This window comes from Paraglaciecola sp. (assembly GCF_039964565.1).
Taxonomy (GTDB): Bacteria; Pseudomonadota; Gammaproteobacteria; order Enterobacterales; family Alteromonadaceae; genus Paraglaciecola.
This window is the reverse complement of the sequence record NZ_JBDVXF010000006.1, coordinates 288,358-335,747: the sequence shown is the minus strand read 5'-3', so window position 1 is coordinate 335,747 and position 47,390 is coordinate 288,358. Positions and strand designations below refer to the sequence as shown.

General features: G+C 40.2%; 31 protein-coding genes and 1 tRNA gene (1 of these 32 running past the window's edge). 14 read left to right on the top strand and 18 right to left on the bottom strand.

Annotation, left to right across the window (positions count from 1 at the left end; genetic code table 11):
- Positions 1-345: 345 nt before the first annotated feature.
- From rplT to thrS, 4 genes are all read right to left on the bottom strand, one after another.
- Positions 346-702 (bottom strand): 50S ribosomal protein L20, encoded by a 357-nt coding sequence (gene rplT, locus ABJK37_RS04265; protein WP_007636426.1) that lies wholly within the window; start codon positions 700-702, stop codon positions 346-348.
- Between the two features lie 16 nt (positions 703-718).
- Positions 719-916 (bottom strand): 50S ribosomal protein L35, encoded by a 198-nt coding sequence (gene rpmI, locus ABJK37_RS04260; protein ID WP_215931732.1) that lies wholly within the window; start codon positions 914-916, stop codon positions 719-721.
- Between the two features lie 116 nt (positions 917-1,032).
- Complete coding sequence (gene infC / locus ABJK37_RS04255) at positions 1,033-1,560, bottom strand: translation initiation factor IF-3 (RefSeq protein ID WP_215931734.1); 528 nt, start codon at positions 1,558-1,560, stop codon at positions 1,033-1,035.
- 38 nt (positions 1,561-1,598) lie between these two features.
- Positions 1,599-3,512 (bottom strand): threonine--tRNA ligase, encoded by a 1,914-nt coding sequence (gene thrS, locus ABJK37_RS04250; RefSeq protein ID WP_348350459.1) that lies wholly within the window; start codon positions 3,510-3,512, stop codon positions 1,599-1,601.
- 180 nt (positions 3,513-3,692) lie between these two features.
- Here thrS and ABJK37_RS04245 point away from each other — a divergent pair, with 180 nt between their 5' ends.
- On the top strand, positions 3,693-4,343 hold the full coding sequence (locus tag ABJK37_RS04245) for an START domain-containing protein (protein WP_348350457.1): 651 nt from the start codon (positions 3,693-3,695) through the stop codon (positions 4,341-4,343).
- A 106-nt stretch (positions 4,344-4,449) separates the two neighbouring features.
- On the opposite strand, the gene ABJK37_RS04240 is transcribed toward ABJK37_RS04245, so the two are convergent.
- A complete protein-coding gene (locus ABJK37_RS04240) occupies positions 4,450-5,058 on the bottom strand; it encodes a hypothetical protein (RefSeq protein ID WP_348350455.1) in 609 nt (202 codons plus the stop codon).
- Positions 5,059-5,273: 215 nt separating this feature from the next.
- Here ABJK37_RS04240 and ABJK37_RS04235 point away from each other — a divergent pair, with 215 nt between their 5' ends.
- The 4 genes from ABJK37_RS04235 (at position 5,274) to ABJK37_RS04220 (ending at position 8,259) form a co-directional block, all read left to right on the top strand.
- Positions 5,274-6,134 (top strand): fructosamine kinase family protein, encoded by an 861-nt coding sequence (locus tag ABJK37_RS04235; RefSeq protein WP_348350453.1) that lies wholly within the window; start codon positions 5,274-5,276, stop codon positions 6,132-6,134.
- Between the two features lie 95 nt (positions 6,135-6,229).
- A complete protein-coding gene (locus ABJK37_RS04230; protein ID WP_348350451.1) occupies positions 6,230-6,973 on the top strand; it encodes a pteridine reductase in 744 nt (247 codons plus the stop codon).
- Positions 6,974-7,008: 35 nt separating this feature from the next.
- Complete coding sequence (locus ABJK37_RS04225; RefSeq protein WP_348350449.1) at positions 7,009-7,995, top strand: DUF3080 domain-containing protein; 987 nt, start codon at positions 7,009-7,011, stop codon at positions 7,993-7,995.
- Between the two features lie 187 nt (positions 7,996-8,182).
- Positions 8,183-8,259: transfer RNA gene (locus tag ABJK37_RS04220), tRNA-Val, on the top strand.
- 331 nt (positions 8,260-8,590) lie between these two features.
- On the opposite strand, the gene ABJK37_RS04215 is transcribed toward ABJK37_RS04220, so the two are convergent.
- The 8 genes from ABJK37_RS04215 to ABJK37_RS04180 all read right to left on the bottom strand — a co-directional run bounded on the left by ABJK37_RS04215 (position 8,591) and on the right by ABJK37_RS04180 (position 22,023).
- Positions 8,591-10,051 carry a pectate lyase gene (locus ABJK37_RS04215; protein WP_348350447.1) on the bottom strand — a complete coding sequence of 487 codons (1,461 nt, stop codon included), beginning with the start codon at positions 10,049-10,051 and terminating at the stop codon, positions 8,591-8,593.
- Between the two features lie 82 nt (positions 10,052-10,133).
- A complete protein-coding gene (gene rhaI, locus ABJK37_RS04210; protein WP_348350445.1) occupies positions 10,134-11,426 on the bottom strand; it encodes an L-rhamnose catabolism isomerase in 1,293 nt (430 codons plus the stop codon).
- 23 nt (positions 11,427-11,449) lie between these two features.
- Positions 11,450-13,642 carry a bifunctional rhamnulose-1-phosphate aldolase/short-chain dehydrogenase gene (locus ABJK37_RS04205; RefSeq protein WP_348350443.1) on the bottom strand — a complete coding sequence of 731 codons (2,193 nt, stop codon included), beginning with the start codon at positions 13,640-13,642 and terminating at the stop codon, positions 11,450-11,452.
- A gap of 266 nt (positions 13,643-13,908) precedes the next feature.
- The gene (locus ABJK37_RS04200) at positions 13,909-15,312 is read right to left on the bottom strand and encodes an FGGY family carbohydrate kinase (RefSeq protein ID WP_348350441.1); all 1,404 of its coding nucleotides are present in this window, start codon (positions 15,310-15,312) and stop codon (positions 13,909-13,911) included.
- A 172-nt stretch (positions 15,313-15,484) separates the two neighbouring features.
- Positions 15,485-16,150: an aspartate/glutamate racemase family protein gene (locus ABJK37_RS04195; RefSeq protein WP_348350439.1), complete on the bottom strand. Its 666-nt coding sequence runs from the start codon at positions 16,148-16,150 to the stop codon at positions 15,485-15,487.
- 153 nt (positions 16,151-16,303) lie between these two features.
- Positions 16,304-17,590 carry a four-carbon acid sugar kinase family protein gene (locus tag ABJK37_RS04190; protein ID WP_348350437.1) on the bottom strand — a complete coding sequence of 429 codons (1,287 nt, stop codon included), beginning with the start codon at positions 17,588-17,590 and terminating at the stop codon, positions 16,304-16,306.
- Positions 17,587-18,849, bottom strand: coding sequence for a ribulose-bisphosphate carboxylase large subunit family protein (locus ABJK37_RS04185; RefSeq protein WP_348350435.1), 1,263 nt, complete (start codon positions 18,847-18,849; stop codon positions 17,587-17,589). The genes ABJK37_RS04190 and ABJK37_RS04185 overlap by 4 nt, the downstream gene beginning before the upstream one ends.
- A 270-nt stretch (positions 18,850-19,119) precedes the next feature.
- On the bottom strand, positions 19,120-22,023 hold the full coding sequence (locus ABJK37_RS04180; protein ID WP_348350433.1) for a TonB-dependent receptor: 2,904 nt from the start codon (positions 22,021-22,023) through the stop codon (positions 19,120-19,122).
- An 866-nt stretch (positions 22,024-22,889) separates the two neighbouring features.
- Between ABJK37_RS04180 and ABJK37_RS04175 the strand changes: the two genes are divergently transcribed.
- From ABJK37_RS04175 to ABJK37_RS04160, 4 genes are read left to right on the top strand one after another with little or no spacing between them, the layout of a single operon-like run.
- Complete coding sequence (locus ABJK37_RS04175) at positions 22,890-23,270, top strand: gluconate 2-dehydrogenase subunit 3 family protein (RefSeq protein WP_348350431.1); 381 nt, start codon at positions 22,890-22,892, stop codon at positions 23,268-23,270.
- A gap of 9 nt (positions 23,271-23,279) precedes the next feature.
- Positions 23,280-24,974 carry a GMC family oxidoreductase gene (locus tag ABJK37_RS04170; protein ID WP_348350429.1) on the top strand — a complete coding sequence of 565 codons (1,695 nt, stop codon included), beginning with the start codon at positions 23,280-23,282 and terminating at the stop codon, positions 24,972-24,974.
- Positions 24,975-25,769 carry a DUF1080 domain-containing protein gene (locus ABJK37_RS04165; protein WP_348350427.1) on the top strand — a complete coding sequence of 265 codons (795 nt, stop codon included), beginning with the start codon at positions 24,975-24,977 and terminating at the stop codon, positions 25,767-25,769.
- 27 nt (positions 25,770-25,796) lie between these two features.
- Positions 25,797-28,118 carry a DUF5703 domain-containing protein gene (locus tag ABJK37_RS04160; RefSeq protein ID WP_348350425.1) on the top strand — a complete coding sequence of 774 codons (2,322 nt, stop codon included), beginning with the start codon at positions 25,797-25,799 and terminating at the stop codon, positions 28,116-28,118.
- Between the two features lie 145 nt (positions 28,119-28,263).
- Here ABJK37_RS04160 and ABJK37_RS04155 read toward each other — a convergent pair whose 3' ends face one another.
- On the bottom strand, positions 28,264-29,061 hold the full coding sequence (locus tag ABJK37_RS04155; protein WP_348350423.1) for a DeoR/GlpR family DNA-binding transcription regulator: 798 nt from the start codon (positions 29,059-29,061) through the stop codon (positions 28,264-28,266).
- Between the two features lie 517 nt (positions 29,062-29,578).
- On the opposite strand from ABJK37_RS04155, the gene ribBA reads away from it, so the two are divergent.
- Positions 29,579-30,685: a bifunctional 3,4-dihydroxy-2-butanone-4-phosphate synthase/GTP cyclohydrolase II gene (gene ribBA / locus ABJK37_RS04150; RefSeq protein WP_348350421.1), complete on the top strand. Its 1,107-nt coding sequence runs from the start codon at positions 29,579-29,581 to the stop codon at positions 30,683-30,685.
- A 126-nt stretch (positions 30,686-30,811) separates the two neighbouring features.
- Here ribBA and ABJK37_RS04145 read toward each other — a convergent pair whose 3' ends face one another.
- From ABJK37_RS04145 to ABJK37_RS04135, 3 genes are all read right to left on the bottom strand, one after another.
- A complete protein-coding gene (locus tag ABJK37_RS04145; protein ID WP_348350419.1) occupies positions 30,812-32,068 on the bottom strand; it encodes an MFS transporter in 1,257 nt (418 codons plus the stop codon).
- A 53-nt stretch (positions 32,069-32,121) separates the two neighbouring features.
- Positions 32,122-34,062: a beta-L-arabinofuranosidase domain-containing protein gene (locus ABJK37_RS04140; protein WP_348350417.1), complete on the bottom strand. Its 1,941-nt coding sequence runs from the start codon at positions 34,060-34,062 to the stop codon at positions 32,122-32,124.
- A gap of 348 nt (positions 34,063-34,410) precedes the next feature.
- Complete coding sequence (locus ABJK37_RS04135; protein WP_348350415.1) at positions 34,411-38,016, bottom strand: family 78 glycoside hydrolase catalytic domain; 3,606 nt, start codon at positions 38,014-38,016, stop codon at positions 34,411-34,413.
- Positions 38,017-38,279: 263 nt separating this feature from the next.
- On the opposite strand from ABJK37_RS04135, the gene ABJK37_RS04130 reads away from it, so the two are divergent.
- Positions 38,280-39,110, top strand: coding sequence for an aldo/keto reductase (locus ABJK37_RS04130; protein ID WP_348350413.1), 831 nt, complete (start codon positions 38,280-38,282; stop codon positions 39,108-39,110).
- Between the two features lie 29 nt (positions 39,111-39,139).
- Here ABJK37_RS04130 and ABJK37_RS04125 read toward each other — a convergent pair whose 3' ends face one another.
- The gene (locus ABJK37_RS04125; protein ID WP_348350411.1) at positions 39,140-40,048 is read right to left on the bottom strand and encodes an NAD(P)-dependent oxidoreductase; all 909 of its coding nucleotides are present in this window, start codon (positions 40,046-40,048) and stop codon (positions 39,140-39,142) included.
- Between the two features lie 306 nt (positions 40,049-40,354).
- Between ABJK37_RS04125 and ABJK37_RS04120 the strand changes: the two genes are divergently transcribed.
- The 3 genes in view from ABJK37_RS04120 to ABJK37_RS04110 are tightly spaced (at most 24 nt apart) and all read left to right on the top strand, a layout consistent with a single transcriptional unit that may run on beyond the window.
- Positions 40,355-43,948, top strand: a complete 3,594-nt coding sequence (locus ABJK37_RS04120) for a family 78 glycoside hydrolase catalytic domain (protein ID WP_348350409.1) — start codon at positions 40,355-40,357, stop codon at positions 43,946-43,948.
- Entirely contained in the window at positions 43,939-46,785 is a 2,847-nt protein-coding gene (locus ABJK37_RS04115) for an FAD-binding and (Fe-S)-binding domain-containing protein (protein ID WP_348350407.1), read from the top strand. Before ABJK37_RS04120 ends, ABJK37_RS04115 begins: the two co-directional genes overlap by 10 nt.
- A gap of 24 nt (positions 46,786-46,809) precedes the next feature.
- A protein-coding gene (locus ABJK37_RS04110; RefSeq protein WP_348350405.1) for a DUF5060 domain-containing protein crosses the window boundary here: on the top strand, positions 46,810-47,390 show its 5' portion. Its footprint extends 1,132 nt past the window's final position; 581 of the gene's 1,713 nt are visible here — the first part of the coding sequence; the start codon lies at positions 46,810-46,812; its stop codon lies off the right edge, out of view.

Below are 47,390 nucleotides of genomic sequence, written 5' to 3'. Positions count from 1 at the left end.
CTAACAATTGATCGCTCAGCGAGATTTAAAATCACCTAATCAAGGTGCTCGAATGAAGCAATAGTTATTCTATTGTAAGTTCTAGCAACGCAGAGTAGGAGCTTTTAAACCTCGCCCAAAGGGAGAACACCAGCGACTTTCACTCTTCGTTCTAGTCCTTTGAAAGGGGGTAGCCATTCCTGCAGGACTACGCCTCGATGGAAAGTCGCTGGTGTTCTCTGAGTGACTAATTGATAAGATGAATTGGTATTAATGGAGTAAAAAACACAAAGAAAAACGGCGAGCATCATGCTCGCCGTTTCCTGAAAGAACTTAAAACTGTTTATTAAAAAAATTAGCTAAAAATTAAGCTAATGCGCCTTTAGCTGCATTGACTAACGCAACAAATGCATTTTTATCATGTACCGCTATGTCGGCTAAAATCTTACGATCGATTTCAACAGAGGCTTTCTTCAAACCATTGATGAAACGGCTGTAAGACAAACCATTTTGACGTGAAGCAGCATTTATACGTGCAATCCACAACTGACGGAATGTACGCTTTTTGTTGCGACGGTCACGGTATGCATATTGACCAGCTTTTGTTACTGCTTGAACAGCAACGCGATAAACTCGACTACGAGCTCCATAATAACCTTTGGCTTGTTTTAGTACCTTTTTATGTCGGGCACGTGCAACAACACCACGTTTTACTCTTGCCATTTTTTAGTCTCCTGTCTTAAACGTAAGGTAACATGCGTTGGATCAACGCAGTGTCGGCCACATGGACCAATTTTTTGCCACGTAAGTGACGTTTACGCTTAGAACTCTTCTTGGTCAATATGTGACGCAAGTGAGACTGTTTGCTCTTGAAGCGACCAGAAGCAGTTTTAATAAAACGCTTCCCAGCTCCACTGTGTGATTTCATTTTAGGCATTGCTAAAACTCCGCATTGTTAATAACTTTTCGTGTTGCAGACACTCAAAGTTTAAGTTACATGTTTAGCAGCAAGGTGAGAACGGGTGCAGATTCCGAACTACTTGTAGACCTTAACTACTTCTTAATTGGGGCAAGTACCATGATCATCTGACGACCTTCAACCCTATGAGGGAAAGATTCGCAGTTGGCAATGTCTTCCAAATCCGCGCGAACGCGTTTAAGTTGTTCAATGCCAATTTCTTGGTGTGCCATTTCACGTCCACGAAAACGTATCGTTACTTTGGCCTTGTCTCCCGCTTCTAGAAAGCGACGCAGGTTGCGCAGTTTTACCTGGTAATCGCCTTCATCAGTGCCAGGGCGAAATTTAATCTCCTTGACCTGAATTTGCTTCTGTTTTTTCTTTTGCTCTTTAAGTGTCTTGCTTTTTTCAAACAAGAACTTGCCGTAATCCATTACTTTACATACTGGCGGCTCAGCATTAGGGCTAATTTCAACCAAGTCTAAATTGGCTTGTTCGGCAACATCCATGGCTTCACTGATAGACACTACGCCTAACGGCTCACCCTCTTTTCCTACCAAACGTACTTCATTTAAAGTAATTTCTTCATTGATCCGAGCTTTATTCGAATCTTTAGCCTTCATGTTAGCGCTTTTAATATGTTATTCCTCCGCAAAATTAATCAGATATGTTTGTTGTCAACTTCTAACATGGCTTTGTCAATAAACGCGTCTATCGACATTTTCCCGAGGTCATCACCGTTACGTGAACGTACTGCAATTTCCCCACTTTCCATCTCTTTATCGCCAACAACAAGCAAATATGGGACACGCCTAAGCGTGTGCTCGCGGATCTTAAAGCCTATTTTCTCATTTCTCAAGTCCGACTTGACCCTAAATCCACTTTCTTTTAGTTTTTTCACCACTTTATTCGAATAATCCGCCTGTTTATCGGTAATATTCATCACAACCGCTTGTGTTGGAGCCAACCAAAGTGGGAAAAAGCCAGAATACTCTTCAATTAAAATTCCAATAAAGCGCTCTAACGATCCTAATACTGCTCTGTGGATCATAACTGGTACTTTACGTTCTCCATCTTCTGCTACATAAGCAGAACCTAAACGACCAGGCATTGAAAAATCGAGTTGCACCGTACCGCATTGCCAGGCTCTATCTAAACAGTCATATAAAGTAAACTCAATTTTAGGGCCATAAAACGCACCTTCACCGGGTAGATAACTAAATTCAATATCTTTTTGTTTTAACGCTTCAGCAAGTTCAGCCTCAGCTTTATCCCAAATTTCATCACTGCCTACTCTATTTTCGGGGCGAGTTGAAAGCTTAACGACTATTTTTTCAAATCCAAAGGTGCGGTATGCATCGTAAATCATGTCGATACAGCTGCCTACTTCTTCAAGAATTTGTTCTTCTGTACAAAATACGTGAGCATCATCCTGCGTAAACCCACGTACACGCATTAAACCATGTAAGCCACCAGAAGGTTCATTACGATGGCAACACCCAAATTCAGCCATACGCAGTGGTAAATCGCGATAAGATTTCAGACCTTGATTAAAAATTTGCACATGGCCTGGGCAGTTCATGGGTTTGATTGCATACTCGCGCTTTTCAGATTCGGTGGTAAACATAGCATCACCAAATTTGTCCCAATGGCCAGATTTTTCCCATAGGCTCCTGTCCATCATTAATGGACCTTTTACTTCACCATAATTGTATTCACTTAATTTAGAGCGTACAAACTTTTCAAGTTCCGTATAAATAGTCCAACCAGCATCATGCCAAAACACCATTCCCGGCGCTTCATCCTGAAAATGGAATAAATCTAGCGCTTTACCAATTTTACGGTGATCACGCTTTTCAGCTTCTTCTAGGCGATTCAAATAGGCTTTAAGTTGCTTTTTATCCGCCCAAGCTGTGCCATAAATTCGTTGCAACATTTTGTTGTCGCTGTCACCACGCCAATAGGCTCCGGCGACTTTCATTAGTTTAAAGTGCTGACAAAACTTCATGTTTGGTACATGAGGACCACGACACATATCTGTATATTCTTCGTGATGATACAAAGCGGGTTTATCGTCTTTAGCTATGTTCTCATCAAGAATTTGAATTTTGTAAGTCTCTCCGCGAGCTTCAAAGGTGTCTCTGGCCTCTTGCCAAGTCACCACTTTTTTAACCACGTCGTAATTAGTTTTGGCTAGCTGCAACATACGCTTTTCGATTTGCACAAGATCTTCATCATTTAATGAATGTTCCATGTCGATGTCGTAATAAAAGCCGTTATCGATGGTAGGGCCAATTGCCATTTTTACATCTGGATAAAGTTGCTTAATGGCATGACCGATTAAGTGAGCGCAAGAGTGGCGAATAATTTCTAAACCATCTTCATCTTTGGCGGTTATAATTTGCACCATCGCATCGTTTTCAATCAGATCATGAGCGTCAACGCGCACACCATCTACTTTGCCAGCTATGGTGGCTTTTGCTAAACCAGGGCCAATATCCGTGGCTATATCAAAAACTGAAACTGCATTTTCAAATTGGCGTTGGCTGCCATCGGGAAGAGTAATTACGGGCATATCAAAATCCTTATGCAGTGGTGACACCTACCAAGCGCCACATGCGAATGTTTAGAGTCGGTTCTATTTACATGAACCGATAAATAAAAATAAAAAACACCCAAAAAAGGGTGCTTTGAAAAAAGATGCTCTGCTACCATCAGAACAATAACGAGTATTATAACGAATTAAGGTTTAGTGATGCAACGCATAGCAACAAAAACTACTGTTATCATTGTGGTTTTATTAGGTTTATTTATCAGTTTTGCCAGCAGTGCAAATGATTGGAAACTTGAAAAACAACAAAATGCAGTCAGTATTTACAGCAAGTCCACTGATTCAGGTTACAAAGAGATCAAAGTTGCCACCGTAGTCGAATCCAATCCCCATGCATTAATTGCCCTGTTTAACGATGTGTCATTTTCCTCACAGTGGATCCATAATTGTATTGAAGTAAAGACGTTACAAGAAGTTTCACCTACACAACGTTTGGTGAATACATTTTTTGAGGCACCTTGGCCTGTAAAAGACCGAGATATGGTTACCCTATCTACCATTACTACTTCGAAGCTTGGGGTTCAAATAGAAATATCTGACAGAGGTGATGCAATTCCACAACACGCAAAATTTGTTCGCATGCAAAATATGCGTGGATTATGGGAAGCGATTTCATTAGAAGATGGAAAAAGCGAAATTACCTACACTGGAGGAGGTAACCCAGGAGGTAACCTACCCGCTTTTATCGCGAATAAAGAATTGATTACATCCATGTTCAATACCTTTCAAAACTTGAGAAAAGTGATTGTACTAGAACAATTCCAGCCAATAATCCCGCCTACCTCAGCTGATTAACTCAGGTAAAATAAAGTCGAAGGCCCATTCTAATGGGGCATTTTTATAAAATCTTGGGTTTCAAAATATACGGATTCAAGAGAACCACAAGTGCTCAATAATTTGATCAGTGTCTTTCATCGGACTCGAATGTTTTAATGTCTATCGTATGTTCACAACTACCCCTGCCTGACATCATGAGAATATGGTCAAAACTCGGTGCAATTTGAATCTGGTGAATCACAAGACTGCTTCCATTATCTAACGCGACTATGTCATATTGTTTTTTTAAACTGGCTAGAGGGAAATCTTTTAACATTCTTAAATACACTTGTTTACCCAAAGTGATCTCAATATTTTCAAAATTTAAACTACCTCCACGTTCAAAATGACCATTATAAACATCTACATTTATCGACATTGCTTCCCCTCTAATCAAACGTTGAAGATTAAACAGCTCAGGTTTTATCGTCACCATTTCTGCGCTTTTCACCAGATTAACTAGAGGAGAATATTGCGTTTCAATTTGATAGATAATTTGCGCGTTGTGAGGTTTTCTGTATAGCGGCAAGTGGGATGCGTACAAGGTCGTTCCTTTGTTAAATAGCACCATGCCATGAATTCCTACATAGCCGTGTTCTAAAGAATCCTGCAGGGCAGACCGATGCTCATGCGCATTAACCGGTAAGGTAATCAACACAACTAGCAAAACGTACAACTGTATGAAACGAACCATGCTAAATCTTAAATGAGTATAAACGCCACAATTATACGTGTTTGTTATGCAATGAAAATAATTAGCTATTTAGATAGCGAAAGAAATAAATTTCGAAATACACCGAGATTAATTACTGATTAATATAATAACTTCTTTTTAGAGAACTTAATCAACCATACAAGTTTGATACTTACACCATAATTAGCTGATAAGACGTCTAAAAAGGATTGAATATGTGGCACTTTATAAGTGAACAAATCAGCGAAAGTATTCAACAAGATTTTATCTGTGACGATATTCGCGAAATTAAGGCTGGAGACAGCCATAAATCTTACAAAATATCAGATGGTAAACAGCGCTTTTTCGTCAAAACCAATGAAAAACATCAATTATCTAACTTTGACGCTGAACGAGAAGGCTTAGACCACATAAGTCACACCCAACTGTTCAAAGTGCCTAAGGTGATATGTTCAGGTTTAGTGTCGAGTCATAGCTACTTAGTTTTAGAATATATCACTATCACACAAGGTGACGATTCTAGCTGGTTTCAATTTGGTGAAGCATTAGCAAAAATGCATAGCAATCACACTCAACAAATGTATGGATGGCAAGAAGACAATTTTATTGGATTAACTCCGCAGTCGAACCTTTGGCATAAAAAATGGAATTGTTTTTTTGCTGAACAACGTATTGGATTTATGCTGCAGTTATTATCAGAGAAAGGTATTGCACTCGCGAACATAGAAAGCGTAGTAGAATCAGTCAAAAATTTACTCTTAGGTCATAAACCACAGTCGTCTATGCTCCATGGTGACCTGTGGCAAGGAAATACGGGGTTTCACTCAAAAAAGCCAGTAATTTACGACCCCGCATTCTATTTTGGTGATCGTGAAACAGATTTAGCCATGACCGAATTATTTGGGCGTTTTCCAGAACATTTCTACGCCGGTTATTCAAGTATCTGGCCTTTAGACGAGGGCTATCACTATCGAAAACCAATTTACCAGCTATATCATGTATTAAATCACGCCTTACTGTTTGGCGGTCAATATATAGATAGCGCGAAAATCACCTTAAAGAATCTAGACAGCTAAAACGAAAGTCAGTTATTGATTCCTTTGCGCGCTGCACTATTCTTTAGCGGCTTTCTTTTATATCCTTAGCTTTTGATACTTCAAGTTAGAATAAAATGGAAAACCAAGTCACCCTGATTACCGGCGGCGCCAAAAGAATTGGCGCACATACAGCAAAATACCTACATTCGTTTGGTTCTAATATTGTTGTTCACTGCAACGAATCACGAATGGAAGCAGAAACATTATGTAGTGAACTCAATCAAATCAGAGCAAAATCCGCAATGCTAGTGCAAGGTGACCTTTCTGATATGTCCAACATTGAACGTATCGGACAACAAGCTATCGATTCATTTGGGCGCTTAGATGTGTTGGTCAACAATGCATCTGCCTTTTATGCCACTCCCTTTGGTTCAATTACCACTAAAGACTGGCAAAACCTAGTCGGCAGTAATATGCAGGGCCCATTATTTTTGTCTCAATATTGTACCCAAGCGTTAAAACAAAACTCCGGCGTTATTATCAACATGGTAGATATCCACGCATTTAGCCCATTAAAAGACCATACCCTTTATTGTATGGCGAAAGCGGCCCTCGTCACTATGACGCAATCTTTAGCAATGGAGTTAGCTCCTGAAATACGTGTAAACGGAGTCGCCCCAGGCGCTATTTTATGGCCCGAAATGCAAATCAACGAAGAGGATAAACAACAAATTTTGAGTCAAGTACCCGCGCAACGTTTAGGTACTCTGCATGAAATAGCTCATACAATAAAATATCTGATTGAAGCCTCGTATGTGTCTGGACAAATCATCGCCGTTGACGGAGGACGTAGCATCTCTTCATATACTAAAGGTTAATACTTGTGCGCTGCCTTTCGTTCATATTGCTTGTGATGACTTTAGTTTTGGGATGTGAAAACAGTCATCTTCTGAAACATCAAATACACGATTATCAAGAGCGTATGGCTCGAGTCTTGGATGTAGAAAAACCGGACAAACTCACAATTAGTTTGGCCCCCTATCCGCCTCTCAGAGAGCTAAAGCAAAACATTCCCGACACGACAATAAAGTTATTTGAGTTTTACGAATTTAAACACTGTGAACTATATTCACTCGTTGCGCAGCGCAATACATCCCTCGGCAATCTGCAGTTACCTTCGACTCGATATGTTTATGAACGGCAATTAATCGATGCATTACAACAATGCCTAGACAACACTCTAAATCCAAACTTAAGAGAAAAATTAGCGAATTGGAAACAAATCAAAATCCAACAACTTCCAAAGGTTTGGGCAAACTTGATGCAGTTGAGCATTGAAATAAAACAAGGATTAAGTGCCAATTATGGATTGGTAAAAGGAAATGAACAGGATGGCTTAATACAAAGCATCAACGCATTAAATTTCTTGCTACATATTAATGAAAACAATCAGCTCGATAACGCAACATTAGAACAACATTTGAAAGTTTTAAAAAATAACTCACTACCAGCCAAATTGTGGCTAAGCCAATTAACACTATCAAACAACCTAAATCACAATACATTATGGCTAAAACAACACACTAAAAATTTGAAATGTACCAGAGGCAAATCAAAACAAAAATTAGAATATCTGACAAACGTGTTTCAGCGGTATTTCATCGAAAAAATTCAACCTGTTGCCAGTCAAATGAATCACTACCAATATCAACTAAGCCCTATTTTTGAAACAATCTCGACACACCCAGATTTATCACCCAGCCTAAAAGATTATATCCAAAACGCTAACCAACAGGGTTATGAAAACTATAAGGAAGCAATGAAGCAACATATTCTATTTTGGCAACAACTATTCAAACGTTGCGACAAACAACCAGGAAAACCAAGCGATAACATTTAATTTGCAGGTTAATCATGCAGAAAATGAGCATGCCAGTTTTTAAAATGAGTAAGTTAAAACCATGCTTTGTACAATTGCTGTACGATCAATCAATATAATCAAAAAAGGACTTGCAGATAGATAGTCTCGTCGTTATTATACGCGCCGCTTCAAAGCATCAGGCTTTAAAGCAAAGTTAGTAATTAATACAACCGTAGCTCAGCTGGTTAGAGCACCACCTTGACATGGTGGGGGTCGGTGGTTCGAGTCCACTCGGTTGTACCAATTCTAATGGCCTTCAGCTATTTAATTAAAAACCAATCCCGCAAACATAAAAAGTAAACACAAGTTAACTTTCAATTTTATTTTGAGACGTTAATCCCCCTCGAAATGATTTTGCAAGTTAAGGGAAGCGTTGTTGGCAAAATATAAGTTATCCAAACATATCAGAATAATGGATTCACTCCCCCGCAATGGTGGCGGCAAGGTCATGAAACATCAGCTTAAAGCACTTGTTTAATCGTAGAAAATTGAGTTAATGAATATTAAACTAGTTTAGTAACCTAGTAAGATGGAATGCCAAATTAGATGCACGCACAACAGCCTTACGATAGTTTTAAGGATTAAATAAAACGTTGTCGTCCCTATCCAATCTAGTTGCACTAAGATTGAGTGCCTGTTTAACTTTTTCTAGACGCTTATCATCTATAAAACCAAAAGGTACTTCTGAAGAAGCAATATTCTCGAGTAACCTAATAATTTCCGACAACGTCTGCTTGCTAACCTGAGAGTATTCCTGATTGTTAGCTAAAGGAAAAGATTTAGGCCAACTCCCGTTTTTCTGTTGTGTTATCAACAGATAATCTAAACCACGTATAAATGCTGCCCGATATTTAAACGTCTCGGCACTTTCAGATTGTCGAGAGACAGGCACAGGAGGAACCTTATTTAAAGTTTTAAATTTAGGCGTACCCGTTGCATAAGCCACCTTAGCAAGGTACCTCAATGGAAGAGTTATGCCATCTTGTTCTATTGAATTTGCGAGTTTACTGGCACTGTCAGGAATATCGCGTTTTGAGGTTGGTGGGCGCGTTAGGTCAACTTGCTTAGGCCAAGCTCCCTGATAGGATTGATATTGAATAAGACTATTAGCAATTGTTTTTGCTTCTGCTGTAGCAAACCATGAATAATGATTACTTAACAACCCTTTATCCCATTTTTTGACGGGTCTAATTCCAGGTATAAATGGTTCAGCAAGAAACCCTTCAATCATCATGGCAATGTCATTATGAGACCTCTCTGAGGAAGTAAAGCCTATTATGCTGATATGCTCGTTACCACTCATTCCCTTTACGGCATATTTGTGCTCCGCTCCGGTTCGTCCAAATCCGTATAAATCCATATTATGCGCATTTCCCTGTAGAAATTGACGATGGTTCTCGTTAGGCGCATCATCATCGGGCGTTTTTGCAAAAAATAGCACGTCCTTTACCTTTGGATCGCCAATGTAAATCCATTCTGGGGTCAAATCATAAAACTCACCAGCAACGGTTGGAATGCGTCGCACTCCATCTGAAGATACAAAATAGTCTTCCTCATCAGCCGTTCCTCCAGCCACGGTTTCTAATAGAAAGTTATATTCCTTATTACTTGATTCAAGCACTTCAATTGCCACTCTATCTGCAAGAAAGTGATATCGGAAAGTAAAATCATTATTACTCGACTCTAAAATCACTGAGTCGCCTTCCCTAACGTTATTTAAAATCCTTGTAGTGGACCCACTGTCACGTCCAGCATGTCCAAAATTACCAACACTGTTTGGAAAACCTCGATATTCCCCCTTTGGCCCAGGCGGAAGATATGAGGCTATCCAATCATTTCCTTGAGAGTCTATAAAACTTTTAAACCCTGAAACGCCATTATCTTTCTCAAAATACACTGTGCCCATAGTCATCTCAATTTTATAACAATGTGCACCGTGCCAAACAACTTCACTCAGTTTTACCTCTTGACTAACAGAGAAAAAAGGAAAAAAAAGTATTTGAAGACAGAGTAAGGATAAAAAAATACGAGTCATTAGACAAAGACCTCTAACAAAACTAAAGGCATCAATTAAGATTTCACAATAAACTTATTTTTGATCAATAGTGTATTCTTTCTTAAACAATACCCGAACCATTACCACCACTATTAGGCCGTTCAACACCTGCTTGTTTGCGGTAACCAGATTTACGGTATACAGCTATGGGATCAATAGCTCCACCTCTACGTAAACGTGCCATCTCCAATATTGGTGACACATCTGTAGTAAATGCTTTTTTCAATGTATTGCTACACATAAGTGCATCATTCTCAGTTTGATATTCCGTCAACTTCGTTCGGTCGACAATCAACGCAGAAACATAAGAACGCTGTACGCTTGCCGCTGAATTCATCAAACTTTCAATTGGATCTGTCACGTTATGTGATTGATCTAACATATAGTTTGGACCAAAGCCTTCTTGGTTGCGGTATTCTGCATCCACAAGTTCGTTAAAGATAAGAAATTGCTGATAAGGGTGTAAACTGCCGCTGTCTAGATCATCATCACCATATTTACTGTCATTAAAGTGAAAGCCACCCAATTTTTTAAATTGAATCAAACGAGAAACAATCATTTCGATATTGACATTGGGAGCATGGTGTCCCAAATCAACCAATGACTTAGCTTGAGGGCCCAATTCCATTGCCGCAAGGATATTACTACCCCAATCTTGGATGATCGTAGAATAAAAAGCAGGTTCAAACATTTTATGTTCGATATGCAATTCCCAATCACTAGGTAACCCAGCGTAAATGGTTTTCATGCTTTCTAAATACCGCTCAAAAGCATGTTGAAAATGTTGTTGTCCTGGGTGGTTTGAGCCATCTCCAACCCAAACAGTCAAGGTTTTCGAACCCAATGCTTTTCCATATTCAATACAATCAAGATTGTGTTTGATGGCTAAATCACGAGATGCAGCACTAGTATTGCTCAAACTACCATATTTAAAACTATGCTCTTGATTAGGTTGGTCTTGAAACGTATTTGAGTTAATTGAATCCCATTTCAAACCTAATTCATCTGAAGCCCTTTTTAATTCAGAGAAATCATCGACTTTATCCCAAGGAAAATGTGGAGATACACGTTCTGTACATTGAGATAGGTCATTGATAACTGCGCTATCTTCCAATTTTTCCCATATATTACGGGGCTCACCTATGCCAGGAAAACGGGCAAAACGCGTTCCGCCTGTTCCCGTTCCCCAAGAAGGAACGGCAACCTGAAAGCCTTCCGCTTTCGCAGTTATATCGTCAATATTAATGTTCTCTCGAGCGAGTTTGTTACCAAGGGCCGCATAGTCTTCTTGTAAAAAACCCTCAAGCTTTGCATTTTGCTCTGCAATTAAGCCTTTATCGATACGTTGTGTCATGCTTATCTACCTAATTTATCTGTTTAGCGTAAAAACGCTTCGTGTAAACCACCATCTACACTAATAATTTGTCCCGTTGTTTTACTTAACTGACCTGAAATCAATAAATAGGCAGCTTCAGCTTGATCGGCTGGCGTAATGGGTTGTTTGGTCAAGGTACGCTGTGCATAAAATATAGCTAATTTATCACGTAACTCATCGTCAGAATCTGTTGCAGTAAATTTAACATTGTATTTAGTCAACGAGGCAATCACTCGATCCCGTGGGAACATGGTACTCCCCTTAACCACTGTTGCAGGCGCTAACCCATTGACGTTAACTAAAGGAGACAGTTCCACCGCCAACTCACGAATTAAGTGATTAGCTGCGGCTTTTGATGTGTCGTAAGCCAATGAGCCTTTCTTAACTACGGTGGCGTTTACACTGCTAGTTAAGACCATTGCGCCTTGTAATTTCTGTGCATTCCAAATGTAATTTGCTTCGGTCGCGACAATATAACCACCTTTAACATTCACCGCAAAACTAAGGTCAAACATCTCATCGTTACTCATTCCCGATTGACCCGGAGCTAAAAATACCCCAGCAGTGACGATAACATTGTCGATCCCACCGTAGGCTAGAACAACTTGCTCAAACATCTTTTTTACACTGTCACGGTCAGTAATATTAACATCATGTGCGATTATCGAACCACAGCCTGAAATACCACTACCAGCCACTCCAATACCTTGACCATATATTGCTGTTAATTCATCGGCTGTTTGTTGAGCCGCTTCAAAGCGTAAATCGGCACACACTACATGCGCCCCTTCTCGGGCTACCCGAAAAGCGGTTTCTTTACCAATTCCGTCACCGGCACCAATAATGACTACCACATTACGTGCTAATGGCGCTTCGGCTGGCATACGTTGTAATTTTGCTTCTTCTAATGCCCAATATTCTATATCAAAGGCTTCTTGTTGAGGTAAAGCAGTGTATTCACTAATCGCTTCTGCGCCGCGCATTACCTCTATAGCGCAGTTGTAAAATTCGGTTGTAACACGAGACTCACTCTTATTTTTACCCCAACCAATAATACCCACTCCTGGAATGAGAATAACAGTCGGGCTTGGGTCACGCATAGGAGGAGAATCATCACGTTTACAGTTGTTATAATATTGTGCATATTCTACTCGGTACTGCTTAATGCCTGCTTTGAGTTTTTCTACTAATGTGTCGAAATCATCTTGTTGAGGGTTAAAATCAACATAAAGAGGCTGAATTTTAGTACGCAAAAAATGATCTGGGCATGACGTACCTAATTTTGCCAAACGTGGCGCATCTACACTATTAACAAAACGCAGTGCAGTTTCATCTGACTGTACGGTTGCAATAAATTTCACTTTGTTCGACAAAATTCCACGGGCTACAGGCAAAAACTTAGTGAGTAACGCAGTACGTGCATCGTCTGATAAACTGGTGACTTTTTCCCCACCAAAGGTGTGCTCACCTTTGTCATGTTCTTCAATAAAACGAGCAGCTGTTTCTATAACCCATAATGACGTTTCATAACAACTTTTACTTTCAGTACTCCAATTAGTATGACCATGTTGTCCCAACAGAATTCCCACACTATCTGGCTTTTCAGCGTAAGCTTCTTCGCAGACTTTCGCTGCTTCCCATCCTGGTCGCATCCAAGGGACATACGCCATTTTTCCACCCCATACTTTTTCGGTAAGGGCTTCTTGGTCTTTACATGATGCAATAGCGATGACTGCATTCGGATGCAAATGATCAACATGTTTATCGGCAATCATAGAGTGTAAGGGGGTATCAATTGACGAGGCGCGAGGATTAAGACAAAAATTGCAGTGCTTGTACATACCAATCATGGCATCTTCACCGGCTTGTTTATAACCTTTATCATCACGGGCTTGGTAGGTATCGTCCAATGCGGTTAATTTATCTTGATATAAAGAAGAGAAATTTTCAATTTTGGCAGTCCGTAAATCACCACCAGAACCTTTAACCCATAATACCTGTACTTTCTCTCCCGTTAACGGATCAGTTTCCATTAATTTTGCAGAAGTGTTTCCCCCGCCCGTATTAGTAATACGCTGATCAGCACCCAATAGATTTGACCTATAAACTAAATTTTCTAGATCAGTAAGCGGCTCGGCAATTTTATTACTCCAAAGGTAACTAACGTGTTTAAATTCTTCTTTTTTGTATTTCATATTATGCCTACATTTGATTCTTTAAATTTAAGAAAATTGCCAGCCATCCAAAACGGGTAAAAACTGATTAAAAAACGCAATATATATTCCAATTGTTTTTAATATCTCATACGAAACCCATACAGTCAATCATGATAAATCAATTTCAATCATAAAAGGTCACACGATAATAAAACAAACCAGAAATTGAACTGTTTCATTAAAAATAGTAGTGTGAAGATCCCGTACAGAAATGTCGCAAACTTAGGAAATGATTGTTGATTTCATTATGTGCTAACAGCATATTCGAGCCATTTTTTTTGATATTCAAACAGCGCCCCTAAAGCGGTCTTATTGACGCCTTTCACCTCAATACTGCACTCAGAATTATGCCGTGAAGTTAAATATCCAACCCCTTTTACCGTTCCGGTCGAATCCTGAGATAGCAATACTTGTTGCGGCTCTCTCAATTGACCTAATACTGCGCAAAGCAAGTCGTTTTTAAGGAATGCACCTTCGATATATATACTTCCTTCTGCACCTAACATTTCAAGTTGATAGTCAATCATTAACGCGCAATAAAGTGTGGCTAACGCGATACCACTTACTTGGCCGACATCTCCAATAAATTGGCCTTTCCTGTCACCGAAAGGTCCACTCCCCCCAGTAAATCCGGGGATGACAAAAACATTTAGATCAATAACTTTCTGTAAATCATTTTCATCGAACGACGCCTCTAGGGTTGACCCTGTTTGTTCGCATATAAATTCAAACTCACGCCCCCCCATAAACCGTGCACACGCAACGGGAGAGCCCATCGCATCAATATTAGCTAGCATGTCTTTGTTAGGATTTAGATTGTCTAACGGTGTTTTTGAAGCCATCAAAATAGTCCAAGTCCCTGTGGATATAACAGTAAAAGGTGACGTTTCTTGGGCCAGCCGATAACGTAAAAAGCTGGCGTTACTATCATGGATACCATTAAAGAACCTGCAATCAGGACTCAACTTTAGTTCCTCAACTAATTCAGGCAAAAGGACTCCACAATCAAACCCCGCGGGTTTAATGGGGGGTAATAAATTTCGGATTGCTAAGGTGTCGACTAACGAAGAGTATTCGCCGTTTTTTGTTGACCATAAATCAGTATGACAACCTAAGGAGGTGATTTCTGAATACAACTTCCCAGTAAATCGCCATCCCCAATATTGGGGATACATCATAATGTCTGAGACATTCATAAAGTCTTTCGGAAACATACTTTTAAGCCAAAAAAGCTGTCTACCCAAATTCAGTCCTGCTGGCAAATCAGGGGAAAAGGTTTCATTAAAGCCTGGTCGTAAGGCCGCATATTCCCTATTACAAGATGATATTCCTTGGTACTCGTAATCTAAAACTGGAAATACCAATCCATCATTACTAGCTGTGTGACGATTGATCAAGGCAGCTGTTGCACCATGAGTGGTAATGCTTATAGAGGAAATTAGATAAATCTCTGAAACGGCTTTAATTCCGTCTATTAGCCAATTCCAAATATAGGTAACATTGAAACTTGGATACTCCCCTTTTGTATCTACAACGTTCTGTGTTTGCTTAGACAATATCGACTGCAAATTACCGTCTAAAACATGTAATTTGATGTGAGTCTTTCCAATATCAATTACCAATAAATATTTTGTTATTTCATCAACCACTACTATTCGCTTCTATAATCACGCCTGAATAACATCAGACAAACATTTGAAATCAAATTTCAATCATTATGAATCATTTAAAATCAACAATACTAAAGTATAGATTTAGATTGGATTAAAAACACACCCAAAACGTATCGTATTTATCCTTTTAGCCCTATCAGGATTTCATCTACAGGTTCTTTTCTAATATTTCTTTGGCTCGCAAAACACCAAGTTCTGGACTAGAAAAAACGGGGGAACTTAACGCACCGTCTGGCAGGCCAGCTAATACTCTGGCCATAGATGCTTGAGCGAGAACGATAGCGTCAACTCCCTTCATCCCCACAGTTAAACCTTCAGAAACGATAAGATCGTGTGTGTCACCATCCCCTGCCATAATCGCTTCAAATGCACCTTCACATAAGTATTCAACCACTTCTATCTCTGTCGATTGTTCAGCGGCTACAGTTCGAACTAAGTCAACTGTTGGCTTAAGTGTGGTGGACAAGGTTGCTACTACACCAATTCGATTACCAGATTGAATCGCGTTTTCTGCCATGGGGCGGTCGACCCTTAATACTGGTTTGTCATATAATTGTGCAGCTAAATCAACTGCTGGCCCGATTGACGAACACGTAACAAGGACTGCATCTGCCCCAGCTTCAAAACAAGAGCCAACCATTGAAATAAGTCGTCTCATGGAAGATTTCTCAAGGTACCCTTTTGCAATCGTATTTTTTATTAGGCTTTCGTCAACATAATGGAAAATGCGCACGTCAGGCATAATACGAGCAGTTAATTCATTAAAAAGCGGACTCAGAGTTGGTGAAGTATGAATAAGCGCTAGTGTGGTCAAAATTTTTTTTCCTTTAATATAAATATATTTCGTAATATGAGTGGTATGGCTCTTTATCCCAAGACAATAGTGAAGGCTAAAGACATTGAAATTGCCTCCGACTATCTATGGCTATAAGAGCATCGCCTTGTTTCAATTGATTGAATGAGCCCGTTATTCGATGAGTCGCCCACAGCGAACAGATTCGAAGAAGTTGAGGCCACCCATCTGTCCTCCTTTGAGCACCATTTCTAGTCCATCAATAGCTTCATTCTGTGAGTGTATTCGCACTAAAGGGGCGCCTACCTCAATTGGTGCTACCCATGTAATCGCATCAGCATCAAGTTGCGCAACACCATGACTGGAAGTATCACCTCCTGCGAATAGGATGCGTCTTAACCCTGTATTTAGAATAACGGCTTTGGTTATTCTTCCTAGTGCCTTTCCAAGACTATCTCCAGCGGCCTCAATTGATACGTCTAAAGGTCCATCTGCAGAATGAATAATGCAGCTTTTTCCCCTAGTAATGGAAGCAAGAGATAATTCTATTAGGCGTTGCTCTTCTTCGACATCGCCTCGTAACAACGCACTAACATCGACCAAATGGGCATCGTAACCTTTCTCGTTTGCCAAGGAAGTTTGTTTCGCGGTCACAGGCGAACAGCTGCCGCTTACAACGAGCAATTGTTTCACTTCTTCTACAACCCCAGAGGTTTGTTTCTTATTAACTCTTGATTCTTCATGCCATTTAGAAACGAGCGCCCGAGTCACGCCAGAGCTACCAACAGTAAATCGAATATCGTTATCTACAATAAGGGCTCCTGTTGTTCGCAAGTCTTCCATCGACACACCGTCAAACAGAACAGCTTTTGAATCGGTTTTTGCATAATCAAACGTGGCATGAATTTGATCAGTTTTTAGTTTATCCAAAGAAAAAAGCGATACTGCAGAGCGGGTTTGAGTCTGAAGATGACGAATAAGATCCGCCTCGAACATTGGCGTGACAGGATGTCGAGACATCGTAGGATGACGGTCAATACGCAGGATGTCTTCGCCAATTTTAGCAAAAAGATTACCAAACGCTACATAGCGACCTAAATGAGGAGCCGCAACCACTATTGCAGCAGGGTGGCCGAACAAATCAATGCCAATTTCCATCGCTTTACCAATCGAACCAACCTCAGGGCTACTATCAAAGGTAGAGCATGTTTTATAGTGAATAATATTGGCATCGTGTAACGCCCTAAATTTCGAAGGTAGGTTGTCCTCCATCCATTGTGGAGAACGACTTCGGCTATCCCCAGCAATACCTATGGCTTGCACATCTTTAAAACGTGCTCGAAGTGCCTTATCTGGCTCGCGCAAAAATAATACTGCGTCAATCCCCCCCTCAGCTAACTGCTCTAGCACATCGGTTGAGCCGGTGAAATCATCGCCATAATACGCGTAAAGCAAGCTCACCTTTTCACTCCCAACGCAGCCGCTAATTCAGGCTGTCCTATTGCGGCTTCATGGGCAAGAACACCAGACACAGCGGCCTCCCATGCTTGCATAAGTGATGTCACTCCAGCGGCTGGTCCCATAGGATGCGCTAAAATTCCGCCACCAGCTGCATACATCAGATCGGTGGTCCCCATCGCAGCATAAGTTTTTGCCACTTGATGAACTGATTGCCCTGATGAAAATACCGGCATTATTTCACAACCAATTGCTGGTTTATCGAACATCGGGGTTAAACATTCTTGTGCTGAGGCAATAACACTATCGTTCTCTTCGCAAAATTTATTATCCAACCCATTAACATGGGTGTGATCAATGCCCGCAAGTCGCCAAAGTTTTTGGTAAGCAATAAAACTCATACCAATGGCTGGGGATCGTCCTAACATCCCCCACCCATTGCGATGTCCATGAATAGGCAATTGGGAATGAGCCCGTAAAACTTTCAGTGCTGGTAAACCAATAGAATTTAGACTCGCCATTATGCAAGTGCCACCTTCAGCTAACACCAAATCATGTCGCGCTAGCATTTCGTCAATTTCACCGGTCAGGTTAGCCGCATACATTACCATTTTTCCAGTTTTATCCCGATGCTCTCGAATAACCTTCATTACAGCTTTAACACGTTTATCGAATGGGCAATGTGGTCCATCTGATTGCAATTCGTCATCTTTAATGAAGTCAACTCCCGATGCCAATAAAACCTTTACCTGCTCTGCTGTAGCCTCAGGTGAAAAACCGACGCTAGGTTTAATAATGGTACCAATTATTGGTCGGTTGTAGACACCCGCGAGCTTACGTGTCCCAGCTACACCAAATTGCGGACCTTGATATTTATCAAGAAATATACTGGGGAGTTTGATATCAAGTAATTTCAAGCCTGAAAAAGCTTTTAGTTCTGACAAATTCCCGGCAATGGTTGCCAAAAGATTCGGTAGTGATAGTCCAAAATTGGCTATCGGCCAAGATAGCGTCACACGCGCCGTCCTGCGAATTGTATTACCATTTTTTGGTAACCCTGAACCAGGTAAAGAAGGTGAGCTCACCTGACCAAGTTCAATAATTTCTTCTACTCTCGCTGCGTATGCTTCACGCAATTCATCCGTTTCACCAGGTACCCTAACGAAAGTTCCTGTGGATTGTTCTCCGGCCATTGTAGCCGCAGCATCTTGTAACCCAAATGCAGTTTCTATCCAATAAGACGCTGTAATACGTTCTGTCATCATGCTGTTTTAAAGTACGAAGCGTACTCCTCACTAGTTACGTTGATATGAGGGGGTAATACCTAAACACCCATCGAAATTTATTTGATATAACTCTTGTGATAAAAACAGAGCTGAAAATCCATTTTTTGTTGAGCTGTAAGTCAATTTTCCAGCTACAAAATATCCCCTTTGTTACCCAGTACAATCTAAACAAGTCATACACAGTCATTCCAAAAAGAAGAAATGAGTGCCTTACAACACTCATTTCAATTTTCACTCTACAACTGATTAAAAGGTAGCGGTGAAACCAGCATAGAATCGGCGTCCAACTGCGTCGTAGATACCCGAGTCAGTATTTTGTTGCCAACTACCGCCATCCATATTTCCGTAGATTATCTGTGGTGACTCGTCGGTTAAGTTTTTGATACCAAGTGACACATTATAATTTTCATTAAAATCATAACTAACGCGAGTATCGATAGTTAAATACCCATCCACATCAAAATAACTGCTTTGCACATCATCACCAAAAACTCCTTGGTACCATTCATCATCATAAGTCCACGCACCAAAATAACGCGTAGTTACATTGAGCTTTAATGGTCCTTGAGTCCAATTAATGGCCCCGTAAATCTTATTTTCAGGATTCTTAGTTTCGCCAACAGAATCTTTAGGCACTTCGCCTGCGAGGGGTATGGAGATATCCTCCAATAGATGACTCCAACTTACCGATAAAGCGATATCCCCACCAGCAAGTTCGGTTGAGTAATTCGCTGTAAAGTCAACTCCTTTAGTTGATGCACCACCACTGTTGATATTTTGACGGCGGATTTCAGATACCGAGCCCGCATTGGTTTGGTCGCCAGAAACCGTGCTACGGTCAATTAAGTCACAGAAGTTTTGCTGACTCTCTACGTAACATTTGGACAAAATCACATTATTTGACGTAAAGGCAATCGCATCATCAATAGTGATATCATAATAATCAACTGTTACAACAAGGTCTCTAGATGGAGAATAGACAGCACCCAAGGTGTAAGTTGTCGCGGTTTCTTCCTGGATATTAGGGTTACTTGATTCTTTAATTAGCACACCGGCAGTGTCAGAATTGGTAAACACTACTGAGCCATTTTCGGCGATGTTAGTATTTATACCTGCTTCCGCTCGGCAATTATCATCAGCAGTACCCACAGATGTTGCTGTTACACCGTTACAAGGGTCATTAATCGAAGACACGCCAACTTTTGCAGGTCTATATAAGTCTTTGATATTAGGAGCACGAACGGCTTCGGCATATACCGCTCGAAAACGCAATGAATCAGTTGGAGACCATTCAAGCCCAAAATTATAAGCTGAAGCCGAACCGATCGTTGAATAATCAGCTGCACGCGCCGCTAGATTTAGATTTAGCGAATCAAGCAGGGGAACCGCAGTTTCACCATAAACCTCAAACACGTCATATTCACCAACGGTATCATTTGCTTGGGTATAGCCGTTTTGTTGATTGTTGGTTAAAGCGTCAAAAATGTGTTCCGTGCTTTCCTCGCGATATTCAGCACCAAATGCTACATCCATGCCGCCTGCAGGTAATTCAAACACAGTACCTGACACATTAGCTGCTAATGTTTGCATATCTTGGGTTGAACGTTGAACCATTTTAGTGCGTGAATACGCTAACATTTCCTCCGTAATTGTACCCGCACCGAACATATTCATTGCAACACAGCCATTCGCTCGTGCTTGTGCACGAGTACAAACTGCATCAGTTGTATCGCCGTCACCATCAAAATCATACACATCTGTTATTGCATTTAATGCGTCTTCAATATTAGAGCCGTGAAAGAGGTTATCCATTGTCGTTGAAAGATTTGACCGGCTATAGGAATAATTCGCATCATATGACCAATCTTCACCAATATAACCCTCAGCCCCCATTACAACGCGAAAAAGATCACGGTCAATGGGTGAAGTACGACCACCAAATTCGACTAAACGCCTTGCTATGGTCACATCTTTAAGACCATCACCATCGGTATCAATCGCCTCATCGAATACTTCTTGGGGTAAAAATGGATTATTAACCATTGTCATATTCCCCGAACCATCATAAACACGATGTTCAATTGGTAAGTTAGCCCCAATACCAATATTTTGTCTATGCGCCCAAAATGGAACAGGTTCACTATAGGATTTGGAGTTTACCTGGCCATAATTAGTATCCAAATAAACCGTCATATCATCATTAACTTCATAGTCAGCATGCAGCGCGAAAGTCAAGCGATTAACCGGTGAAGCCAAAGATTGATAAGGGGCGTTATCCATGCGGATCAACTCTGAACTTGGTAATGCATTACCATTTGGGTCGAAAGTATAAGAGCCAACTTGTCCGGCTGGAGCATGCCCTGAAAAAGCATCTAAACGCTCATAAAGTCTAGTTGGATCTTTAGCAGCCACCCCAGCACTTTGACTGGCAACTGCGGTAAATTCTCTATCACTAGCTAACATCGCGCCTTGTTGAGTCCAACCTAAGTTAAACATGACATTGCCGCGATCATTATCAAAATTTTGACCTGCAGTTAAATCAAGTTTGAGTTGTGAATCATCGCCTTCTTGCGACTGGCCAGCCTGAGTATTGAAAATAAAGCCTTCAAAATTTTTCTTATAAATAAGATTAACCACACCCGCGATAGCATCAGAACCATAAACCGCAGAAGCACCACCAGTAAGCACTTCAATCCGGTCAACAAAACCGGTTGGAACCATGGCCAAATCAACCTGTGTAGTACCTGGGATACCTGATACCATACGCTTACCATCTACTAACACTAACGTACGGTCAGCCCCCAAACCTCTTAAGTTTACTGTCGCAGTACCTGCACTAACATTGTTACTAGCTGAGCTTGCACGACTTGAACCAGGCGCGCCAAAAGCGGGATTAAGCTGCAAAGCTTCTTGAACATTAATTACCGCTTGTTCTTCCAATACAGCAGCATCTATAGTTTGCAATGGACTAGCCGCAGTAGCGTCAGAGCTTTTAATCCGACTCCCTGTAACGACAATCAATTCAACATTATTTTCTTCAGCTGAATCTTCATTTGATTCTTGCGCTATAACAGCCCCCCCAAAAAATAAAGAAGAGGATACGCCAACTGCAACTGCCGTCCGCAACGGACATTTTTTAAATATTTTCATATGTTTTCCCGTTTCACTATTATTTTACATTTAGTTTTTTTATTCGATTTAAAGCAATTTATTTCACTTTATAAATTGTTCCAAATTACGTATTCAAAAGGTCATATGATTCCGTTTCAAACCAGCAGAATACTTAGCCTTTATATCTAGTTAACCACCTATCCATATAACAACCATTATAAATTAACTCATTAACAATCAATTTACAACTACAAATAATCAGAATACGTCTTTTATTTTCATAGATAGTCACGATAACCAAAATAACAGCCCGACTAAACAGGGTTAACACTTGCTGCTGACTCCATTCTGCCTACACTTTCACAGAGTTTTGCTCCAAAAATTTAAATTAATAAGAGGTAACGATCACGTTTTTAGAGCAAAAAATTGTAGATTCTATTAAGCGTATAATGGGCGAATAACACAATGAACATAGAAGTGCTTAAAATTCCGACAGGCCCATCCCACACCTATCATAGAAAGAAATTTACCGCTCTAAAATTCACTTTAATTTCCAAATACTCTGTAAAGCGTTTCATACACATCAGTGTTGCAAAAGCTAATTAACCGTAGGTTACCTCAGTAGGTTAGGCGACATTGGAACTCACCAAGTGACAGCTGGAGACTTATTATGACCATTAATGATTGAACGCATACTGATTACTCTGTATCATTATTGTTAAATTTGTGAAATTAGAGGGTGAGGCACTGACAGAATGGCACAATTAAGTCGACGAAAATTTATAGCTAACTTGAGCTTATTATTGGGCACCTCCTTATCCCCATTTGGGATAAGGGCATTAGCAGCATCAAGCACGTACCTCTCAGATAATAAGAAGAGATTTCTCACTTCAAACCAAAGATTAATGTTATCTAAAATAGCGGACATTATTATTCCAGACACAGATACTCCAGGTGCAAGAAAAGCCGGGGTTCCAGAATATATTGAACACATGTTGTTCAATCTACTTTCAAAGCAAGACTCTGAAAAATGGCTATTTGAATTCAATACCTTCAATAAAAAAGTGGGTGGTTTTAATCATCTATCTGCTCGTATGCAACTTAATGCTGTCACTCGACTAGATGACAACCTAGGTAGTGATGATTTTTATAAAAAGTTAAAAGAACTAACCGTTATTGGATATTACACCTCTGAAATTGGAGCCAGTATAGAACTTCAATACGATCCAGTACCTGGCCCTTATCAAGAAATGCCCTTGGCAGTCATTGGCCGAGCTTGGTCATAAAGGACACTTATGAAGATTAAATTTGATTTCGATGTCATTGTTGTGGGTTCTGGCATGTCCGGCGGATATGCTGCGAAAGAATTTTGTGAAAAAGGATATCGCACCTTAGTTCTTGATAGAGGCAAGCCCCTAGAACACGGCAATTACAAAACCGAAAGTCTGCCTCCTTGGGAGATGGAATTTAGAGGTAAATTGCCGAAAGAGCAGTTAGTAGAAGAGTTTTCAACGCAACGAAAAAGTTATGCTCTAACCGACTTCACCAAACACCACTTTATTAATGATAAAGAAAATCCTTATCAACAAGACAAACCATTCGATTGGATAAGAAGTTCAAGCATTGGTGGAAAATCATTGCTTTGGGCAAGGCAATCTTATCGTTGGAATAAATTAGATTTCGAGGCAAATGCAAAAGACGGTCACGGTATTGACTGGCCAGTTCGATATGAAGATCTTGCTCCATGGTATAACTATGTAGAACCCTTTATCGGTATTTCCGGTAGTACTGAAGGATTGGATATTTTACCCGATGGAAAGTTTCTGCCCGCATTGCCACTTAATGTTGTAGAACGCGAAATAAAAGCCAAATTGGAACAAGCATATCCTGAGAGAACTCTCATCCCAGCACGCGTTGCCCATTTGACTAAGCCACAAAAAGTACATTTAGAATTAGGCCGAGGTCAATGTTTAGCTCGTAATGAATGCCAACGAGGGTGTTCGTGGGGAGGATTTTATTCTTCTCTCTCAGGGGCACTTGCAGCCGCGAAAAAAACCAGCAAGATGACACTCACTGCCAACGCCCAAGTGCAAGAAGTGTTATACGATGAACTATCTGGCAAAGCCAAGGGTGTTGCCTATGTTGATACTGTTACTGGGGAACGAAAAACGGTTTCAGCGCGCATCATATTCATGTGCGCCTCAACACTAGCCAGTGTACAAATACTACTTAACTCTAAATCGAAAACCTACCCTAACGGCATTGGTAACTCTAATAACGTTTTGGGGCATTATATTATGGATCATACTGGTGCTGTTGGCGCCCGTGGAGAAGTTCCCGGTCATTTAGATAGTTATTATAAAGGTCGCCGCCCCGGCGGAATTTACATCCCTAGATTTCGCAATATTAAGCAGCAACGTAGTGATTATTTACGAGGCTTTGGTTATCAAGGCAAGGCTGAACGCAGTGGCTGGCAAAATAACACACGGAAAAAAGGCCTGGGTGAAGATTTCAAATTAAGTATTCGTAGCCCGGGTGGTTGGAAATTTATGCTTGCCGGTTTTGGTGAAATGTTGCCTGACTATAACAACAAGGTATATCTCCATGAAACCCAAAAAGACCAATGGGGCATGCCTTTACTTGTCACTAGTGTTTCCTATGGTGAAAACACGGAAAAAATGAAATTGGACATAGAAAAATCTGCAGTAGATATGTTAACTGCCGCAGGATTAACCAAGGTAGAAGGGTTTTCATATGACGTAAACCCAGGTTCTTTTGTCCATGAAATGGGCGGTGCCTGTATGGGTAAAAATCCCCAAACATCCTACCTAAACAAATGGAATCAAAGCCATGAAGTGGACAATCTATTTGTTACCGATGGCGCGGCGTTTTCGTCTATTTCTTGTGTTAATCCTTCGATAACTTTTATGGCGTTTACGGCAAGAGCGGCTGACTATGCCGACAAACAAATCAAGGCAGGAAAATTATAAATGAACAGAATATTATGCACTATTATTGTCGCCTTTTTGGTGATTTTGCCTACCCGTATATATGCTAACGATGCCAAGTGGCAAAGAATATTCAATGGCAAAAATCTAGACGGCTGGCTACCCAAAATTCAAGGCTACCCTTTAGGTAATAACCATCTCAATACATTTATCGTAGAAGACGGATACTTAACCGTCTCTTATAAAAACTATGAGCGCTTTGATAATAAATTTGGGCACCTTCATTATCAAACAAAATTATCACAATACAGACTTCGATTTAGCTATCGCTTTATTAAACAACAACTTCCTGACGGCCCCAAGTGGGCATATAAAAATAGCGGAGTGATGTTACACGGGCAAGATCCTAACACCATTAAGCTTAACCAGTCTTTTCCCGTGTCTATCGAAGCTCAACTACTTGGAGCCGATCAAGGGAAAACTAGGACAACGATGAATATTTGTACCCCAGGAACCAATGTTTCTATCAATAAAACACCGACATCAACGCATTGTGTTTACTCCAATTCTTTCAGTTATTCTGGAGAACAATGGGTACAAGTAGAAGTAGAAGTCATGGGTGATGAAATAGTGCGTCATTGGGTTAATGGCGAATTAGTTTTTGAATATACTGACCTCGTTTTAGACCCACAAGAACAATACGTTGATGAACTAATAACCAATCGAAATAACGTCGCGCTAAGTAGCGGTTATATTTCACTGCAATCGGAAAGTCATCCTATCCAATTTAAAGACATTGAATTGTTAGATTATAACAAGGCAATAACAACCAACTAGATTAAAAGTATTAATGGATAATTTTCAATGAGATATACAATAATTTGTTTGCTGCTAGTTATTAGCGTTCAGGTCAACGCAAACATTCCGCAACTGGACAACTATAATCAAATTTGGCAGAGCCAAAGTAACAACTCATCAGAATCTATGCCTTTAGGCGGTGGTGATATTGGCGTCAACGCTTGGGTTGAAAAAGGTGACCTGTATTTTTATTTTTCTCGTAGCGGTACGTTTGACGAGCATAATACCCTATTAAAATTAGGCCGCGTAAAAGTACAGTTATTTCCTAACCCATTTAAAAATAATGAAGACTTTCGTCAAGAATTGGTCCTAAAAGATGGTTATATCCAAATAGCGCAAAACAATACCCAAATCAAGTTATGGGTAGATGTATTCAATCCTGTTATTCATGTCGATGTCAGCAGTGAAATTCCTTTAAAATTGACAGCGTCCTTAGAAAGTTGGCGATATAAAGATAGAAAGGTAGAAGGCGCGGCAAATAATGCCAATTCGTATAAGTGGGCACCGCAAGGAGACATTATTACCTATAAAGATATGATTCAATTTAGCGGTAATAGTATTAATTTTTTTCATAAGAATAAACAAAATACCGTCTTCGATGTTGTCGTAAAACAGCAACAAATGGAATCAGTCAAAGATCAAATGATGAACCCACTAGCCCATCTCACTTTTGGCGGCTTAATGTTTGGAAAGCACTTAACGCCTACTGGTACTTATGAAGGCACTTATCAAGATACAGACTTCAAGGGCTATTCATTATCGAGTGAGAATGCAGTTAAAAGCCATAATGTCCAAATCCATCTTTTTACCCAACAAACAGAAGATATTGATAACTGGAATCAGGAATTAAAGAAGCAAGTTGCAAGCTATATTAAGGATCATGCGCCAACAATTTCTTGGTGGAATAACTTTTGGGAACGAAGTTTCATATATACCCAAAAAGAAAACGCTTCCACCCAAGACTCCGTTTACCAAATAGGTCAAAACTACCAGTTGTTTCGCTATATGTTAGGTAGTAACGCCTATGGTAAATATCCCACAAAATTTAACGGCGGACTATTTACCTACGATCCAGTATTTACCAAACCATCATGGAATTTCACTCCTGATTTTCGAAATTGGGGCGGAGGGACCATGACCCAACAAAATCAGCGCTTAGTCTATTTTCCCATGTTAAAAAGTGGTGATTTTGACATGATGAAATCACAACTAGATTATTACCTCACCCTACAAAAAAATGCCGAGCTAAGAAGCTTAGTTTATTGGGGCCACAAAGGTGCGGCGTTTACAGAACAGTTAGAGAATTTTGGTCTTCCGAATCCTTCTGAATACGGCTGGAAACGCCCAGAAGGATTTGATCCTGGTCTTCAATATAACGCTTGGCTGGAGTATCAGTGGGACACAGTCTTAGAGTTCGCAAGTATGATGTTGCAACTAAACGAATACACAAATGAGAATATTGAGAAATATCATTCATTTATCATTAGTTGCCTGCGTTTTTTTGATGAACACTACCAGTACCTAGCAAACAAAAGAGGCAGAAAAACCTTAGATGAAAATAACCAACTTATTCTTTTTCCTGGCTCAGCCGTAGAAACCTACAAAATGGCAAACAATGCTAATAGTACTATTGCTGCGTTAACAGTCATCACAGAAAAGCTACTGGCACTCTCAGCAGATAAATTAACTAAAGATGAAGTGACTTACTTAAAATCGTTTCGAACTAGAATTCCACCACTTAATTTTCGGGAAATAGCACATCACAAAGTACTCGCTCCAGCTAAGTCTTGGACACGTATTAATAACGTTGAAGCCGCGCAACTTTACCCTGTTTACCCATGGGGAATATATGGGATTGGCTTACCCGACCTACAAGTAGCAAAAAATACATGGTTGTACGATGCAGACGTACAAAAATTTAGAAGTCATATCGGTTGGAAACAAGATAATATTTTTGCAGCTCGTTTAGGGTTAACTGAAGAAGCTGCAAAGTACAACTTACTAAAAATGGCCAACTCTAAAAGACGTTTCCCAGCCTTTTGGGGCCCTGGATTCGATTGGGTACCTGATCACAATTGGGGTGGCTCTGGAATGATTGGTATGCAAGAAATGTTACTCCAAGAAGCGAATGACAAGATATACCTATTTCCGGCTTGGCCAAAGGACTGGAACGTACATTTTAAATTGCATGCAAAGAAAAACACCACTGTGGAAGCAAGAATTGAAAATGGAATAGTCAAACTGATAAACGTTAAGCCTGCATCACGAAAAAAAGACATTGTTAATTTGCTAGAAATGACAGCAATAGAAAAAACAAACTTAAACTAACTTGAATGCTTAATTTCAAATAAAACAGGCCTGCGACGCATAACTAAAAATGGACTCATTTTTCAATCAGTCCATTTTTTATGGCGAATACTTTCACTTAAGGTAAGCACTATAGAGACGCCAATATATGGACGTAAATCGTTTGTTATTCTGTTGCAGATATAGGTGCAATAATGACTTCGACATCGTGTTCTTTAAACATATCAAGCTGTTCTTCCGTCACATACTCATCTGTAATTAACGTGTCTACTTCTTTCAACGAGCACAATATAAGGCTACTACGTTTATCTATTTTAGAGCTATCAGCTAGCACAATAAGCTTGTCTGCTTGTTTGAGCAATTTACGTTCAGATAATATCAATAAGGGATCCGTTTCCATCAATCCAAACTCACTTATCCCTGGTGTTCCCATAAACATTTTAGTGCCATGATAATTTGGAATACAATCATTTTCGAAAGAACTCAAAATGATACTTTGCTTCCTATATAACTCTCCTCCTGGCAAAGTAATTTGACAATCACTATTTTCTGCAAGTTCAGTGGCGAGGGCAAATGAGTTAGTCAGAATATTTAGATGCCGGGTGTAGAGAGAATTCTTCATCATAAATGTACTGCTACCACCATTGATGATAATTGACTCACCGTCCTCACATAAAGAGACTGCTTTTGCTGCAATTGCTTGTTTTCTATCTTGGTGAGTTTCTGCGTCAACTAAAAATACCGAGCCTTTTAGGTGATTTCGTCCCTTATTTGTCGATATAGGACTATTTGACTGAGCCCCCCCTCTTATTTTTTGAAGTAACTTACGTTTTGATAGTTTAGTTAAATCCCGCCTAATAGTGGCTTCGGAGGCTTTTAATTGTGATGAGAGCGTAGGCACAGAAGCAAAACCATTTTCAGCTAAAAGCTCTAGTAATAAGTGATGTCTTTGTTTTTCAAGCATTTTCAAATATTCCTTTTGGATAGCATGTTGATTACCTTTCGGTCTAGCAAAGTCACCAACCTTATTTCTCATGACCAAAAAAGATAAGTTATGATTGAAACAATACCAGTAAAGCATTCAAATGACTAAATGTTATTTAAATTAATGTCGATTATCTGAACGCCAAATAAAATAAATAAGGTTAAATATTGTCAACCATTATAGTTGGTAAGCGCATCGGCCGGTATCAAGTAACAAGCAAAAAATTCGGAATGATAATCTCTGTGCACCTTGAACAACTTTGAAGTTTTTACCTCAACCTTACCACTAAAGTCAATTCACACTAACGACGGAGTAAGCCCTTTTTAGGAAGAATTCATTAAGACCCAAATATCTCGATATAGCGCTGATTTGTATTGAAAAAGCTGTCATTAATTCAGCAATACTCGTACCACAGAGGTATAATACGTAGCTGTATAAAACCTGAATTTAGACACTGCAATACCAACGAATAGACAACTTTTTTATAAGGACAAATATGCAATCAAACAGTTATGAAGAAATAATCGATGATTTTAGACAGGGTAAAATGGTTATTTTGCTTGATGATGAAGATCGAGAAAATGAGGGTGATATTTTAATGGCTGCATCTTTCGTTGAAGCAGAACATATTAACTTTATGGCGAAATATGCCCGTGGCTTAATTTGTTTAACCTTGACAGAAGAACGATGCCGAGCATTAAATCTACCGCTAATGGTTCGGGATAACGGTAGCCAACATTCCACGAATTTTACAGTGAGCATTGAAGCTGCAAATGGAATTACCACGGGTATCTCAGCAGCCGATCGAGCACAGACTGTAAAAATCGCAGTTGCGGCAAACAGCCAGCCTCAAGACTTAGTTCAACCAGGGCATATTTTTCCAGTAATGGCTCAAACTGGAGGTGTGTTAAGTCGTGCTGGACATACTGAAGCTGGCTGCGACCTTGCTCGACTTGCGGGCCTTGAGCCTGCTGCGGTTATCGTTGAGGTAATGAATGAAGATGGCACAATGGCAAGGCGCGCAGATTTAGAAATATTTGCTAAAACACATGATATTAAAATAGGGACTATCGCCGGATTAATTCAACATCGTATTGTTACCGAACGAACAATCGAATGTATCAACCAGCGCGAAATCAATACCCTTTATGGCAAGTTCTCTTTAAAAACGTATTTTAATACTACTACAAACGAACATCATTTCGCCCTTATAAAGGGGGACATTGACCCAGCTGAACCAACTGTAGTTCGCGTACATGTTGGCAGTACTGCCAAAGACGTATTTGGAATTTGTAAAGATGATAACACGGCTAATTCTTGGGATTGCCGCGCTGCAATTCAACGTATAGCTGATGAAGGATGTGGAGTCTTAGTTTATATTTGTCATTCTGAAACAACAGCAGATGTAGAACAGAGTATTGACGACTTAGTAAACGGGATACGACGACCCAATCCAGATATCGGCTACAAACAAGTTGGCGCTGGCTCACAAATTCTACGTGATCTAGGTATTAAAAAACTTAGGCTACTAAGTGCTCCAATCCGCTTTAACGCTCTGTCTGGATTTGAATTGGAAGTTGTAGAGTATATTGATTGTCTCTAGAGATCACTTAGGCAGAATTTATAGAAACCTTCTTTTCTAATTAAAATGGCTAAAACGCTACCTATAAAAGGCCGATTAAGAATAGGCAAAATACATAATTATCCAGCCTATTCTTAACATCGGAGATTAGTGATTCATTGCCACTTTTACACTGTCGAAATCTTTACCAATGATGCCACTAAGGAGAAAAAATACCGCACTACAAATAAAGCACATTGCTCCTAACATTAATGCAAATTGGTAATTACCATAATAGTCAAATATTAGACCGTAAATATAACTCCCCGCAGCAAGAGATGACGCAAGCATAAACAGTAAAATACCAAACAGTTTTCCATAATTTACTAGACCAAAATACCTAGGCACTAAAAATGCCATAAAGTCTACCTCTGCGCCTTGGGCCAAACCAAAACATAATACAGCTGGAATTCCAATCCAAAACATCGCTGGCGCATCTGAAAGAAAAATCCCGATACCAATTAATGGCGAGAGTAAAAATAGAGCTGCGACTGCTGCTGGCCAAAACCGATCTAAAAACCAACCAGAGCTCAATCTACCAAAAAATATACCTACAAAAAAGAACACTGCAAGACTGGCTCCTTCGGTCGACGTAAAGCCTTGAGCGATCAATAAAGGCTGTAGTTGATGCATCATTCCACCCACTGCTATATTAGCGGTAATCAATGCACCAGCTAACAGCCAAAATTTAGCGCCTGTTAGCGCTTCCTTCATAGACAGTCCATCGGTTTGTATATCTACACCACCAGCATTGTCAGAAAGGCTCGATAAATAGCCAGCAGGAGCGGCTTTAAGGCCCCAAGCGACTAGTGGCAAACCAATCACCAAAGGGACTAATGCAAAGCAAACAAACCCCCAGCGCCAGCCCCATAATTCGTTGATATAATTAAGTAGCGGAAATAAAACCATACTAAAGATTGTAATACCTGACATAGTGGCTCCTAGAGCTAATCCTCTGGAGGAATTAAACCAAGTATTCACTACTTTACTAAAAACCATCGGTCCAGTCGTTTGTCCTAAAAAAACCATCAAAAGTAAAGTCGTATAATAAATCCATAGTGAGCCTGGTTGCAGCGCCAAACCTATATAACTAAAGCCCAGTAAAATCATGCCAAGGCAGGCTAACTTTCTACTATCGAATTTATCAACTAATGCGCCAAGAATTGGCAGAGTTAGCAATGCTAATAACCCAATAACATTACTTAAGGCCATTTCACTTCGTTCCCAACCAAACTCTTCAGTTAAAGGAATAATAAAAATACTATTCATCATTGAGTATAAGCCAAGCCCAGTTCCCATACCCACCGAGCCTGACAAGACCGCCCTCCAACCATTTTTCCATTCAGTATTCATTTTAATACTCACATGTTTGTCGTTATTATATTTTTCAAAAAAAAGAAACGTTCACTTCACTACTATTACTGATTTGGTAGTAACGGCAACCAGACACTCATCTCCCCTCTTTCACGATTATCCCAAGCAAAATATGGAACAAGCTTAGTTTCAACTTTTTCAAATTTCGGAGAGGTGTACTTCCTGTACAAAGTATCTTCGTTACTGTCTGTTTTTTCGCGGGCCCAAAGAGCCAGTTTAATTGAGCCCAGTTCGGTTGAATTAATGGTGAATTTTTCAAAGGTAAATTCAGAGGCAGGATCGATATACATATCTTCGACATTGAAACCTTTTGGCAGATCGGTCGCTTCTAAGCAATAGACAATTGGTCCATAAGTTAATGCCACATGGTTTCTATTTTCTTCCACCATGTGATGGCTTTCATTTACTACTACGTCCATTTGCAGGGACAGCGACACTTTGTCTCCAGCTTTCCAGTGATGGTTGAGTTCAATAAAACCATCTTTAACCTTTAATTCTTTAACGTAACCGTTCAACTTAGCTTTAAACGTTTCGGCCCACTCGGGTATCCGCAAAAATAATGGGAACCCTTCCGTAGATTCGACAGATTCAAGTTCAAATTCAATTTCACCGCTCCATGGATAATCGGTTTTTTCGCGAATCGTCACCATGCAGCCGTTTGGCAATTCAACAGACATCTTACAATCGCCATACATAAGTATCGCGATACCATCCCCTTGAATTATTGCCGCTTTGTCTTGTGCTCCAGCTAAGGTTCTTATTAAGTTTGGTGGACAACAAAAAGATGATAAAAAGTCTTCTCTATGCCGTCCCCACTTCAAGTCATGAGACGAATCATGTTCGTGAACGCATCGCAATGAATTGGTATAACAATACTTATCACCCGCCAAGTTGATACCGGATATGGTACTATTATAAAGAGCACGCTCCATTTGATCGCCGTACTTTCCTTGGTTAAAAGCCTTTGCCATTCTATAGTTCCATAGATAGCTGCCGATAGTGGCACAGGTTTCATTGTATCCGGTGGTGTTAGGCAGTTCATAAGCTCGGCCGAATGATTGGTGCGTTCTTTGAATTTTGTCATACTCCCAGCTACCGTAGGGAGAAACACCATCATAAAGAGGTGCGCAGCCACCTGTAATATATTGCTTTTTAGTCACCATATCGTTCCACACGGCTTCTAGTACAACTCTATAATCTTCGTCTTTCTTACCCATATAGAGGTCAGTAACACCAGCGTAGAGGTAGGTCGCTCTCACCCCATGGCCTAAAATTTCTCTGTGTTCTTTTAACGGATGACGATCCTGATTATCGTCGGTTCCATCTGGGACCATGTCTCTTAACAAAATAAGCTTTTCTAATAAGGTTAGATATTGCTCATCTTCTGTTGCCTGATAGAGTTCTGCGAGTCCCATATAATGTGAAGGACAAACCGCTGTGCGTGCCGTTGCTTCGTCTAGGTTGGCAAATTGAGAAGCTAGCCAGGCTGCGGCTTTTTTGCCTAAATCTAACAATTTAGTTTGACCTGTCATCTTATAATGAACCACACCAGCACTCATTAGATGGCCCATGTTGTACACTTCAAAATTATTAATATCTTCAAGTACACTGGATTCCCCAGACTTTCTTCGTTTAATCGCCTCATAAGTAAAAATATAACCATCATCACGTTGCACAGTCGCAATAGTGTCAATAATGTGATCAATTCTATCAAGCCACTCTTGATTGTCTGAATTAGCGTAGGCTCTAATAGCGCCTTCTAACCATTTGAATAAATCTCCGTCCCAAAAAGGTGGATCAGAATGCTCACCGTTAGCATCACCAGAAGCGATTCGGAAATTCTCCCAACAATGACTAATATCTTTGTCGTTAAGAATTCCCCACATGTGCGGGATCATTTTATCGCGGCAAAAATTCCATCTTTCTTGCCAAAATCCACCGGTCCATGCATTGCTTATATCGCCCTTTTTCAAAAGAGTATTCATACTTTTTACACCTTGAATTTATTTTATTTCTACTATGAGAACGCGCCAAAATTTACATATTGATTGACGGTTAAAACTACATATTTTATTTTTTAAATTGCGTACACATTATCGAAAATAAGTACCAAAGGCAGTAACGCTTACTTAGTAAATAAAATCTACTTCATATACAAGTACTATCAACATTACGTTAACATTGAACAAACAAGCGCACAAGTCAAATTTAGTCATTTCAACTCATAAACAATCACCTGCGTTTATTTAATAGACAAACACTAATAAACGGTAGGTTGACGTATTGAATTCAAATTGAATTGTTGGTTGTTGGTTGTTGGTTGTTGGAATATTCTAGTGAGGTAAATCACTGATGAAATGGTATTTTCCCGATTGCAACCCCATTAAGGCCACTGCATCTTGTTCAACTACATCAACGATACCTTGGCGAGTCGCTAAGAATGCCCCTCCTTCTGTAACCGTTGCTAAATTGGCTGCGGGTAAATACAGTTTGGCGCGAGTATTAGCCGGCACGGTTGTTGAATAGTGTAATTTTTGACCTTTTATTGACCACTGACTTTCGATTCTACCGTAGGGCGAATCATAAAAACTTGTCACATTTCTCAGGCGCTTGTCACCATCAATTTGCGGTTTCAGAATAAAAGTCTTATAGCCAGGTGTATCCCGTTGAATACCCGCAGAATGGGCCATCATCCATTGTCCTACGGCGCCAAACGAATAATGATTAAATGAATTCATGCTGTTATTTCCGCTAAATCCATCTTCCACAGTGTAACCGTTTAAGCGCTCCCAAATAGTAGAAGCACCTTGATTAACTGAATATAACAGTGACGGATAATGTTCATTTTGAATAAGTCTATATGCGGTATTGCTATAGCCATGCTCACTTAATGCATCACCAATCCAAGCCGTACTGATAAAGCCGGTCATTAAGGAATATTCTCTGCGTAATACACCGCTGTCATCTTTGTTTTGGCGTTTGACACAGGCATTTAAGTTGCTTGCCATTTCTGATATCAGGCCATCATCAAACGCACCAAGTGCTAAACCTATCGCATAGGAAGCTTGAGTATCAGCTAACTTAAACTCAGAAGGCTTATCCGACGTCTCGAAATGACCACCATAAGTCACCCAGCCAAGAGTTTTGTTTTGGTTCGAGACAAAAGTGTCGTTAAAAAATGCTTTCCTCTTTCCATAATTGAGTCTGAAAAATGCGGCGTCATCACATTTGTCTAAAATCAAAGCAACTTTAGCCATAATATCTAATACATAAATATGGTAAACAGTTGCAATAAATGCAGCACCGGTTTGTTGATTGTTCGGGCCCAACCAATCGCCCAACTCATCGTCATGACTGAAACCAGATTGCGGATCGATAGTGGTATCTAGATACTTAATGTATGCGCTCATGGCTGGGTAGTTTTCTTTTAGTAAATCTAGATCACCAAACTGCCAATACGCTTCCCAAGGTAAAGTGATCCCTGCACTACCCCATAAAATCCCACCGAACCCACCATCAATGGGAGAAATATCAGCATAACGCCCATTATTAGCCTGCGTATCGCGCATACTTTGTAAATGCCTACGGAAAAACTGTGATGACTCGCTAATGTAAGTTGCGGTACGAGCAAACACATTGATATCCCCTGACCATCCCATACGTTCGTTGCGTTGTGGACAATCAGTAGGTACGGATAAAAAGTTGTCTACATTAGACCAGACGATATTTGACCAAAGTTTATTGACTTTAGGATTCGATGTTTCATAGCCAGCACTTATTGTTGATATCGAACTAATCACTACCCCTTCAACATCCTCTAATGGTAATGCTTTGTCGATACCTGTTATTTCGATGAATTGAAAACCATGAGAAGTGAAACGTGGCTGATAGCGCTGTTTACCATTCTTCATTATGTAAATATCTTGACTTAAGGCTGCACGATAATTTTCTGTTAAGATCATCCGCACATTGTCGCCAGAAGCCGGCAAATCGGGATAAAGCATCTCAGCAAAACGTAAAGTGACCACTTTTCCGTCCTCACCCGATTCAAAATTAAGTCGAGGGACTCCCACAATATTTTGCCCTAAATCGTAAACATAAACGCCCGTACGCACTTCTTGCATACTAACAGCCTTTAACACTGTAAATACGGATGCTGGTGAACCAATTTGCCCAATTAATTGTAATTTGTCATAGTTAAGATATTGGGTTGGGGATTTTAGATTGGGCTTAATTCCTTCAGTGGCACTACCTTTTAGAGAGACTATTGCGGAGTTTTTCCACCCCTTTCCAGTAAAGCCGGCGCGACTCCAGCCATTAATCGATGCTTCTTTTCTGGCGTCGTACACCTCCCCCTGAACTAAACTTGCGTACGTTATTGGGCCTTCATTAAAGAATTGCCAGGTCCTATTATTGGTCGTTATGACATCTTTCGAACCATCTTGATAACTCACAACCAATTTAGCCAATAACGACTGTCTGTCACCGAAGGCATTCCAAGTATTACCAAAACCTAACATCCCACTCCACCACCCTTCTGCCAGCAATGCCCCCATCGCATTGGCTCCTTCAACGACTGATGATGAAACATCATAAGTTTGATATAAGTGGGTGACGTTATACTGGGTTAATCCCGGATTGTAGTAGTCATGACTGATCCGTTGTCCATTAATATAGAACTCGTAAATTCCTCTAGCCGTGACATAGAGTCTGGCTTTAGTTATCACTTTATTTTTTAGATGAAATTCTGAACGCAGCATGGGCATGCCATTTTGACTGGGATTGGCTACAACAAAAACCTCCTCATGCTCATTACCCAATATGTAACATTCGTCAGCGATACTAAAACAGTTAGCATCTAGTTGGTCTGCGAATACTCCTTGGTAAGGAGATGTCACCTTTTCACTAAACAAACAGTTTTTAGGCGCCAGAACGTTATTCACCTTCAGGTATCTATAAAAAGCTCGCTGGTTACGGTCAACGGAAAAGCCAATGTCATTGAGCATGCCATAAGTGATCACCCGGTGATTCACTCCGGCTGGATTCAGCGCTGCAGTGGCTCCAGATAACAACTGTTCTAAAGGAGGAAATTTCAACTTTGTACCAGATTTGTCTCGCTCTTCTTCTACGCAAGGTGCGCTATGCTTATCAATCTGAACGGTTAACATACCGTATTCATTGTGAATCAATAAATGATGGAATGCGTGTTTATTACTCTGATTAATAACAGACTGTTTAATTTTGTATTGAACTCTAGGGTGTTCGGGGTCATCTTTTGAGCTGTAGCCAGCACGATAGAAATTTAAGTGAGCTAGGCCCCCCTCGTCATTTACACTCGCTATATCAATTTCTACTTTAAAGTAACTTTTATTGACACCACTTTGGACTTGATAAATATTTTTGTCCTTGTCGGCTAAGCGAGGATCATTTGCTGCGAGTATAAGCGACGCTCGTGTACTTCCTTGTGCTATTTTTAATTCAGCTGAAAGGTTATACATAGGGTAATAATCTGCATACAAAGGCAGTTCATTATCACCACCACCAATCCATTGTGCACCATCCCAAGCGGAAATATCCCCATTCATTAAACCAGTTTCAAAGCAAGCATGGGCTTCGGATGTTTGCTTTGATTGATCCCATACAGTTACGGACCAATAATATTTAGTGCAAGGTTTTAAAGACTCACCGGCATAACTTATGTGCAATGAGCTATCTGAACTAACTTTACCGCTGTCCCATGCTATTAAGTCATGTTCATTTTTGACTACAATTCGATATGCAAGTTGGCTTTGTCCTCTGACACCAAGCTTGTTCGTCATTTGCCAGCTGAATCTTGGTTGTTCAACATCAATTCCTAATGGGTTTTGAACATATTCAACTTTCAATCCCGTCAAAGAATTAGGGGAAGTATTAGTCACTATGTTTTCACCTTGTTTCATTGCCCCTCCATTTGTCATTATCAGGAACAGGTACTCATGTTATTTGAACCTAACAAAATGAAAATTGTATTGAGCACTATACAACCAAAGACCACTAATGACTACTTTTGATTTAATGTGACCTAATTATCATATAATCTAGAGTAATAAGACAATATTGGGTGTCTTGAGAGTGAGAGAGTGAACTATCATCAGAATGCCGGTGATTGATTCAACAGCGAGGATTACCACCATAGTAGCTATATTTAGGAAATTTTGACCAAATGACAAATTGTATAGAAAGTGTTGCAACATTGAATAACGGGCTGCAAATGCCCTGGTTAGGGCTTGGGACTTTCACCCGAGATTCAGGACAAGCAATACAAGACATGATTGCCGACGCCCTGTCTGCTGGTTTCCGGAGCATTGATACTGCATCAATATATAAAAATGAAGTGAGTGTTGGAAACGCTCTAAAAAACAGTGAAGTAGCAAGAAAAGATATTTTTTTAACAACTAAAGTGTGGAATGAAGATCAACGTAAAAGACGCACCTTACAAGCGTTTGAGGAAAGTTTAAAACGTTTAGGAACCGATTATGTTGATCTATATCTGATACATTGGCCAGTGGCTGACTGCTATTTGCAGACTTGGCAAGTAATGGAAGAAATTTATCGAAGTGGCCGAGCAAAAGCCATTGGTGTGAGTAATTTCCTAATACCCCATCTCGAAGATATTTTGCAAAATAGTGACACAGTGCCTTGTGTCAATCAAATCGAGTTCCATCCCTATCTGACTCAAACCGAACTCATAAAATATTGTCAAAATAATAAAATACAAGTAGCGGCTTGGAGCCCATTAATGCAGGGACTCATTGCCTCTGAAGCAACCTTATTGAGATTAGCTAAAAAGTACAAGAAAACCCCTGCACAAATTGTATTACGTTGGGATTTACAGCATCAAGTTGTGACTATTCCTAAGTCGGTAACAACTAATCGAATTATCGAAAACACGCAAATATTTGATTTTGAACTTTCAGATCAAGATATGTCTATCATTGACGCACTAAACCAAGATAAACACCTAGGTCCTGACCCTGCCAATTTTGATTTCTAAACATCTGAATTTTATACACCCTAGTAGTGTTATTTTTGGGGGGCTTTGACATAGTTTCGCCAGTTGTGCTGTTCTTTAAAACCTAACACTTCTCGAATTTTACGATTGGAGAACAGCCCTTCATGTTCAGCCAATTCTCTCGTAATAGGTACGTTTGGGAAGAAACGTTGAATAAGTTCTTTGCTGGGAATAACCGCACTATTGTTGTCATTTGCAGCGTTGAAAACCTGATAGCCAAGACCATCTTTTTCTAAACATAAGTCAACAATCTGGCCTAAATCACGTGCATCGATGTAACTAAACGCAATCCGACGGCGTACTTCGGGGTTTTTAAAGAAGGCTGGAAATAACTCAGTATATTGATGAGGCTCTATAACGTTACCAATACGCAGTGCATAAATGTCGATACCTGAACGACGCTGAAAACTGCGGGCGGTTTGTTCATTAACAACTTTAGACAAACCATAACTATCCATAGGATCAACATCATAATCTTCTTCTAACGGCAACGAATGAGGATCAGTCTCACCATCTGAAAAACAAATCCCGTATGTGGTTTCTGAAGAGGCAATAACCACTTTCTTAATCCCCAGTTTAACCGCCGCTTCAATGACATTATAAGTACCCATAGTATTAACCCGAAACGTTTCGTTATCAGTATTAATTAATATCCTTGGGATAGCGGCGAAGTGAACAACTGCATCGAATTTAGGCACACCATTACCTGGGCTTAACTCGTCAAATGATGCATAAGAACTTAATGCATTAAACATTTGTCCTGAATCAGTAATGTCCGCAATAATATTGTGCACATTAGGGTTATCTGAAGGTTTGAGATCAACGTTCAAGATTGTATGACCTCGTTCAATCAAGAAATCGACGACATGTTTCCCAGCAACTCCCGCCCCACCGGTAAATAAAATGCGCTTTCTAGTCATATAATTCCACCTTAATAAGAAACACTATCAATCTATATCAATCATTTTATTGCATTATAAGTCAAACATTGTATTATCGCTATCATGCTAACTTACAATTTTCAGTATTGTTAGGGCTATTTGATATAAATACTAGTAGTCAAACAAATATTTTAAAGCGTATTTATATTGAATTAACTGGCGTGAAATGATTGATAGAACGACTACACAGGTGTATTTCCTATTGAAACTGTTATGTGCGCTAGTACGTTCGTCTTACTGCTAAATGACGCCCCCTAACCCCTCTTAAATTAGAATAGTAAAGCCATGACACTCAGAAATTTAAAAGTCGAATATCAGACCACTCCGATAGGAATTGATGTGTTACAGCCGCGTTTTAGTTGGCAAATGACTCAGATCAAGGGAGTTAGAGGTCAACAACAGTCGGCCTATCAGATTATTGTTAAAGACGAAAATAACGTCATTATATGGGATACTGGACGACAATCCTCTGCTGTGTCCTTACACATTAGTTATGCGGGTAAACCACTACAGGCATGTACAAAATACCAATGGAGTGTCGCGGTTTGGGATAAAAATGAGAAGGTTTCAGTCAATCAATCTTGGTTTGAAACGGGTTTACTGAATGGGGATATTGACGCTTGGGATGGCGCACAATGGATTGGTGGCGGCGACCAGGATTTACCCCTATATGCAGATTATTTGCCTCTGTACGACTTGTCTGTAGATATTAAGATAAACAAAGGAAGTCAACGCGCTTCAGTAATTTTAGCCGCAAATGATCCTCGATTTTTAGATAAATATAAAAATATATATCAAAATCAAAGCACTAAAAATGAAAGTTATTTTCAAGTAGAAATAGACATATCAGCACTTGAAAATAATGCAGGTCAAGCTTTGCTTAATCTTTATCGAGCAGGTTACACCTTAACCGATGATCCTAAGACGCCAGTGGCGCAATTCGAAATAAAAGCGTCAATCATCAATAACGACAATAAATTTCAATCGCATCATCTGCTTATTCATAATGAGTATGGCACTGTGACGATTCAAGTCGATCATGACAGTGAATTTTACGTTACCGCTACTCCACCGCCTAGTTTAGAGACATTTTCGGAGAAAGCACGCGCGCCTATGATACATGGGGCAAAAGCCTATTTGAATGTTGAAGGGGGAGATCACGACACCCTTACTTACGGCATGCTAAACAATATAGGATTTTCTGTACAAGCAGGACAACAAGCTTGCTTTGAAAATCTACAAGTCACGAATATACACACGCCTAAAAACAAATTGTTCAGTGAAGATTTGTCGCCCCCCTATTTAGGGCGCTTTGCAGAACATATAGATAACCATCATTTTAAAGTTGAAAATGGCGCTTATAGAGTAAACGGCGGCGAAAATGGTGTTTTCGTGGTTGCTAATCCTAGCAAGAATGGCATGCCGATGCTGCGTTCGGAGTTTAATCTAGAAAATAAAGTGATAGCCAAAGCCAGACTCTATGTTACTGCTAGAGGAATTTACGAGTTCTATATTAATGGCCAAAGGATCAGTCATGACTACTACAATCCTGGATTAACTCAGTATAACGTGACCCACCTATATCAAACTTATGATGTTTCCAGACTATTAACAAAGGGTCCAAATGCAATGGGCGCTCTACTAGCCGAAGGTTGGTGGAGCGGTCTGATGAGCTACGGCAATAGTTGGCATACCTTCGCCGACAGACAATCATTGTTAGCAAAAGTTGTTGTTACCTATGAAGATGGTAGTGACGCAGTTTTCACAACCAATAAAGAACATTGGCAATTTCTTAATCAAGGTCCTGTTGTATACGGCAGTTTAGCAATGGGTGAAGTGTACGATGCCCGAAAAGAAAAACAGATAGAGGGTTGGAATCAACCGCATTTTAATACAAAAAATTGGCAACAGGCTGAAATAGTGAGCCTAAAAGATTCTGCCACTTCGGGCGATCGGCCCAATATGGCTATTGAGTCGCAGCACTTAAACTACGATGACATACAACTTATTGGGCAAATTGGTCAGCCCGCAACTGTTTACAAAGAAATAACAGCAAAAAGTGTCGACGAAGTACGTCCTGGGGTGTTTGTTTATGATCTTGGGCAAAATATTGTCGGCGTTCCAAAAGTAAATTTTGCAGATGGTAACGAAGGCCAAATAATTACGTTTCGTTTTGCAGAGATGTTATATCCCGACCAACCTGAATCGGGCCCAAATACAGGGATGATATTAACCGAAAACTACCGCGCAGCGCTTAGCCAAGATATTTACATAATGAAGAATGGTAAACAAAGCTATCAGCCACGTTTTACTTCACATGGTTTTCAATATATTGAAATAACAGGGATCGAAGAAGCCTTACCTTTAGACGTTGTAAAAGGAGTCGCAATTAGCTCTATAACCGAATTAACTGCAGGTTACCAAACGTCAAACAATAAAATAAATAAGCTTTGGTCAAATATCGTCTGGTCAAATATTGATAACTTTTTGTCCATACCCACAGATTGCCCTCAACGTAATGAACGTATGGGCTGGTCTGGGGATATCAATGTGTTTGCTCGCACCGCAACCTATATTAGTGATTCATCACAATTTCTTAGAAGGCACCTCAAAGCGTTAAGGGACACCCAAGATGCGAGTGGACGCTATCCAGACATTGCTCCTATTGGTGGCGGATTTGGCGGTATTTTGTGGGGTAGCGCAGGTATCACATTGCCTTGGGAAGCATACTGGCAGTTTGGAGACGTGGGACTATTAGCGGAAAACTATCCAGCCATGAAAAAATATATGGCTTACTTGGATTCGAAGATAGATCCCCAAAGTGGTTTTTGTACTGACGACGGTTTGGGTGATTGGTTAGGCCCCCAAGATACACAACTTGGATCGGCTTACCTCGCAACGGCTTATCATATTTACACCTTAAAAATTATGTCGAATATCGCAGACATTTTAGTTAAAGGCCAAGACGCTAACAATTTTTGGACTCGCTACGATGAGCGAAAAGCATTTTTTAATCAAACTTTTGTATCGAAAAGCCATAAAGCCATAGGTTGGCTTACCTACGGTAATATTTGGCAGCCGTCGACCCGAAAACCAGAATTTAAAATTGCGGATACACAAAGTGCATACGCCGTCGGTTTAGCCCTAGGTGCGTTTAACGAATCATATACAACTATAATGGCTGACAATTTAAACAACGCAGTAAAGCGTAAAAACGTCGATGATACTGGTGCTGAATTAGACGAATATTCTTTGATGACAGGTTTTATTGGCACTGCGTGGATTGCCGACGCTTTAAGCGAAAGCGGCCACAGCGCTACCGCCTATAAATTGATCCTAAATGACAAATACCCTTCATGGTTATATTCAGTCGATCAAGGTGCAACAACTATTTGGGAACGCCTAAATGGCTACACCAAAGAGAATGGTTTTGGTGGGAATAATGGTATGAACTCCTTTAACCACTATTCATTTGGCGCAGTGGGACAATGGATGATGGCACACTCGGCTGGGATTCAGCGAGCAGAGCCCGGCTTTAAACGATTTAAACTTAAACCACAAATCGACGATACGGGTGGCATCGATTGGGTCGACGCTTTTTATGATTCCCCTTATGGTAAAATTGCAAGTCACTGGTCGATTCAAAACAATACGTTACATTACAAAACTAGTGTTCCCGCAAACACCAGTGCAACGTTATACCTACCCACTCAAAATATTGAAACTGTCACTGAAGGTGCTCAACCTGTATCTAACAGCCTTGGTGTTTCCAACTTAAAATTGCAACATGGTTCGCTCACCATGGAGCTTGCCTCTGGAAGCTACTACTTTATCAGTGAGCTACCCAAAAACCACAGCAAAATTCAAAAATGCAACTAAAACCGTACAAAGCGTTTTCTAACCTTCTAGGTAGCTTTCTACCAAAAGAGCGAATTATAACTAGCTATGCTAAACGCCTGGCTTTTGGTGTTGACGCTAGTTTCTATCGACTTGTTCCGCAACTGGTATTAATACTCGATAACGAAGAAGAAGTGGTTAACGTTATAAAAGAGGCTGCCATTGCTAAACTGCCGGTGACCTTTAGAGCTGCCGGCACTAGCCTTTCAGGTCAAGCACAATCTGAGTCTATTTTAATACTACTCACAAACAGTTGGCGAACTCATGAAATTCTATCATTAGGGCTGAAAATAAAACTCGGGCCAGGGGTTATTGGGGCTGATGCTAACCGATATTTATTGCCTTACGGACGAAAAATAGGACCGGATCCTGCTTCAATCAACACCTGTAAAATTGCAGGTATTGCAGCAAATAATGCAAGCGGAATGTGTTGTGGTGTTGCGCAAAATAGTTATCATACATTAGACAGTATTCGTTTAGTTTTACATGACGGAGCTGTCTTAGATACCGGCGATGAAGCGAGTATCATTGCCTTTAAAAAAGACCATGACGATTTATTAAATAAGCTAAGTACTCTAGCGCTCGAAACCCGAAAAAATACAACACTTAGTGAACTGATTCATCATAAATATCGCTTGAAAAATACCACTGGTTACGCGATAAACTCTCTCGTCGATTTTGACGATCCTATCGATATCCTCGCCCATTTAATGATTGGCTCAGAAGGTACATTGGGCTTTATATCGTCCATTACTTATCACACTGTGACCGAGCATAAATATCGCGCTTCTGCGATGTTTTTTTTCCCAAATATGCAAACCACATGTCGAGCGGTAACGGCACTGGCAAAAGCCGATGTTGCTGCGGTTGAACTGATGGATCGTCGCGCATTGGCATCCGTAAGTGATATGCAAGGTTTACCCAATTTTATTAAAAGTCTTGATGACAATGTCAGTGCCTTGCTCATTGAAACTCGCGCTGGCAACGCACAATTATTGGCCCAGAAAGTAGAGAAATTACAAACACTTCTAGGGAATTTCGAACGATCCAATATTATTGATTTTACAAGTGATGCCAATGAATGTTCTCAGCTATGGGCTATTCGTAAAGGCACCTTTCCTGCCGTGGGTGCAGTACGAGAAAATGGTACCACAGTCATTATTGAAGACGTCGCCTTCCCCGTCGCCCGGTTAGCCGATGGTGTGGCTGATCTTCAATCCTTATTTGCTAAATATCGCTACGACGAGGCCATTATCTTCGGTCACGCACTTGATGGAAATTTGCATTTTGTTTTCACCCAAGACTTTGGCCAGCAAACTGAAATAGACCGCTATCAAGCCTTTATGGACGAAGTGTGTCAACTGGTTGCGATTGACTATCAAGGCTCATTAAAAGCTGAACATGGCACGGGGAGAAATATGGCGCCCTTTATTGAGTTAGAGTGGGGCAAACAAGCACTCGAACTTATGCAACAAATAAAGCAGCTCTTTGACCCTGCGAGCTTACTCAATCCCGGTGTCATTATAAATGATGATGCAGCAGCTCATATCAAACATTTGAAAGCACTTCCTTCAGCAGATCCCATTATCGATAAATGCATTGAATGTGGTTTTTGTGAACCGGCATGCCCATCAAACGGATTAAGCTTTACTCCACGACAACGCATTACCAGTTATAGAGAAATAAGCCGATTAAGACAGAGCACTGAAGAAAGTGGGTTATTAAAAGAACTTGAAGAAGAGTTTGATTTTTCAGGAATTGATACTTGTGCGGCAACCGGCCTGTGCGCTGATCGATGTCCAGTTGGGATCAATACTGGCGACCTAATTCGACAACTGCGCCATAAAAGAAATGAACAATACAACGGTATTTCGACCTATCTAATGGGAAACTTTTCGAAACTAGAAACCATTGCACGCACAACCTTAAGAGTTGCATCTTTTAGTCAAAAGTTAATAGGTAATAGAGCAATGGCTCGACTCAGCAACGCAATGAGAACCTTGTCTTTTAAAAAAATACCTTTGTGGAACGAATATCTACCGCAAAAAGCAGCTTATCACCCAAAAGTCTCAAAGGGCGTTGTAGGTAAATTAAAAAACAAGGTTGTTTATATTCCGAGTTGTGCGAGCCGAAATATGGGGGCAGCCTTAAACGCTTCTGAGCAACGCTCTTTAACAGAAGTCACTTTTTCGTTAATAGCAAAAGCAGGACTTGAAGTGATTAGCCCTGATCTAACTGGCCAATGTTGCGGTATGCCATTTAACAGTAAAGGCATGTTTGACCAAAGTCGTCTGCAAAGGGAAGCATTACTCAGTCAAATACAAGCACTGAGCGAAAACGGTAAATATCCTATTTTAATTGATACTAGCCCCTGTAAGGCCATGCTAATAGAAGACATCGATAAAACACTAAGACTTAGCATTTATGAGCCGGTGGCTTTTATTACTGATGTGTTAGCCGAACAGCTCGATTTTTCCCCTTTAGATGAAACCGTCATGTTACATGTAACCTGCTCGAGTAGAAGAATGGGTCTAGCCGAAAAAATGCAACAGCTAGCAGAACGTTGTAGTAACAATGTGATTATTCCCGAGCATATTTATTGCTGTGGATTCGCGGGCGATAAGGGGTTTACCACCCCAGAGCTTAATGCTAACGCCTTAGCAACCTTAAAGTCTCAAGTGCCAAACGACTGCCAGTCGGGTTACAGCAACAGTAGAACCTGTGAAATCGGCTTGTCGCAGCACGCAGGTATAGATTACCAATCAATAATCTACTTAGTTGATAAAGCCACAAGTGTGAAAACCCAAAATTGTAAATAACATAAGTATAAAAAGGAAATTCCTATGAAAATGAAGCAAGTTCAATTGTTCATTGCCTCCGTGGTGATAGCCTTGCTAACCAATATATCGGGTGCTGTTGCCGCTGAGAAAACGGTTGGCAAGTATCGTCTTTTCGAAAAAGAGCTGATAAACAAAAAAACTTACAACAATAAATTCGTCGATGTGGAGCTATTGGTCGACTACATCTCTCCATCTGGTAAAAAATGGCCATTCTGGGGATTTTTTGATGGTGACGGTAAAGGTAAAGGCAACAAACAACAGGGCAATATCTGGAAAATGCGATTTATGCCTGACGAAGTAGGTGTTTGGACCTATCAATATCGCTGGAGTGATGGCACAAAAGGCGGTAACGGGACTTTCATCAGCACCGAAAAGAATGCAGGTAAAGGCATCATTAAACCCTATGAAAAAAATCCTCACTGGTTTGCATACAACGGTACCGACCCAGTCTGGCTTAAGTCTTATTATGAAACTGGACATGGTGCTATTGCCCAAGATTTCGACTGGATGACAGATAATGTATTCCAACCTTTAATTGATAATGGTTATAACCACTTGCAGGTAAACTGGCTTTTATCCATGTG

Coding starts and splice junctions, on each gene's coding strand:
- rplT (WP_007636426.1), bottom strand. CDS start 702: ATGGCAAGAGTAAAACGTGGTGTTGTTGCACGTGCCCGACATAAAAAG.
- rpmI (WP_215931732.1), bottom strand. CDS start 916: ATGCCTAAAATGAAATCACACAGTGGAGCTGGGAAGCGTTTTATTAAA.
- infC (WP_215931734.1), bottom strand. CDS start 1,560: ATGAAGGCTAAAGATTCGAATAAAGCTCGGATCAATGAAGAAATTACT.
- thrS (WP_348350459.1), bottom strand. CDS start 3,512: ATGCCCGTAATTACTCTTCCCGATGGCAGCCAACGCCAATTTGAAAAT.
- ABJK37_RS04245 (WP_348350457.1), top strand. CDS start 3,693: ATGCAACGCATAGCAACAAAAACTACTGTTATCATTGTGGTTTTATTA.
- ABJK37_RS04240 (WP_348350455.1), bottom strand. CDS start 5,058: ATGGTTCGTTTCATACAGTTGTACGTTTTGCTAGTTGTGTTGATTACC.
- ABJK37_RS04235 (WP_348350453.1), top strand. CDS start 5,274: ATGTGGCACTTTATAAGTGAACAAATCAGCGAAAGTATTCAACAAGAT.
- ABJK37_RS04230 (WP_348350451.1), top strand. CDS start 6,230: ATGGAAAACCAAGTCACCCTGATTACCGGCGGCGCCAAAAGAATTGGC.
- ABJK37_RS04225 (WP_348350449.1), top strand. CDS start 7,009: ATGACTTTAGTTTTGGGATGTGAAAACAGTCATCTTCTGAAACATCAA.
- ABJK37_RS04215 (WP_348350447.1), bottom strand. CDS start 10,051: ATGACTCGTATTTTTTTATCCTTACTCTGTCTTCAAATACTTTTTTTT.
- rhaI (WP_348350445.1), bottom strand. CDS start 11,426: ATGACACAACGTATCGATAAAGGCTTAATTGCAGAGCAAAATGCAAAG.
- ABJK37_RS04205 (WP_348350443.1), bottom strand. CDS start 13,642: ATGAAATACAAAAAAGAAGAATTTAAACACGTTAGTTACCTTTGGAGT.
- ABJK37_RS04185 (WP_348350435.1), bottom strand. CDS start 18,849: ATGACAGAACGTATTACAGCGTCTTATTGGATAGAAACTGCATTTGGG.
- ABJK37_RS04180 (WP_348350433.1), bottom strand. CDS start 22,023: ATGAAAATATTTAAAAAATGTCCGTTGCGGACGGCAGTTGCAGTTGGC.
- ABJK37_RS04175 (WP_348350431.1), top strand. CDS start 22,890: ATGTTATCTAAAATAGCGGACATTATTATTCCAGACACAGATACTCCA.
- ABJK37_RS04170 (WP_348350429.1), top strand. CDS start 23,280: ATGAAGATTAAATTTGATTTCGATGTCATTGTTGTGGGTTCTGGCATG.
- ABJK37_RS04165 (WP_348350427.1), top strand. CDS start 24,975: ATGAACAGAATATTATGCACTATTATTGTCGCCTTTTTGGTGATTTTG.
- ABJK37_RS04160 (WP_348350425.1), top strand. CDS start 25,797: ATGAGATATACAATAATTTGTTTGCTGCTAGTTATTAGCGTTCAGGTC.
- ABJK37_RS04155 (WP_348350423.1), bottom strand. CDS start 29,061: ATGCTTGAAAAACAAAGACATCACTTATTACTAGAGCTTTTAGCTGAA.
- ribBA (WP_348350421.1), top strand. CDS start 29,579: ATGCAATCAAACAGTTATGAAGAAATAATCGATGATTTTAGACAGGGT.
- ABJK37_RS04140 (WP_348350417.1), bottom strand. CDS start 34,062: ATGAATACTCTTTTGAAAAAGGGCGATATAAGCAATGCATGGACCGGT.
- ABJK37_RS04135 (WP_348350415.1), bottom strand. CDS start 38,016: ATGAAACAAGGTGAAAACATAGTGACTAATACTTCCCCTAATTCTTTG.
- ABJK37_RS04130 (WP_348350413.1), top strand. CDS start 38,280: ATGACAAATTGTATAGAAAGTGTTGCAACATTGAATAACGGGCTGCAA.
- ABJK37_RS04125 (WP_348350411.1), bottom strand. CDS start 40,048: ATGACTAGAAAGCGCATTTTATTTACCGGTGGGGCGGGAGTTGCTGGG.
- ABJK37_RS04120 (WP_348350409.1), top strand. CDS start 40,355: ATGACACTCAGAAATTTAAAAGTCGAATATCAGACCACTCCGATAGGA.
- ABJK37_RS04115 (WP_348350407.1), top strand. CDS start 43,939: ATGCAACTAAAACCGTACAAAGCGTTTTCTAACCTTCTAGGTAGCTTT.